43 protein-coding genes and 3 pseudogenes (1 of these 46 only partly in view) are annotated in these 57,671 nt (G+C 69.7%); 33 read left to right on the top strand and 13 right to left on the bottom strand.

Going from position 1 to position 57,671, the window contains the following annotated elements:
- From AAC944_RS23515 to AAC944_RS23480, 8 genes are all read left to right on the top strand, one after another.
- Positions 1-1,762: the 3' portion of an ADP-ribosyltransferase gene (locus tag AAC944_RS23515; RefSeq protein WP_368396424.1), read on the top strand. Its footprint begins 1,283 nt before the window's first position; the window shows 1,762 of its 3,045 coding nt (coding positions 1,284-3,045); its start codon lies beyond the left edge, outside the window; its stop codon occupies positions 1,760-1,762.
- Positions 1,763-1,804: 42 nt separating this feature from the next.
- A complete protein-coding gene (locus AAC944_RS23510; RefSeq protein ID WP_037773631.1) occupies positions 1,805-2,203 on the top strand; it encodes a hypothetical protein in 399 nt (132 codons plus the stop codon).
- Between the two features lie 16 nt (positions 2,204-2,219).
- Positions 2,220-3,668, top strand: coding sequence for a DUF6508 domain-containing protein (locus AAC944_RS23505; protein ID WP_368396423.1), 1,449 nt, complete (start codon positions 2,220-2,222; stop codon positions 3,666-3,668).
- Between the two features lie 103 nt (positions 3,669-3,771).
- Entirely contained in the window at positions 3,772-4,107 is a 336-nt protein-coding gene (locus AAC944_RS23500) for a hypothetical protein (RefSeq protein WP_037773633.1), read from the top strand.
- Between the two features lie 169 nt (positions 4,108-4,276).
- The gene (gene eccD, locus AAC944_RS23495) at positions 4,277-5,629 is read left to right on the top strand and encodes a type VII secretion integral membrane protein EccD (protein WP_030624984.1); all 1,353 of its coding nucleotides are present in this window, start codon (positions 4,277-4,279) and stop codon (positions 5,627-5,629) included.
- An 82-nt stretch (positions 5,630-5,711) separates the two neighbouring features.
- Positions 5,712-7,061 (top strand): nucleotide-binding protein, encoded by a 1,350-nt coding sequence (locus tag AAC944_RS23490; RefSeq protein WP_078889002.1) that lies wholly within the window; start codon positions 5,712-5,714, stop codon positions 7,059-7,061.
- A 37-nt stretch (positions 7,062-7,098) separates the two neighbouring features.
- Positions 7,099-11,073 (top strand): type VII secretion protein EccC, encoded by a 3,975-nt coding sequence (locus tag AAC944_RS23485; RefSeq protein WP_030624990.1) that lies wholly within the window; start codon positions 7,099-7,101, stop codon positions 11,071-11,073.
- 73 nt (positions 11,074-11,146) lie between these two features.
- The gene (locus AAC944_RS23480; protein WP_030624993.1) at positions 11,147-12,565 is read left to right on the top strand and encodes a DUF6177 family protein; all 1,419 of its coding nucleotides are present in this window, start codon (positions 11,147-11,149) and stop codon (positions 12,563-12,565) included.
- 173 nt (positions 12,566-12,738) lie between these two features.
- On the opposite strand, the gene AAC944_RS23475 is transcribed toward AAC944_RS23480, so the two are convergent.
- From AAC944_RS23475 to AAC944_RS23450, 6 genes are all read right to left on the bottom strand, one after another.
- A complete protein-coding gene (locus AAC944_RS23475) occupies positions 12,739-13,437 on the bottom strand; it encodes a 4'-phosphopantetheinyl transferase family protein (protein ID WP_368396422.1) in 699 nt (232 codons plus the stop codon).
- 3 nt (positions 13,438-13,440) lie between these two features.
- On the bottom strand, positions 13,441-14,601 hold the full coding sequence (locus AAC944_RS23470; RefSeq protein WP_030624999.1) for a 2-oxo acid dehydrogenase subunit E2: 1,161 nt from the start codon (positions 14,599-14,601) through the stop codon (positions 13,441-13,443).
- On the bottom strand, positions 14,598-15,614 hold the full coding sequence (locus tag AAC944_RS23465; RefSeq protein ID WP_030625001.1) for an alpha-ketoacid dehydrogenase subunit beta: 1,017 nt from the start codon (positions 15,612-15,614) through the stop codon (positions 14,598-14,600). Before AAC944_RS23465 ends, AAC944_RS23470 begins: the two co-directional genes overlap by 4 nt.
- Positions 15,611-16,534, bottom strand: coding sequence for a thiamine pyrophosphate-dependent dehydrogenase E1 component subunit alpha (locus tag AAC944_RS23460; RefSeq protein ID WP_078889003.1), 924 nt, complete (start codon positions 16,532-16,534; stop codon positions 15,611-15,613). Before AAC944_RS23460 ends, AAC944_RS23465 begins: the two co-directional genes overlap by 4 nt.
- A complete protein-coding gene (locus tag AAC944_RS23455) occupies positions 16,531-16,761 on the bottom strand; it encodes an acyl carrier protein (RefSeq protein ID WP_030625009.1) in 231 nt (76 codons plus the stop codon). The genes AAC944_RS23460 and AAC944_RS23455 overlap by 4 nt, the downstream gene beginning before the upstream one ends.
- 189 nt (positions 16,762-16,950) lie before the next feature.
- Positions 16,951-17,583: a ScbR family autoregulator-binding transcription factor gene (locus AAC944_RS23450; RefSeq protein WP_078889004.1), complete on the bottom strand. Its 633-nt coding sequence runs from the start codon at positions 17,581-17,583 to the stop codon at positions 16,951-16,953.
- A gap of 315 nt (positions 17,584-17,898) precedes the next feature.
- Here AAC944_RS23450 and AAC944_RS23445 point away from each other — a divergent pair, with 315 nt between their 5' ends.
- From AAC944_RS23445 to AAC944_RS23435, 3 genes are read left to right on the top strand one after another with little or no spacing between them, the layout of a single operon-like run.
- A complete protein-coding gene (locus AAC944_RS23445; protein ID WP_196943382.1) occupies positions 17,899-18,891 on the top strand; it encodes a ScbA/BarX family gamma-butyrolactone biosynthesis protein in 993 nt (330 codons plus the stop codon).
- Positions 18,855-19,175, top strand: coding sequence for a LysR family transcriptional regulator (locus AAC944_RS23440; protein WP_051872433.1), 321 nt, complete (start codon positions 18,855-18,857; stop codon positions 19,173-19,175). Before AAC944_RS23445 ends, AAC944_RS23440 begins: the two co-directional genes overlap by 37 nt.
- A 53-nt stretch (positions 19,176-19,228) precedes the next feature.
- Positions 19,229-19,915, top strand: coding sequence for an HAD family hydrolase (locus tag AAC944_RS23435; RefSeq protein ID WP_030625021.1), 687 nt, complete (start codon positions 19,229-19,231; stop codon positions 19,913-19,915).
- Between the two features lie 21 nt (positions 19,916-19,936).
- On the opposite strand, the gene AAC944_RS23430 is transcribed toward AAC944_RS23435, so the two are convergent.
- On the bottom strand, positions 19,937-20,527 hold the full coding sequence (locus AAC944_RS23430) for a TetR family transcriptional regulator (RefSeq protein ID WP_051872434.1): 591 nt from the start codon (positions 20,525-20,527) through the stop codon (positions 19,937-19,939).
- 141 nt (positions 20,528-20,668) lie between these two features.
- On the opposite strand from AAC944_RS23430, the gene AAC944_RS23425 reads away from it, so the two are divergent.
- From AAC944_RS23425 to AAC944_RS23345, 17 genes are all read left to right on the top strand, one after another.
- Positions 20,669-21,838 carry an acyl-CoA dehydrogenase family protein gene (locus AAC944_RS23425; protein WP_051872435.1) on the top strand — a complete coding sequence of 390 codons (1,170 nt, stop codon included), beginning with the start codon at positions 20,669-20,671 and terminating at the stop codon, positions 21,836-21,838.
- Between the two features lie 280 nt (positions 21,839-22,118).
- Positions 22,119-25,259, top strand: coding sequence for a non-ribosomal peptide synthetase (locus tag AAC944_RS23420; RefSeq protein ID WP_051872436.1), 3,141 nt, complete (start codon positions 22,119-22,121; stop codon positions 25,257-25,259).
- Positions 25,256-25,987 carry an alpha/beta fold hydrolase gene (locus AAC944_RS23415; protein ID WP_030625041.1) on the top strand — a complete coding sequence of 244 codons (732 nt, stop codon included), beginning with the start codon at positions 25,256-25,258 and terminating at the stop codon, positions 25,985-25,987. The genes AAC944_RS23420 and AAC944_RS23415 overlap by 4 nt, the downstream gene beginning before the upstream one ends.
- Before the next feature lie 20 nt (positions 25,988-26,007).
- Complete coding sequence (locus AAC944_RS23410; protein WP_368396421.1) at positions 26,008-28,002, top strand: anthranilate synthase family protein; 1,995 nt, start codon at positions 26,008-26,010, stop codon at positions 28,000-28,002.
- An 11-nt stretch (positions 28,003-28,013) separates the two neighbouring features.
- On the top strand, positions 28,014-29,216 hold the full coding sequence (locus AAC944_RS23405; protein WP_107054275.1) for a 3-deoxy-7-phosphoheptulonate synthase: 1,203 nt from the start codon (positions 28,014-28,016) through the stop codon (positions 29,214-29,216).
- 21 nt (positions 29,217-29,237) lie between these two features.
- Positions 29,238-29,900 (top strand): isochorismatase family protein, encoded by a 663-nt coding sequence (locus AAC944_RS23400; RefSeq protein ID WP_030625033.1) that lies wholly within the window; start codon positions 29,238-29,240, stop codon positions 29,898-29,900.
- Positions 29,897-31,216, top strand: coding sequence for a preATP grasp domain-containing protein (locus tag AAC944_RS23395; RefSeq protein WP_030625035.1), 1,320 nt, complete (start codon positions 29,897-29,899; stop codon positions 31,214-31,216). The genes AAC944_RS23400 and AAC944_RS23395 overlap by 4 nt, the downstream gene beginning before the upstream one ends.
- Positions 31,217-31,287: 71 nt before the next feature.
- Positions 31,288-32,520: an MFS transporter gene (locus AAC944_RS23390; RefSeq protein WP_063760042.1), complete on the top strand. Its 1,233-nt coding sequence runs from the start codon at positions 31,288-31,290 to the stop codon at positions 32,518-32,520.
- Positions 32,517-33,752 (top strand): chorismate synthase, encoded by a 1,236-nt coding sequence (gene aroC, locus AAC944_RS23385; protein ID WP_368396420.1) that lies wholly within the window; start codon positions 32,517-32,519, stop codon positions 33,750-33,752. Before AAC944_RS23390 ends, aroC begins: the two co-directional genes overlap by 4 nt.
- Positions 33,753-33,797: 45 nt before the next feature.
- The gene (gene proB / locus AAC944_RS23380) at positions 33,798-34,937 is read left to right on the top strand and encodes a glutamate 5-kinase (protein WP_368396419.1); all 1,140 of its coding nucleotides are present in this window, start codon (positions 33,798-33,800) and stop codon (positions 34,935-34,937) included.
- Positions 34,938-36,134: 1,197 nt separating this feature from the next.
- On the top strand, positions 36,135-37,880 hold the full coding sequence (locus AAC944_RS23375; RefSeq protein WP_030623071.1) for an N-6 DNA methylase: 1,746 nt from the start codon (positions 36,135-36,137) through the stop codon (positions 37,878-37,880).
- Positions 37,877-39,094 (top strand): restriction endonuclease subunit S, encoded by a 1,218-nt coding sequence (locus tag AAC944_RS23370; protein ID WP_107054250.1) that lies wholly within the window; start codon positions 37,877-37,879, stop codon positions 39,092-39,094. The genes AAC944_RS23375 and AAC944_RS23370 overlap by 4 nt, the downstream gene beginning before the upstream one ends.
- Entirely contained in the window at positions 39,094-42,237 is a 3,144-nt protein-coding gene (locus tag AAC944_RS23365; protein WP_030623075.1) for a type I restriction endonuclease subunit R, read from the top strand. Before AAC944_RS23370 ends, AAC944_RS23365 begins: the two co-directional genes overlap by 1 nt.
- Positions 42,238-42,442: 205 nt before the next feature.
- Positions 42,443-42,841 carry a DUF6507 family protein gene (locus AAC944_RS23360; RefSeq protein WP_063760025.1) on the top strand — a complete coding sequence of 133 codons (399 nt, stop codon included), beginning with the start codon at positions 42,443-42,445 and terminating at the stop codon, positions 42,839-42,841.
- 6 nt (positions 42,842-42,847) lie between these two features.
- Positions 42,848-45,145: a hypothetical protein gene (locus tag AAC944_RS23355; RefSeq protein ID WP_051872356.1), complete on the top strand. Its 2,298-nt coding sequence runs from the start codon at positions 42,848-42,850 to the stop codon at positions 45,143-45,145.
- Positions 45,142-46,167, top strand: a complete 1,026-nt coding sequence (locus AAC944_RS23350) for a hypothetical protein (protein ID WP_030623081.1) — start codon at positions 45,142-45,144, stop codon at positions 46,165-46,167. The genes AAC944_RS23355 and AAC944_RS23350 overlap by 4 nt, the downstream gene beginning before the upstream one ends.
- An 86-nt stretch (positions 46,168-46,253) precedes the next feature.
- Positions 46,254-47,663, top strand: coding sequence for a DUF6177 family protein (locus tag AAC944_RS23345; protein ID WP_030623084.1), 1,410 nt, complete (start codon positions 46,254-46,256; stop codon positions 47,661-47,663).
- Positions 47,664-47,803: 140 nt separating this feature from the next.
- On the opposite strand, the gene AAC944_RS23340 is transcribed toward AAC944_RS23345, so the two are convergent.
- The 3 genes and pseudogenes from AAC944_RS23340 to AAC944_RS23330 all read right to left on the bottom strand — a co-directional run.
- Positions 47,804-48,976, bottom strand: coding sequence for a serine hydrolase domain-containing protein (locus AAC944_RS23340; protein ID WP_030623086.1), 1,173 nt, complete (start codon positions 48,974-48,976; stop codon positions 47,804-47,806).
- 75 nt (positions 48,977-49,051) lie between these two features.
- Positions 49,052-49,322: pseudogene (locus AAC944_RS23335) on the bottom strand (transcriptional regulator); the annotation flags it as partial.
- Positions 49,316-49,861: pseudogene (locus AAC944_RS23330) on the bottom strand (mobilization protein); the annotation flags it as partial. The pseudogenes AAC944_RS23335 and AAC944_RS23330, both read right to left, overlap by 7 nt.
- A 63-nt stretch (positions 49,862-49,924) precedes the next feature.
- Here AAC944_RS23330 and AAC944_RS23325 point away from each other — a divergent pair.
- A complete protein-coding gene (locus AAC944_RS23325; protein WP_438272754.1) occupies positions 49,925-50,089 on the top strand; it encodes a hypothetical protein in 165 nt (54 codons plus the stop codon).
- A gap of 108 nt (positions 50,090-50,197) precedes the next feature.
- Here the strand turns inward: AAC944_RS23325 and ychF are convergent, their stop codons facing one another.
- A complete protein-coding gene (ychF, locus tag AAC944_RS23320) occupies positions 50,198-51,286 on the bottom strand; it encodes a redox-regulated ATPase YchF (protein ID WP_030623089.1) in 1,089 nt (362 codons plus the stop codon).
- A gap of 394 nt (positions 51,287-51,680) precedes the next feature.
- Here ychF and AAC944_RS23315 point away from each other — a divergent pair.
- Positions 51,681-52,355, top strand: a pseudogene (locus AAC944_RS23315) (DUF6542 domain-containing protein); the annotation flags it as partial.
- Positions 52,356-52,368: 13 nt separating this feature from the next.
- On the opposite strand, the gene ppgK reads toward AAC944_RS23315, so the two are convergent.
- Positions 52,369-53,226: a polyphosphate--glucose phosphotransferase gene (gene ppgK, locus AAC944_RS23310; protein ID WP_051872357.1), complete on the bottom strand. Its 858-nt coding sequence runs from the start codon at positions 53,224-53,226 to the stop codon at positions 52,369-52,371.
- A 126-nt stretch (positions 53,227-53,352) separates the two neighbouring features.
- Entirely contained in the window at positions 53,353-54,369 is a 1,017-nt protein-coding gene (locus AAC944_RS23305) for a 4-hydroxy-3-methylbut-2-enyl diphosphate reductase (RefSeq protein ID WP_030623095.1), read from the bottom strand.
- 188 nt (positions 54,370-54,557) lie between these two features.
- On the opposite strand from AAC944_RS23305, the gene AAC944_RS23300 reads away from it, so the two are divergent.
- The 3 genes from AAC944_RS23300 to AAC944_RS23290 are packed head-to-tail and all read left to right on the top strand — an operon-like array spanning position 54,558 to position 57,603.
- Positions 54,558-56,018 carry an APC family permease gene (locus AAC944_RS23300; RefSeq protein WP_051872358.1) on the top strand — a complete coding sequence of 487 codons (1,461 nt, stop codon included), beginning with the start codon at positions 54,558-54,560 and terminating at the stop codon, positions 56,016-56,018.
- A 48-nt stretch (positions 56,019-56,066) separates the two neighbouring features.
- Positions 56,067-57,296, top strand: a complete 1,230-nt coding sequence (gene xseA, locus AAC944_RS23295; protein WP_030623099.1) for an exodeoxyribonuclease VII large subunit — start codon at positions 56,067-56,069, stop codon at positions 57,294-57,296.
- Positions 57,297-57,306: 10 nt separating this feature from the next.
- Positions 57,307-57,603: an exodeoxyribonuclease VII small subunit gene (locus AAC944_RS23290; RefSeq protein WP_030623101.1), complete on the top strand. Its 297-nt coding sequence runs from the start codon at positions 57,307-57,309 to the stop codon at positions 57,601-57,603.
- The last annotated feature ends 68 nt before the right edge of the window (positions 57,604-57,671 follow it).

The raw sequence follows: 57,671 nt of genomic DNA, 5'->3' as shown, positions 1-57,671 counted from the left end.
GATCAACCAGCCGTCGACGGCGGGCGCACCCACGGGAGGCGGCTTCCCCGGCGCGCCGCACGCGAACGACGCGGTACCGATGGGCGGGCACGGCGACACCCCGGTCAACGCGGGCAGCCACACGCCGACGGGGTCGTACGGCCCCCCGTCGACCGGTTCCTACGGGCCGCCGTCCAACGGCTCCTTCGGCCCGCAGGGCAACTCCTTCGGCCCGCACGGTGGCTCCTACAGCCCCAGCCCCAGCCCCCATGGCGGCTCCTTCGGCCCCACGGGCGGCTCGTTCGACCAGGTACCGGGCAACGGCAACTCGGGCAACCACCTGCCGGGCAGCCACGCCAACCCCGGCGGCCACGTACCGACCGGCGGTCACGCGCCGTACGGCGGTCACGCACCGTACGGCGGCGCCCCTGGCCACGTACCGGCCGACGGCCATGTGCCGGCCGGTGGCGCTCCCGGACACGTGCCGACCGGCAGTGCCGCGCACACACCGGGCTCGTTCGGCCCCGCCCCCGCGTCCTTCGACAACGCAGCGGGCGGCAACGCGGGCCACGTGCCTTCCGGCGGCCAGCACGTTCCCGGCGCCGGCGGTCACCCCGGCAGCTCGGCCCCCTGGTACCACCAGTCCACGCCGACCGCTCCCGCGGGCCACGTCCCCGGCGCTCCGGCGGGCCACTTCCCGGGCACCCCGGCCGGCCACGTCCCGGGCAACGTGGGCAGCCACGTCCCGGGCCAGCCCGGCCCGCACATGCCCACCACCCCGCACGGCCACGGGCACGACCTGCCGCCGACCGGCCCCCATGGCCCCGGCCACGACGTACCGGGCACCGGCAACCCGCACGCACCCGACGCCCCCCACGGCCCGGGCCACGACGGCCCCGGCTCGCACGGGCACGACGGCGCACACGGGCACGACGGCTCGCACGGCGCCGGTCACGCGGACGACGCGGCCCACGCGGGCGACGACGCCGCGCATGCCGGTGACCACCCGGACCTCGGGGACGGCGGCGCGCACCACGGCGCCGATGCCCCGGCCGCCCCGGGTCACGGCGGCACGGACGTACCGGGCGGCGGCGCCAACGAGCCGTTCGAGTACAAGCCGCACATGTCGTCGGACGACTTCGACAACCTGCCCACCGCCGCAGAGAAGCACGCGGTGGCCATGGAAGAACTGGCGCGCGGCACGAACCCCGCGCCCAGCGCCAGCAACGCCGCGGGGCTGAAGTACGGCAACGCGTACTGGAACGACTTCCTGGACAGCCTGTCCCCCGAGTCGCGGCAGGCGCTGAAGACCTACAGCGGCAACGAGTACGACCTGATCAACAGCCACCTGCGCTTCGGCGACAAGCTGGACGACTCGCTCAAGCAGACCATCGAGGAGATGGACAAGGTCATGGGCGCCCGCCCTGTCCCCGAAGACGTCATGATCGTGCGTGGCACCGGGGTCGACCACATCAAGATCGACGGCCGCCCGCTGAAGTCACCGGCGGAAATGGAGGGCGGTGTGTTCGACGACAAGGCCTTCACCTCGACGGCACTCGGCAAGACGCCGCCGCCCCCGTTCGACCAGAAGCCTGTGCACATGCACCTGCGGGTGCCGAAGGACACTCCCGCACTGTGGATCGATCACCTCTCGAAGTATCCCGGAGAGCGCGAGCTGCTGCTCGCCAAGGGCTCCGAGTACAAGGTGACGCGTGTCTTCATGGACGAGACGGACGGCAAGTGGCACGTGTACGGGGAGGTTCTGCCGAGGCCGCACCCATAGCCTTCGACGCAGAACAGCCCGATCCAAAGGAATGTGGACGCCATGAGCAGTGAACGACCGATCAACCCGCGCTTCGACGAGGACGTGCACTTCAACCTCTCGACGGGGCCGGCGCGCTACCAGGCCTACACCGACAAGCCGGTGCAGTACTTCACCGTCGTCGACAAGGAGGACGGCTCCGTCCTCGGGTACCTGTGGGCCGATGACGAGGGGGCCGCCGCATTCGAGTCGCGGAAGGCCGGCGGGCCCCGCGCGATGAACGAAGCCGGTTTCTGGATTCGCCGGCTGCGCAGTGCGAAGGAGCGCGGTCTGCCGTCGTCCCAGGCTCTCTCCGAGTTGTACGGCGACCCGGAGACCGCGGGCAAGGGCCGCCCCCTCCCGGGCTCCCTCACCGACGCTCCGAACGCCGGGGTGGTCGAGGCACTCGCCGAGGGTGAGTGACTCCGGCCTGACTGACATGTCCGCCCCCGTGCACTACATCGCCATCGCCGCATCCGACGGAGAAGTCGTCGGATACGCCTGGGCCGGCACCGACGACGTCGGATGGATCAGCCGGAAGGCGAGCAGCAGCAGTGCGTACACGGCGGCGACGGAGTGGTACGGCCGGCTCCGCGAGGCCCGTGAACGCGGGCTCGCCCCCTTGGGCGTCCTGGAGTTCCTCGGCCGCGAGCCCGGCGTGGGCCCCGTCATGGCCGCTCCCGATGTGGCCGCGGTCGAGGAGCTCGCGTGTCGCGTCACCCCCGCCGACGACCAGCGCCTGCTCGCCCAGCTCGACCGGGAGAACCCGGAGGCATGGCACGAACTGGCCGATGCCTTCGACGCGCTCACGGACGAGGACCGGGACGTCAAGTGGGGCGGGGGCCAGAAGGGGCCCAGCGGTGCGATCCAGGTTCCGTACCCCCTTTACAGCGAGGGACTGGATCGCGCGATCTTCTCCTTGGCCCGCGTCGGAGCGGTGACACCCGAACACCGGTGGATGGACAACCCCGTGCCCCAGCTGTCGCCGGACGGGCGACTGCGCCCGGCCGACGCCGTGCGGGCAGCGACGGCGATCGTGCGGGGCGAGCGGTTCTGCGACGGCACCATCGCCAACGCAGTGCGCGACGGCCTTCTGGACGCCGTGGCCGAGTCGCTCCGCACCTGGTACGAGCGGGAGACCGCACCCACCGGACGTACGGCCGCCCCGGCCGCGGCCTCAGCAGCAGCAACGAGCCCGGGAACGCAGGACGCCACCTGTCCGGCTTCACATGACACGGAGAACATCATCACCACACCGCCCGCCCAGCCCACGCCTCCGCGGACCGGTCAGCCGCAGCCCACGCCTCCGCACGCCAACCCCTACGCACAGCCGCAGCAGGCCCAGTCGCAGTACGGGTATCCGCAGCAGCCGCAGTACGGGTATCCGCAGCAGCCGCAGTACGGGATGCCGCCCGCGCCCTATGGGATGTCGCCGCAGGGCGGGCAGCCGTACGGTGTGCCGCAGCAAGGGACGGGGCCCTATGGGGGGCAGCCCGGGCAGGAAGCGTGCAGGTTCTGTGGGGGAATGCCTGCCGTGCGCGTGACGTTCCGCGCGCATCAGGGGTTTCTCATTCTGATGCGGTTCCTCAAGTACGACGGGCCGATGTGCGGGAACTGCGGTCTCGCCGTCCATCGCGCGATGACGACGGCCACGCTGTGGCAGGGCTGGTGGAGTCCGTTCTCGCTGTTCATTTTCACGCCGTTCACGCTGATCTGGAATCTCGTGGCGCGCCGCAAGGTCAGCAAGCTGCCGCACCCCGCGCCGGGGCAGCACGGTCAGCGGAAGGACCCGGGCAAGCCGGTGTATCAGCGGCCGCTCGCGTACGTCGCGCTGATTCCCGTGCTGTGGATCTTTTTCATGATCTTCCAGGGGCTCTCGCAGTCCTGACCCTGGCGGTAACCCTGGGGTGTACTGCTCACTCACCCATGCCATATGTTCCAGGGACCACGAACCACGCAACGGACGACTGAGACGACGGACGACAAGACGGATGGCACGGGATTACGACAGCCAGCTGCTGGAGTCGGTGGCGGTACGCCGGCGCCGGCTGCGGGACGCGCTGCTGTTCGGCGCGCAGCGGGCGCGGCGCACGGCGGACGAGCGGCTGGGCAAGGTGTTCGCCGGGATCGCCATCGCCGCCGTGCTGTGCGCGGGGTGCGTCGGTTGGTCCTTCCTCCAGCACACGCTGGCGAAGCAGAAGGCCGAGCAGGAGAAGCAGCAGCGCCAGGAACAGCAGTACCAGCAGCCGGCCCAGTCGGCGAAACCGGAAGAATCCGGGAAGAGTGCGGAGAACGCGGAGGATGCGGAAACTTCTCGGAGTTCCTAGCATTCCGCATTCCCCGGGATTGCGACGGCCCGCAACACACGTGTCCGGAAGGTGAATCCGGCGCCGCGGGTCAGGAATTCCACGCAAAAAGGGAAAGGGCCGGGCACTAGTAACATGAGCACGCCGAACAGGCCCGAGTCCTCAACGCCGCGACGATAGGTTCCCGTAAGTGGTGAGCACAGCAACGACATCCCGGGCGCAACTCAGCCGGGTGACTTTGGTCGGCGAGCGACGCCGGGCCGACATCGTCCTGCCCTCCGACACTCCGATAGGGCAGCTGCTGCCGGACATCCTGCAGCTGCTGGACGACCGGGCGGCGTCGCGGCCGATGACCCGGCAGCTGATCACGTCCGACGGGTCCGCGCTGCCGCACGACAGCACGCTGTCGTCGGCGGAGGTCGCGGACGGCGCCGTGCTCCGGCTCGTCCGGGCCCACTCCGCGCCGCCGGCCCCCGTCGTGCACGACGTCACCGACCTGGTGGCCGACGACCTGGACCTGCAGGCCTGGCGCTGGCGGCCCGCCGCGCGCCGGATCAGCGCGGGCGTGGCGACCGTCGCCTTCGCGCTGACCGCCGCGGTGCTCGCCCGCCGTGAGTTCGCGCTCGACTCCCTCGTGCCCGTGCTCGCCGTGATCACGCTCGTGCTCCTCGCGGCCGGTGCGCTGGTCGCGAAGATCGGTGCAGGCAACCGCGGGCTCGCCACGGCGCTGCTGCTCGCCTCCGGCGGGCTCGGCATCCTCACCGCGTGGACGGCGGCCGATGCGTACGGCTGGTCCGGGACCGCCCGGCTGGCCGCCGTCGCGGGTGCGCTCGTGGTGATGCTCGTACTGCTCGGGTACTTCTCGCCGCTCGGCCGGGGCGGACTCATCGGCGCCGGCGCCACCGCCGGCATCGGCGTGGTGTGGGAGGTCGTCGCCGCGCTCCAGAGTGATCCGGCCCGGCTCGGTGCCGTGCTGGCGGTCTTCTCGGTGATCCTCCTCGGGCTGCTGCCGCGGCTCGCCCTGATGGCGTCCGGCCTCACCGCGCTCGACGACCGCCGCTCCGGCGGCACGTCCGTCAGCCGCCACCAGGTGGGCAACGCGCTCGCGGCCACGCACCGCGGCCTCGCCCTCGCGACGATCGTCACCGCGGCCTCCGCCGCGGCCGGCAGCTGGCTGCTCACCCAGGCGGAGCCGACCGTGTGGACCGTGACGCTGCCGGCGCTCGTGGCTCTCGTACTGCTCTCCAGGGCGCGCGCCTTCCCGCTGGTGGCGGAGGTCGTGGCGCTGTTCGCCGCCGCCGCGGTCCTCGTCGTACGGCTGGTGATGGTGTGGATGGAGCACGCCGGGGGCGCGGGACCGCTCATGGTGCTGGGCGCGGCCGCGGTGCTGCCGCTGCTCGTCCTGGCGGTGCGGCCGCCGGAGCACGTGCAGGTCCGGCTGCGGCGCATCGCCGACCTGGTCGAGTCCATCGGCGTGGTGGGGCTCTTCCCGCTCGCCGTCGGGGCGTTCGGCGTGTACGGACAGCTGCTCGACAAGTTCTGACGCTCCACAGACGCTCAACAGGTTCTGAGAACGACGCGCAGGCGCTCCGGGCGGGGCAGCAGGGCGGAAAAGAAGGGCTGACATGCCGAACGGAGACAACTGGCAGGGCGATGTGCTGCGTGACCTGCGGGGCGGTGCCACGCCGCAGGGCGCGCCGCAGCAGGGTGCCCAAGGCCCGGGCGCACCGCAGCAGGGCACACCGCAGCAGGGTGCCCAGGGCCCCGGCGGGCAGCAGCAAGGCGCCCCCGGCCACGTCGCGCCCCAGCCGCACCAGCAGCCGTACCCGCAGCCGCACCAGCAGCAGACCGGCCACCCGGTCCCGGCCGCGCCGAACCAGCAGTCCCAGCAGCCGTATCAGCAGCCGCAGCAGCCGTACCCGCAGTACGAGCAGATGCCTCAGCACCAGCCGGAGCCCCAGTACCGGCAGCCGGAGCCCCAGCCCCAGCAGGCACCCCAGTACCAGCAGCAGGTGCCGGCCCAGGCCGGCTACGCACCGCCCCGTCCGCACCGCACCCCCGATTCCCGGCCCGTCGTGGACAAGAGCCTGGCCGGCACCGGGCGCAAGCCGCGGCACGGCGAGTCCTTCGCCGCGCGGGCCACCCGCAATCTGCGCCGTACCGTCTCCTCCTCGGCAGCGCGCGAGGTGGCCGACACCACCGCCACCGCCGAGGTGCTCCAGCAGCCGGTGACCACCGGCCGGCAGATCGCCGTCACCTCCATCCGGGGCGGTTCCGGCAAGTCGACCGTCGCCGCGCTGCTCGGCACGGCGTACGCGCACTACCGGCAGGACCCGGTCCTCTTCGTCGAGGCCGACCCGTCGCTCGGCTCGCTGCCGCTGCGGCTCGGCGCGGAGACGCTGCGCTGGACCACCGGTGACCTGGCGGGCATCATCGAGCCGCAGATGTCGCTGCTGGACGTCACCGGCTACCTCGTCCAGCTGCCCAACAACGCCTGGCTGCTGCCCGGCAGCCAGGGGCAGATCGGGGCGATGCTGCCGACCAAGGCGTACGAGCGCGTCATGGTCTCGCTGCGCCGCTACTTCGGCGTGACCGTCGTGGACTGCGAGACGCTGCCCGCCGAGGTCGCCCGCGTCGCCCTCTCCGCCGCGCAGGCCCGTGTCCTCACCGCCCCCGCCACGCTGGAGGGCGTCACGAGCACGTACGCGATCCTCCAGTGGATGCAGGGGCTGCCGCCGCATGTGATCGCCGGCACGGTCGTGGTGCTCAGCGAGCTCGTGCCGCACTCCGGGCTCGCTCTCGACGAGGCGGTCGAGAAGCTGACGTCCACCGGGGCGAGCGTCCAGGTCATGCCGTACGACCGGCACCTCGCGGCCGGCGGCACGATCCGTACCGAACTCCTCGCGCACGCGACCAGGGAAGCCGCCACCCGCCTCGCCGCGGACGCGTTCCGGCTCTCCCAGCAGCGCCACTGATCCCCATGCCGAGCCCGACCGTGAGTGACGGACGCCGATGAGTACCCGACTGATCCACCGCCCGGCCAGGACCGCGCGGCCCCAGGCCGCGGCCGAGGCGCGCACCATCGAGGCCCCGCCCAACCTCCCCGAGGGGAAGTCGGGCAACATCGCGATGTCGCTGCTGCCCGTCGCCGGTGTGCTGTCGTCCGTCGTGATGATGACGGTCGTCCGCAACAGCCAGTTCGCCGGGCTCGGCGCGATCATCGTCGTCGTCACCCTCATCGGCACCCTCGGCCTGGCCTTCTCGCAGCGCGGCAAGGCCCAGCGCACCCGCCGCACCCAGCGCGAGGCGTACCTCTCCTACCTGGAGGACCTGCGCGAGGAGCTGTCCCGTGAGGAGCGCGAGCGGCGCGAGCAGGCCGACGTGCTGAACCCGCCGCCGGACGCGCTGTACGACATAGTGCGCGACCCGGCGCGGCTGTGGGAGCGCCGCCGGATGGACGCGGACTTCCTGCGGGTACGCGTCGGCACCGGTGAGATGCCGGTCCGCGATCTGCAGGTCGCCCAGCAGGGTTCCTCGGTGCTCACCCCGCCCGACCGCTTCATGCTCAACGAGGCGTCGGCGCTGATGGACCGCTTCCGCACCGGTACCGAACTCCCGCTCACCGTCCCGCTCGACCGGGTCGGCAACATCAGCGTCGTCGGTCCGCGCGAGGACTGCCTGCGTGTCGCCCGGGCCCTGCTCGTGCAGACCGCCGCCACCCACGCGCCCGACGACGTGGCGATGGCGCTGGCGGTACCGGGCGACCGGCTCCCCGAGTGGGAGTGGGCCAAGTGGCTGCCGCACCTGCTCGACACCGAGCAGTTCGACGGCCCGGTGGCGGCCCGCCGGATCGCCCCCTCCGCGCCCCAGCTCGCCCGGCAGATCGGCCCCGAGCTGCGCCGCCGCGCCTCGTACGCGGCCGAGGTGCGCCGCGGCCTGTCCGACCGGGACGCGCTGGCCATGAACTCCCGGCTGCTCGTCGTCACCGACGGGCACGGCGAGGACGCCGTCGACCTGCCGCGCCCGGACGACGCGGTCGGCCTGCGCGACATGGGCGTCACCGTCCTGCACCTGCTGGAGCAGCGGGTCCAGGAGCCGGGCCAGGTCAGCGTGCGGATCACCGTCGACGGCGACCAGGTGGTCATCGAGGACCTGCGCGAGCAGCAGCCGATCAGCGCGCACGGCACGGTGGACGAGGTCAGCATCCCGTTCGCCGAGGGCCTGGCGCGGATGCTCGCGCCGCTGCGGCTGTCCGCCGAGTCCCTGGTGGACGCCCCGCTGTCCGGGCCCGTCGACTTCGCCGAGCTGCTCGGCATCGACGACGTGGCGCGGCTGGACCTGTCGCGGCTGTGGGCGCCGCGCGGCGAACGCGCCTTCCTCCGCGTGCCGATCGGCATCAGCGACTCCCGCGAGCCGGTGCTGCTGGACCTCAAGGAGTCCTCCGAGCTGGGCATGGGCCCGCACGGCCTGTGCGTCGGCGCGACCGGTTCCGGCAAGTCGGAGCTGCTGCGCACCCTCGTACTGGCGCTGGTCGCCACCCACCCGCCGGAGGACCTGGCCCTGGTCCTGGTCGACTACAAGGGCGGTGCGACCTTCGCGCCCTTCGCCGACCTGCCGCACGTCGCCGGTGTCATCACCAACCTGGAGAACCAGGCGGGCCTGGTGGAGCGCGTGCACGCCTCGCTCGCCGGTGAGGTCAAGCGCCGCCAGCAGGTGCTCAAGGACGCGGGCAACGTCGCCGACATCGGCGACTACGCGCAGCTGCGCGCCGAGAAGCGGCCGGACCTGGATCCGCTGCCGCACCTCTTCGTCGTCATCGACGAGTTCGGCGAACTGCTCACCGCCAAGCCGGACTTCATCGACCTGTTCCTGTCCATCGGCCGCATCGGCCGGTCCATCGGCGTGCACCTGCTGCTCTCCAGCCAGCGCATCGAGGGCGGCAAGCTCAAGGGCCTGGACACCTACCTCTCGTACCGGCTCGGCCTGCGCACCTTCTCCGCCGACGAGTCCCGTACGGTCCTGGACACCACGGACGCCTTCCACCTGCCGCCGCTGCCCGGCTTCGGCTACCTCAAGGTCGACACCACCCACTACGAGCGGTTCAAGGCGAGCTACGTCTCGGGCGCCTACCGCGGGCCCGTGCAGCGCCACGAGGAGGAGGACACCGGGCCGCTGGCCCTGGAGTACGAGGCGTTCAACACCCTCGCCGAGCCGGAGCACACCGGCGAGCAGGAGCCGACGGTGCGGCGCCGGGAGACCGGGCCGACCGAGATGGGCGTGATGGTCTCCCAGCTGGAGGGTGCCGCGGCGCAGGTACGCCGCATCTGGCTGCCGCCGCTGCCCGCCGCCATGCCGCTGGACAAGGCCGCCGGCCCGGTCGAGGTCGGTGCGCGCGGCATGCAGCTGGCCGCGCGCCGCGGCCCGCTCCAGGTCCCGCTCGGCCTGCTGGACGACCCGACCAAGCAGTGGCAGGGCCAGTACGTCCTGGACCTCACGGTGGCCGGCGGCCATGCCGCGATCATCGGTGGCCCGGCCGCCGGCAAGACCACGCTGCTGCGCACCCTCGCGCTGTCGCTCGCGCTGACCCACACCCCGCAGGAAGTCGGCATCTACGGCCTGGACCTGGTGGGCGGCGGTCTCCAGGCGCTGTCGGACCTGCCGCACGTGGGCGGCGTCGCGGGCCGCGCCGACCGGGAGCGCGCGGGCCGCACCGTCGAAGAGGTACGGAACATGCTCGCGCTCCGCGAGGACCTCTTCCGCGAACACGGCATCGACTCCGTCGGCCAGCTCCGCATGCTGCACGCGGCGGGCCGGCTGCCGCAGCTGGCCTCCGCCGAGATCGTGCTGGTCATCGACGGCTTCGGCGCGCTGCGCGACGACTTCGAGGAGCTGGACGAGGCGGTCGCCGACATCCTCAAGCGGGGCAGCGGCTACGGCATCCACGTCGTGGCGAGCATGCTCCGCTGGAACGACGTACGCATCGCCACCCAGTCGTACTTCGGCACCCGCGTCGAGCTGCGGCTGAACGACCCCAGCGAGTCCAGCATCGACCGCAAGCTCGCCGAGACCCTCTCGCCCGACGAGCCCGGCCGCGTCCTGACCGACGGCAAGCTCTTCGCGCAGATCGCGCTGCCCCGTACGGACGGCCTGTCCGACACCTCGGAGCTGGGCGCGGTCCTGGAGCGCACGGCCCGTACCGTCCGCGCCACCTGGAGCGGCGAAGTGGCCCAGCCCGTGCGGGTCCTGCCGCGCGTCCTGGAGCCGCACCTGCTGCCGGGCCCGGCCGCCGAGCCGCAGCGGGTGCCGATCGGCCTGGACCAGACGGCGCTGGCGCCCGTCATGGTCGACCTCTTCCAGCACGACCAGCACCTGCTGATCCTCGGCGACAGCGAGTGCGGCAAGACCAACCTCCTCAAGACCGTCGCCAACGGCCTCATCGAACGGTACGGCGAGGAGGAGCTGGTCTTCGCGGTCATGGACCCGCGGCGCGGGCTGCGCGGCGCGATCCCCGAGGAGTTCCGCGGCGGCTACGCGTACAACCCCAAGATGTGCGCGGGCCTCGCCCACGGCGTCGCCTCGCAGCTGGAGAAGCGGCTGCCGGGCGACGGCACGGACGTGGCGGACCTGGAGCCGGGCAGCTGGGGCGGCGGCCCGCGGATCGTCGTCCTCGTCGACGACTACGACGTCCTGACCACCGCCGGTCAGGCCCCCCTCGAACCCTTCCTCCCGTACATCCCCTCCGCCGCCGACATCGGCCTCCACTTCGTCCTCACCCGCCGCGTCGCGGGCGCCTCCCGCGGCATGTACGAGCCGCTGATGCTGAGCCTGCGCGAGTCGGGTGCCTCGGCGCTCCTGATGTCGGGCGACCGCAGTGAGGGCCAGCTGTTCCCCGGTACGTACGCCTCGCTGCAGCCGCCGGGGCGTGGCATCTTCATGCAGCGCGGGCGGCCGAACCGGCTGATGCAGACGGTGTTCACGGAGGGGTGACGGACCGGCCGCCCACCGGGCGGGGCCCCGCCACGACCACCACCACGACCATGACCAGAAACCGGACGCGCACATGACCAAGGACGTCGTCACCCTCACCCCGAAGATGCCCGACCCGATGACCGTGCTCGCGGGCCTGCTCTCCGGCGGCCCCGACAAGCTCGTCGGCACGACGGGGGAGGACGCGGTCGTGCAGCTCTGCGACCCGGAGGGCCGCCCGCTGATGTCGGTCGAGGCGCCGCTGCTCGTCCAGGTAGCGGGCGAGGCCGAACGACTGCTCGGCGCCACCCCACCCCCCGTCCCCTTCTGGTGGACGGAGGCCCGTGCCACCACCGGCGTCGAGGAGGCCGAGAAGCTCGCGGGCACCTTCGCCGCCCGCCTCGCCCACCTGGCCGGCGGCTCCGCCTGGCCGCCGGAGGCCGCGCGCTCGCTCGCCGTGGTGGAGACCGACGGGGTGAGCGTCGCGCCCACGCCGGCGGCCGCGCAGCCCGCCGTCGACGTCCTCACCGACAAGATCGCCGTCGTCATCCAGGACCGCCCGGTGGTCGCCATGACGGCCTGGCTCTCGGACGCGTTCCGCGCCGTCGCCGACGCGGAGCTGGGCCTCCAGATCGTCACCCCACCGGGGACCACCCTCTCCCCCGCCGTACGCAACAGCCTGCCCGGCTGGCCCTCCCGCTGGGTCGTCCAGGACGAACGGGACGGCTACTACGACGGCCTGTCCGGCGCCGTACTCCGCTTCCAGAACGGCCTCTTCGCCCCCATCGAGGGTCCCGGCGCCACTCCGGCCGACGCCCGCACCCCCCTGGCCTCCACCTTCCAGGAGGTCACCGACACCGGCGAACGCCAGCTGGCCGTCTCCTTCCGTACGGTCCACCCCGCCGACGACCGCCTGGTCCTCGGCGGCGCCCTGGAGTCGGTCTGGTGCGAGCTGACCGGCGAGCCCCCGGCCGGCTGGGGCACCGCCGAGCCCGCCAACCTCCCCTGGTCCCTGCGCCAGCTCACCGACCTCGCCCACGACCGCGCCCCGGACCCGACCTGGCTCGTCGTCGTCGGCTCCCCGGACCGCCCCGGCCTCGCGACGGTCCGCATCACCCGCACCAAGGGAGGCATCGAGGAGGACATCACCCTCGCCTTCGGCTACGGCCCCGACGAGGAACTCCCGCTCGACGCCCTCCCCCGGGCCGCCGAGGTGCTGGCCACCCGCCACCACCTCCAGTCCATGCTGGTCCAGCTCCGCAAGGCCCGCCGCGACCTGGCCGTCCCGCCCCGCTTCGAAGGCCCCGGCGTCCCCCTGGCCTTCGTACTGGGCGCGGAGGAGGTCCGCCAGATGCCCGCCGACCGCACCCGCCACACCCCCCTCTCCGACCCCCCCGTCGCCCTGGGCCCCAAGTCCCGCCCGGCCATGTACTACTCCCTCCCCGGTGACCCCTCCGACCTCTCGGGCTGGCAGGACTTCGAACGGCTGATGCGGCATCTGAAGGGGGCGTGAGGGGGCGGGGCCGGCCCGGGACCATCGGCCCGCGCTGCCCTCGCTGCGTGTTCGGAGGCCTGTTCCGTGCCGGTGCGGCCGTCGGTGGGTACGGCCAGGGGCGCGGCCGGGAAGGACACGGCGAGCGCAAGAAGCACGCAGGTCATGCCGCTCAGCACGGCGGAGCACCGGCCTCATGGGTACTGCCTGCCCTGAGTCGCGCACGCCGCTCGGTACCGTCGCGGGACAGTGACGTCGGTCAGTGACCAGTCATCGAGTTCAGCGGGGCGGGGGCCGGCGCCGACGTGTACGTGAGAGACACCCTCGGCCAGGCCGTGGCCCGTTGCCTTCAGGTATGCCTCCTTGCGGGCCCAGCACCGGGTGAATGCCTCGAGCCGATCGGCGCTCGGCAGGCACGCCAGTTCCTGCCGCTCCTCGGTGTGCAGGGCCGATGTCACCGCCCGTGCCGTGTCGGGCCGTGGTATCTCCTCGATGTCCACGCCGACGGCCGTGGCCGCGACCGCGACGAGGGTGAACTCGCCGCTGCGCGAGAGGGAGAAGTGCAGGGGCGCGCCGACGACCGAGGGCCGGCCGTGGCCCTCGCCACAGCAGGGGCACCGTTCTCTGGCGTACCGGACACGGTCCGCCGCGATGCCGAGGTAGGCACCGAGCAGTCGCCGCAGCATGGCGTGTGCGGCGAGGTAAGCGGCGCGGTCCGCGGCGTGTGCGAACGCGGCCGCGCGCTCGCGTTCCTCGGCGTCGAGCAGCGCCTCGTCGGCGCCGGCAACGGCTTCGCCGGGACGGTGGCGCGCCAGCCACAGTCGTGGCGGGCCACCGTTCCAGCGGTCCGGGAGCGGTGTCGTGCCGTAGCGAAGAGGTACGACAGGCCGCACGTCTCAGCTGCCCTGTGCCGGCCCGGCCGTCGCCTGCTCCGGCTCCTCCAACGCGGACTTCAGGGAGCGGAGGAAGGCCACTGCTTCCCGGCCGTTGATGACCCGGTGGTCGAAGGCGAGCCCCAGGTACACGTACGACGTGCGGGTCAGTTCTCCGTCCTCGGTCAGGTCGAGAGCCTGCTGCGTGCCGCCGAGCGAGAGCATGCAGGTCTGGCCGGGGAAGACGATCGGCTGGGTGAGGATCACGTCCTCGTCGTTGTTGAGCGACAGGGTGATCGCGGCGTCGGTGAGTTCGCTGCTCCGGAAGCTGCCCCGGAGTGCGGAGAAGCGGAAGTCGCCCAGCTGGTCGGCGATCTCGTCGACGCTCTTGCGGTCGGCGTCCCGGACGACAGGTATGTACAGTCCGCTGCCCAGGTCGACCGTCACTCCGATGTGCGACGCGTCCGCGAGCACGACGTGCCCGCTGTCGTGGTACCGGCCGAAGAAGGCAGGGAACGTCCGGCGGAGTCCGGCAAGTTCCGCTATCAGCAGCTCGGTCAGGCCGACGGCCGTGCCACTGCGTTCCGATGCGGCCCTGGCCGCGGCTTCGGCGGCGTCGGTTCGGATCCGTACCACGGTGAAGGACGCGGGGACCGTGCGGTGCGACTCACTGACCACGGCGCTGATCGCGCGCTGGTGCTGGCTGAGTTCCAGTCGGCTCTCGTCCGGCTCGGCGGGGGCGTCGCGCCGGGAGGTGATCTCCTCGACGTCCGATCCCTTGATGATGCGCTTGCCCAGAGAGGCCAGTTCCGCGTCCGTGACGGCCAGCTCGGTGGCCAGCCGACGCGCGGAATCGGTGAGGATGAACCCCGCCCCGCTGTCGCCGCTGCCGCTCCGGCCCCCGGCCTCGGCGGCTTCCGCGGCCTCGGCGAGGAATGCCTTGCGCTCCGCTTCACCCGGGAAGACCCGGGCCACCACGGTGCCGGGGGTGACCTGCGTGCCGGCGGGCACCACATGCAGCAGCACCCCGTCGTGCTCGCTGACCAGGTCCTCGGCCGCCTTCGACGTCTCCACGGTGACGAGGTCGTCGTCCTTCGACACGGTGGCGCCGTCTGCCACGAGCCACTCGATGAGGTCGTAGGCGGCGTCGTTGTTGTTCAGCTTGGGGACGGTGATCTCGATCATCGGACCAACTCTCGAAGGGCGGACCCCACGGACCGGCTGCTGACCACGACGTCCCGCTCCAGATGGAGCGCAGTGGGGATGACGGAGTCCGCCGAGTGGACCAGGCGGACGGGGGCGCGCAGACTCTGCCAGCAGTGCGAGTAGAGCTGGTGGGCGACTTCGGCCCCCCAGCTGCCGCCGGGCGGGGCGTCCTCCACGACGCAGACGCGGCCGGCCCGGGCCACCGGATCGGCGAGGACGCTCACGTCGAAGGGGTACAGCGCGCTGGGTACGTAGACGGCGCAGGCGATCTCGTGCGACAGGAAGAGCTCGCGCGCCGCCTCGACGGCCCGGCCGGCGAGACCGCCCGGTGCGATCAGCACGAGCTCCGGGTCGCCGATCCCGTCGATGGAGAGCCGTGCGGTGGGGAAGGGGCCCTCCCCGACGAACTCCAGGGTGAACAGGTCGGCGACCAGACCTTCCTGGTGCCTGCGCTCGGTGTAGAGGACCTTGTCCTCGAAGAAGATGCTGGGCTTGCCCAGTTCGATCATGCCGTTCAGGACGGCGGTGTTGTCGTGGAACGGGGACAGCTCGAAAAGGTGCAGGTCGGGGACGCCGAGGAAGTGTTTCTGCGGGCTCTGGCTGTGCGTCGGTCCGTAACCGCGCCGCCCTCCGACCGGGCAGCGGACCACGAGGTGCATCGGGTGCTGCCTGCCGTACATCGCGACGGACTTGGCCGAGAAGTTCACGATCTGGTCGAAGGCCAGCGTGATGAAGTCGCCGAACATCATCTCGGCGATCGGCTTGTTCCCCGTCAGGGCCAGCCCGTTGGCGATGCCCAGAATGGCGTTCTCACTGATGGGCGTGGTGAGCACACGGTCACCGAAGCGGTCCGAGAGCCCCTTGGTGATGTTGAACGCGCCACCGTACGGGTCGAGGACGTCCTCGCCGATCAGGAAGGTGTCGTCATGGGCCGCCATGACGTCGTGCAGGGCGCGGTTGAGGTTCTCGCCCACCCGTTCGTTGCGCTTCATGCCACCCCTCCGGAGACCAGCGGCCGCTCCAGGACGTCCGCGGCGACGAGGTCGATCAGTTCCCGTACCTTGTGGTCGTGCCGGTCGAAGCGCTCGGGGTCCGCCGCCCGGTAGCCGCCGTACCAGTCACGCTGCCGCGCGCGCTCGACGACCTCGGCAGGCCGGGTGTCGTCACCCTTGCTGTGCGGACCGAGCCGGACGGTCTCGAACTCGACGACGAGCGGCTGGTGCTGGTGGCGCACCCGCTCGATCTCCGGAGCCAGCTCGGCACGGATGCGATGGATGTCATGGGTCGTCACGCGGTGGTAGCCGACCCCGAAAGCCTCCGCACGGCCGCGTACGGTGCCTGCCATGTTGGCCGCGCTGGGTGTGGTCTGGGAGATGCCATTGTTCTCGACGACGACCAGAAGCGGGAGTTCCCACAGCTGGGCGATGTTCAGGGCCTCGTAGACGGAACCCTCGCCCCACGTGCCGTCCCCGATGTACACGGCGGCCAGCAGCGGGAGTTCGTTGCGCTTGAAATGCAGTGCCGCGCCGGCCGCAACCGGCAGGCTCTCGCCCTGGATACCGGTCGAGAGGTAGCTGCCCCGGAAGATGTGCTGACTGCCGCCGACGCCACCGCAGACGGCGCCTTCCCGGCCGGTGATCTCCGCCAGGAGACCGGCCGGATCGGCGAACCGGGCGAGGTAGTGCCCGTGCCCGCGGTGGTTGCTGAAGACGAAGTCGTCCTCGGCCAGCAGCGGGTTGAGGGACACCGGGACGTACTCCTGGCCGAGGCAGGTGTGCGTCGTACCGTTCAGCTTCCCGGCGGCGAACAGATCGAGGAGCTTCCGTTCGAAGTGCCGGACCAGCAGCAGCGATTCCAGGTCTTCGTCGTCGAGCGCCCGCAGTTCCGGGGGTGCCTGCGCGGTGATCGTCACGCCGCCGACACCCCCTTGCTCCTGAGGACCTCACGCACCGCGCCCACGGTCTTCATGGCGCGGACGTCCTGCCGGGAGAAGGACGTGCCGTACCGCTCCTCCAGGGCGATGATCAGTTGCATCTGCTTCAAGCTGGTCCAGCGGGCATCACGCACGGGTCCCAGGTTGTCGTCCACCTCCCCCACCGGGATTTGGATCACGTCCGAGACAACCTCTTCAAGCTTCATGCGTCAGACACTCCAGAGAATTGCGGGTGCTACCGAGGTTCAGGTGCCGCACAACCCGGGGCGGACAGTCTGGTGAGCAGACACGGCTCTCCGGGCTGGGAGTGCCACAGAATCAAACCTTCGCGAAGGTTTCAATTGAGATCGGGAATCCCGATCGAAGGCGGCCGGGGGTCCCTCAGCGTGTGACCCTCAGGGCATGGCGCCGCGGAAGACGGCTTCGATCAGTTCGCCATGACGCTGCATCAGGTCGGCGCGGCCGTTCAGCACGTCGGATATGTGCTGACTGCCGAAGAAAGCGGCGACCACCACACGGGCCAGCGCTGCCGGGTCGACGTCCGCACGCAGCTGGCCGGCATCCCGAGCCTCGGTGATCAGTGACGTCAGCAGTTCCTGCCATCCCACGTAGGGCACCGGGAGATCCGCCTTGATCAGCGAACGCTCGATCTGCAGACGGGCCCCCGCCTGCACCATCACGTCGTCCCGGAACGCCTCCGCCGCACCCTCCAGAACGGCGAGCAGCGTCTCGAGCGGCGGCAGCCCACGCGAGCGCACCTCACTGACGAGCGGTTCCCAGCGAGCGTAGTGCTCCATGATCACCGCGACGGCGAGGGCTTCCTTGTTCGCGTAGTGGAAGTAGACCGCACCCTTGGTCATCGACGCCCGCTCGGCCACCGCCTGCAGCGTGACCGCGGGGTATCCGTGCTCCTTGAACGCCTCCGCGGCGGTCCGCAGCACCAGCCGCTTGGTCTGCCGTGCGCGTTCCTGCTTCGGCTCCCGGCGGGAGTGCGCCACCGGCCCGTGAGTAGCTGCCTTGCTGTCCATGCCTCAGGTGCGTCCCAACTGATGTCGACTGCCTCTGCTCCCGCCGGCACCCCTGCGAGGGGATGATCCGGTCGAGTTGCCTGACCCCCTTGCCAGCGATCCAGCGACCCATGCAATATACCTTCCCATAGGTATATTTTTTCGCTCCACAGGGCGGGAAATTCTTTCCGTTCAGCGGAATATCTAAGGGGGGTCGATTTGATGTCACCCAGCCGGTTGACTATTCGTCCAAGAGTCCATGGCCTCAGGAGCGCGCCGAGGGGAGCGGCCTCGACCACGGGGCAAGGGCGCACGACACTCACCTTCGACCGGACGGTGCCACGTTCCTTGGTCCACCGCGCGGCGGTCACCGAAGTGTTCCTGACCGACGGCCGTCGCACCGACGACGGCCGCGTGCTGATCGCCGCCCAATGGCCGTGCAACCACGGGCTGTACCGCCCGGACGCCGCCGGATTCAGCGATCCGGTACTCCTGGTGGAAACCGTCCGCCAGGCCGCGATCTACACGAGTCACCGCTTCTACGGGGTGCCGCTCACGCACCGGTTCATCTTCCGCAGCCTCGACTTCCACATCGACGACGCCGACGCGTTGCGAGTGGCGGGAGCTCCGCTGGAGGTGGTGCTCGACGGGGCGCTGACCCCCGAGGTCAGCCGGTGCGAGAAGCGGTTCGGCGCACGTTTCACGGCCCGTGTCGAGGTCGGCGGACAGCACTGCGCCCGGGTGTCGGTGCGCCTGCTCGCAGTGGGTGAGCAGCTGTACTCCATGCTGCGCCACCGCGGCAGCACGCCCGCCACGACCGCCGCGCACGGCAACGCCGGCCCCCGTACCGCAGCCAGGATGCTGCCCGCTCCGGATGTCGGCCAGTCGCAGCAGGGCGACGTCCTGATCTCCCTCGACCCGGCGACGGCGGCGGATTCGTACCTGGTACGCCTCGACCGCGACCACCCCGGCTACTTCGAGCACGCCTGCGATCACGTCCCCGGCATGGCACTCGTCGAAGCCTTCCGCCAGACAGCACACCACCTGCTGCGGCGGGAGGAGCCTGCTACGGGCACCATGCGCCGCATGCCGATCTCCTGCGAGGTCTCCTTCGACGCTTTCGGCGAGCTGGAGGAGCCCCTCGCCGTCGAGATCGTCAACAAGGTGCGGACCGCCTCTCCCACCGGCCGGCACCGGATCTCGATGGCGGCCGTGCAGCGCGGGCGGACCCTCGCCCGGGCCCATGCCGTCTACCACGCCGGCCCCACCGCGCAGCCTGGAGAGGAGGACTCGTGGAGTTCCAGCAGCTACGCGTCTTCCGCGAGGTAGCACGGGAGTTGAGCTTCACCCAGGCGGCGAAGAACCTGCACTGCGCGCAGTCCACCGTCACGGGCCAGATCAAGAGCCTCGAACGCTCGCTGGGGGCCACGCTCTTCCACCGGCGGGGCCGTCTGCCCATCGAACTCACCGATGCCGGAGTACTGTTGCGGGCCCACGCGGAGCGCATCCTCGTCTCGGTGGACTCCGCCGCGCACGAGGTCCGCGCGAGCACGGTCCCCGCTTCCCCGCACACCCGGGCCGGCACTCGCCCCCGCCCGCTGGCACGTCTCTGACCGCCGGGCCGACGGGTCGTACCGATCGGCCGGATTCTCCTGATCGGAACAGCGTGGAGCACTCCCGTTCGGTCATCGCCTTCTTCGACGTGGACGAGACCCTGATCTCCGTCAAGAGCATGCTGGGCTTTCTCGCCTTCCACTGGGAGCGGGAGGGGGCCGACCCCTCCCGCTTCGCCGGCGCGCGTGCCCGGTTCGCCGCCAGGCAGGCCCGGGGTGTGCCCCGTGACGAGCTCAACCGCGACTACTACCGGCTTCTGCGTGGTGTCCCGCACGCCACTCTCGTCCGGACCGGCCGTGAGTGGTTCAGCAGGGAGGCCGCCCGCACGGGGTTCTTCCATCCGCCCGCCGTCGCGGCGCTGGACCGCCATCGCCGGGCCGGGCATCTGATCGCCCTGGTGTCGGGCGCGGTACGGCCGTGCCTGGAACCACTGGCCGACGCCGTGGGCGCCTCACTGGTGCTGTCCGCCGCTCTCGAAGTCGAGGACGGCGTGCTCACGGGCGAGGTGGACACCCCGGTCATCGGCCCGGAGAAGGCCGTGCGCGCCCGGGACGCCATGCGCACGTACGGGTCCCTTCCGGGCGACTGCTACGCATACGGTGATCACTCCAGCGATCTGCCGCTGCTGCAGGCGGTGGGCCACCCGGTCGTCGTCGGCGACGACCCGGTGCTCGCCGGTCAGGAACGGCGCCTGGGTTGGCGCAGGTTGCCGGGCGTCATCGCCCCTCGCTCGGGCTGAGGGATGAGCGCAGCGATACCGTCACCGCACGGGGCGCCGCATCAGCGGCAGCAGCAACTCCCAGGCACTGACGACCCGTTGGTACACACTGTCGCTGTCACCGGCCGACGTGGTGTGGTGAATGCCGAGCACCAGGGACAGCAGAAGATGGCTGAGCGGCTCGGCGCCGATCCCGGCGTCGATGTCTCCGTCCTTCTGCGCCTGCTGGGCGAGGTGGAGCATCGCGCCCCGCAACTCCGTCAGTACCTCCGGCACTTCACCCTTCGCCCGGGCTTCCTCGGAGACCAGCCGGAGCCCAGCGGTGAAGCGCACGTCCGTCTGGATCTTCTGGGCCAGCCCCAGCAACAGGGCGTGCAGCGCGGTGAGCGGCAGGACCGTCTCCTTGTCGACGCACCGCAGCAACTCGCGCCAGCTCTCCTCGAACTGCCGGGTGATCTCTACCGCCAGTGCGCTCTTCGAAGGGAAGTGTCCGTACAGCGCGCCCTTGGTGAGTCCGGTGCGTGCCGCCACCACCTGGAGATTGGTGCTGGCGAACCCGAGGGCGGAAAACTCCGCGGCAGCCGCGTCCAAGACCAGCGCGTGCGTACGTCGCGCCCTGTCCTGTTTGACCATATCCGTGGTTCCTTACGCTTCCGTCACGCCCACGAAGAAACTTCCAAGGCGGATCTTTTCTCATTGGGATGCCCAACACAAGACATCCACCGCCGCCGATCCCCCACCTAAGCGGACAAAACCATCAAGGAGACGTTTTCCGTGTCCACTTCTCCCTGCCCCACCACGACCACTCTGCGCACCGCGGCCCCTGTCGCCGCCGGTGTGGCCGCGCAGTACGCACAGCAATCCGAACAGGGCCGTGAACTGGACCACCGGGTGTACACGGCGCTCAACGAGGCGGGTTTCCCGCGTCACTTCGTGCCGCACCGCTGGATGGGCCGCGCGGGCACGTTCGCCGAAGCACTCGAAGCCATAGCGGCTGTCGGGGAGGGCTGCGCTTCCGCAGCCTGGTGCGCCGCGCTGCAGGCGGCGCATGGCCGACTCGCGGCACATCTGCCCGAGACAGCCCAGAGCGAACTGTGGCAGATCTCGCCCGACGTGTCCATCGCGGCATCGGTCGTCCCGCCCTCCGGCGAGCTCCGACGAGCCCCCGGCGGCTGGTTCCTCTCCGGTACCTGGGGCCTGGCCAGCGGAGTGGTTCATGCGGACTGGATACTGCTGGCCTCCCTGGACCGGGACGCCGAGAGCCAGGGCGCCGGGGAACAGGGCCCCGGTGGCGCCACGACGCGCATCATGGCCGTGCCACGCACGGACGTCCGCATCCACGACACCTGGCGCAACTCCGGCCTGCGGGGCACGGGAAGCCACGGGCTCTCGGTGGAGCAGACCTTCGTCCCCGAGCACCGCAGCATGCCGCTGGAGGTACTTGCCACCGGACTACGGGACCCGGACGCGGCACGCTGCCACCGCGTCCCCTTTCCCCTGGTGGCGGCGCTGCTCTTCGCCGCACCGGCCCTGGGCGCTGCGCGCGGTGCACTGCGCGCGTGGTCGGAGCTCATGCGCGCGCGCCCGGTCACCGGCGGCCGGCCCGCCCACGAGGACGGCAGTTGCCAGCAGGTGCTCGCCCGCTCCTCGGCCGAGATCGACGCCGCAGGCCTGCTGCTCGCCCAGGCGGCGCGTCGGGCCGACAGCTCGCCCGACCCCGCCGGACAGGTGCCGTTGAACCGACGGGACTGCGCGGTGGCGGTGGACCTGCTGGTCACGGCGGTCGACCGGCTGTTCCGCAGCGGAGGCGTCCGAGCGCAGAGCGAGGGCAGCGCGCTGCAGCGGTTCTGGCGGGACATCCATTCGGTGGCCGCCCATGCCACCCTGCGGCTCGAGCCCGCCGCGGCGGCCTACGCCCAGGAGGTACTGGCAACGGCGCGGTGAGCGCCGCCACCAGGCGCCTCTGGTGACACAGCACCCGCCCCCCAGCCCCTGCCGGCCTGCCGGCGTCCGGCCAGGGGCTTTTCCATCGGGGTCTCCGATGACATTTGAATACCTCCGCGAAGGAATGATTTCGTGAGCGTGGGTCGTCACCCACGAGCCTGCGCTCCGGATGGTGCGAGCGCAGTGGGGCCCGAACGCCGCCGATGCCGTGCCGATGCCGACAGGCCGCCCCGCTTGCCGCCGCGACCAGCGCCACCCGCATACCCGTGAGGTCATTCCTGTGCAGAAAAGCCAGATATTTCCGGTCACCGAAGCTCAGCTAGGGCTGCTCGTCATCGACCGTTCGGTCACTGCGCGCAACCTGTACAACATCATCCTCGAAGTCACGCTCGACCCGCGCTTCCGTCCGGAGGAGGTACGCGCCGCACTGGCGGCGGTGGCGGAGGCGCAGCCGGCACTCAGGCTCGGGCTCCACCACTCACCCACCCCCTACGCGGAGTTGTCCACCCCACCGACCGCGGAGGACCTCCCCCTCGAGTCCCACCGGGTCACCCACGGAGAGTTCTCCCAGCGGCGTGCGGCGCTCCTGGAGGAACTCTCCGCACACGCCTTCGCCCTGGACGAACCGCCGCTGTTCCGCGCGAGCCACCTCTGGCAGGACGACGGCGGCCGGTCGGTGCTGCTGTTCGCCGTTCACCACACGGTCTTCGACGGCTTCTCCACCGGCCCCTTCGCACGGGACCTCGGCGCGGCACTCCGGGGCGGGTTCGCGGCCGACGAACTCCGCACGGAGCGGGAGGCGGCGCTGCGCGCCGAGCTCGAGGCCCAACTCGCCGCTGCCACCGCCGAGGACATCGAGTCGGAGGTCGACGAGCTGGCCGCCAAGCTGCGCAGCGCCCCTGCCACCGAGCTCTACCCCAGGCCGGGCCGGCCGGGGCACACCGACTTCATCGGCGAGCGCATCGAGCTGCCGCTCACCGCCGAGGAGTCCGCCGCGGTGGACTCGCTGTGCCGGGACCTGGGCGTCACCTCGTTCACCTTCTACTCCTCCGTCTACTCGGCGGTGCTCGCCCGGCACTCGGGCAATTCCTCGGCGACGATGGGCGCGACACTGATGTCGCGGAGCACACTCGGCTCCTTCGACCTGTGCGGCTTCTTCGTCAACACACTGCCGATCACCGTCCCGGTCGACTGGGCCGCGCCCTTCGACGAGTTCACGACCAAAGTCGTGGACGACGAGGTCGAGGACACCAAGTTCCGTTCCCACATCCCCTTCAACCGCGTGGTGGAACGGTGCGCGCCCGACCGCTCCGGCAATCGCAACCCGGTGTTCTCCGCGCTGCTCGCGATGCAGGACAGTACGGTGACCGAGCCGGGGCAGCCGGTACTCGCCGTACGTCAGCACGGGAACGGCACGGCCAAGTTCGACCTCCTGCTCTTCGCCACCCCCACAGCTGACGGATGGCTCCTGGAGCTGGAGTACGACCGCGAACTGCTGCCGCCGGTGGTGGCGGACGGGGTGGCCACGTCCCTGCGGGAAGCGATCCGCCGCGCGGTGAGCGACCCCGGGCGCACCGTCGCCGAACTGTTCGAGGACGTCCCGCCCGCCACGCACAGCGCGCAGGCCGCACCGGAACCCGACCACGCCACCGTGTACGAATGGGTCATCGAGACCGCGGCCGCGCATCCGGACCGCACCGCGATCGTCGAGGACGGCGCCGGCACCACCTACGCGGAGCTGGTCCGGAAGGCCCACGAGCTCGCACACGGGCTGGCCCACCAGGGAGTCGGACACGGAAGCGTGGTCGGGGTCGCCACCTCCGGCCTCACCGAGACGGTGGCGACCGTACTGGCGGTCCTGGAACGCAGGGCCGCCTATCTGCCCCTCGATCCGCAGCTGCCCGCGGAACGGCTCGGCGCGATGGTCTCCCAGGCGGACTGCCGGCTTGTCGTGGGCGCAGGCGAGTTCGGCGCCGCTTCGGTCCGGTCCGCCACCGAGCTGGCCGGCCTGGCCGGGGCGCCGGCGCAGCCGGCACCGGTACGGCGTTCGGCTGCCGACCCCGTCTACACGATGTTCACCTCCGGCTCCACGGGGAAGCCCAAGGGCGTCCTCATGGGCAACGGCGCCCTGGTGAATCTCGCCCACTGGCAGCTCGGCGTGCTGGACATGGACGGGACCACCCGCTTCATGCAGTACGCGCCCATCGGCTTCGACGTCTCCTTCCAGGAGATCTTCCCGACCCTGGCGGCAGGCGGGACCCTCGTCTCCCGTGACCCCGTGGACCGGCGGGACCTCCCCGGCCTGGTCCGGCGCGTGCGGGAGACCGAGGTCACCCACCTCTACCTGCCGGTGGCGGCACTGCGCCCCTTCGTCCTCGCGGCCGAGGAGGCCTCGGCGGATCTCCCCCGGCTCCGCCATGTATGTGTGGCAGGCGAGCAGTTGCAGGCGGACAGCGCGGTGCGCAGGTTCTTCCGGCAGCGCCCGCACATCCGGCTGTTCAACATGTACGGGCCCACGGAGACCCATGTCGTCACGGCTCACGAGCTGTCCGCCGACGCGCTGCCCTGGCCCTCCCACGTTCCCATCGGCCGCCCGATCCCCGGCGTCAGTGCGCAGGTCGTGGACGTCACCGGGCATCTCGCTCCCGCCGGAGTGCCGGGCGAACTGCTGCTCGGCGGCAGGTGCACCGCCGAGGGCTACGTCAACGACCCGGAGCGCACCGCGGAGCGTTTCGTTCCCGACCCCTACGGCGGACATGCGGACGCCCGCCGCTACCGGACGGGCGACGTGGTCTTCCGCGACGAGCACGGGGTGCTCGTGTACTCCGGACGGGACGACCACCAGGTGAAGATCCGTGGTCACCGCGTGGAACTCGGTGAGCTGGAGTCGGCGGCGCTGAACGTACCCGGCGTCCGGTCGGCGGTCGCGGCGGTCCGTCAGGACGGCGCGGAGCGGCAGTTGGTGCTGTTCCTGGTCGTTCACGAGTCGGCACCGGCCGACCCGCAGGCCGTACGCGGCGCGCTGGCCATGACCCTTCCCTCGTACATGCTGCCGGCTCATCTCCTGGTGGTGGACTCCGTTCCGCTCAGCCACAACGGAAAGGTCGACCGAACCGCTCTGCTGCGGGACCTGCCCGACCTGTTGGGCGCGGAGTCGGGCACCGCACCGGACACCGCGGAGGCCGGCCTCGACCAGCCCCTGGTGGCGGAGATCCGGGAGCTGTGGGCCGAACTCCTCGGCAGGCACGTGCCCGTGGACGGCTCCTTGGTGGACCACGGTGCCCATTCGCTGAACGTACTCACCGCCCTCAGCCGGATCGAGCAGCGCTACGGCGTGCAGGTACCGGTCCTCGACTTCTTCCGCACCCCCACCGTGCGCGCTCTGGCCGAGACGGTCGCGGCGGGACGGGAGCGGGCATGAGCACCACCACATCCCTGGTCTCCTCTCCCCTGCTGATCCCGCTGGGACACGGCGAGGGCACGGAACAGACCGTGCTCCTGCCCGCCGCGGGTGGCGGTATCAGCCCGTACTTCCCGCTGGCCGGCGCCCTGACCGGCAGGGGGCCGGTGCACGCGATCCGGTCGCTGGGGCTCATGCCCGGCGAGGACCCCGACGCCGACGTGCCCACGATGGTCGAGCGCTACCTCGACGTCATGAACGCCCTCCCCCGGCCACCCCGTTACCTCGTCGGCTGGTCCCTCGGCGGGGTGCTGGCCTGGGAGCTGGCCTCCCGGCTCGCGGACCGGGGCGACGCTCCCGCAGTGATCATGGTGGACAGCTATGCGTGTCTCGCCGAGCGCCACGGCTCCGACCGCGACGACGCGCTGGACCACATCGGCCGGTCCATGGGCTGGGCCACCGCCGCGGACGACCCGGACCAGCGGGAACGGCTGCGGCGCACCGCGTCGGCGCACCTCGAAGCGGCATACGCGCACCAGGCGTCGGCGGGCCACACCGGCCCCGCCCTGCTGGTCTCCTGCACAGAAGGACGCGGCGACGACCAGCTCCGGCAGTGGGCACACCGCGCACCGCGCCTCCGGGTCCGGGAACTGGGCTGCGGCCACTTCGAGGCTCTCGACCCCGCCCGGCTGCCCGCACTCCGCGACCACATCGACAGCTTCCTGGCGGACCTCGCCCAGGACTCATGAGGGCTGACAAGGAAATCGACATGCCGCACACACAGACGGGCTCCATGCCGGGGTCCTCGACCGACCAGTGCTCCCCCGTGCCCCTCGACGGCACGCCTTTCGCCCTGATCCACCGTCCGCACGCGACCGGACGGGACCGCCTCGAACTCCTCCGCGGCGACATCTCCGCGGTACCGCGCCTGGCCGACCTCCCGCTCGCCGGCACCGCGGAGAGCGATGCGACACGGGCCGGCCGGCACGAACTGCTCGCGCTGCTGCCCTACCGGCAGATCTCCGAGCGCGGCTACGTCTGCAACGACGACGGAGCGCCGCTCCTGGTGATGGAGGTCCACGACCAGCAGGAGCTGTCCGTCGCGCGGTTCCTCGCGGACGCGCCCGACACCCCGCCGGCCCTCACCGATGCCGGCTTCGACATCTCCGACGAGGACTACGCCGACGTCGTCCGGAAGGTGCTCGCCGAGGAGATCGGGCGCGGAGCCGGCGCCAACTTCGTCATCAAGCGCTCCTTCGTCGGCACCCTCGACGGCTACGGCCCGGCCGCTGCCGTGGCCTTCTTCGCCCGCCTGCTCGCCCGGGAAACGGGCGCGTACTGGACCTTCCTCGTGCACACCGGTGAGCGGACGTTCGTGGGCGCGTCGCCCGAGCGCCACGTCAGCCTCGAGTCCGGCACCGTCACCATGAATCCGATCAGCGGTACGTACCGCTACCCCGCCTCCGGGCCCACGGTCCAGGGAGCGCTCGGCCTCCTCGGCGACCGTAAGGAGCGCGAAGAGCTCCACATGGTGGTGGACGAGGAACTGAAGATGATGACCCGGATCTGTGACCCGGGCGTACGGGTGAAGGGCCCGTTCCTGAAGGAGATGGACCGGCTCGCCCACACCGAGTACTTCATCGAGGGCGAGAGCGCGCTGGACGTACGGCACATCCTGCGGGAAACGATGTTCGCGCCCACCATCACCGGCAGTCCGGTGGAGAACGCCTGCCAGGTCCTCCACCAGTACGAGCCGAAGGGACGCTCCTACTACAGCGGGGCCCTCGCCCTCATAGGCCGGGACGTGCAGGGGCAGCGCGCCATGGACTCCGCCATTCTGATCCGCACCGCGGAGATCGACCGGGCAGGCCGGATCGAGGTCGGGGTCGGGGCCACGCTGGTGCGCTCCTCCGACCCCGGCAGTGAGGTCGCCGAGACGCACGCCAAGGTCGCCGGCCTGCTCTCCGCCCTTCGGCAGGAGCCGTCGACGACGCCTGCCGGCACGGCGGCCGGGCGCCGGGCCGAGCCCGGCTTCCTCAGCCGGGACCCGCGGGTGGCGCGTGCCCTCCAGCGGTACAACGACGGACTCGCCCCCTTCTGGCTCGGCCCCGCCCCCGCGGGGGCCCACGTCGTCGACGCCCTGGCGGGCCGGCGGGTGCTGGTGGTGGACAACGAGGACACCTTCACCGCCATGCTCGGTCACCAGCTGCGCGCCCTGGGTCTCTCGGTGACCATCCGGCCCTGGTACGACGTACCGGACCCGGCGGTCGCCGACGCCGACCTGGTCGTCGTGGGGCCCGGCCCCGGCGACCCGAGGCAGACCGCCCAGCCGAAGATCGCCGCGGTGCGCCGTCTGGTCGAACGGCTGCTGGTGTCCCGAGTGCCGTTCGTGGCGGTGTGCCTGGGACACCAGGTGCTCTCCTCCGTCCTCGGCATCGACCTGGTGCGCAAGGACGTCCCGAACCAGGGCCTTCAGCAGGAGATCGACTTCTTCGGCCGCCGGCTGCGTGCCGGGTTCTACAACACCTTCAGCGGCCGGGCGGCCGCCGACCGGGCGGACATCGACACGGCGTCGTTCACGGGACCGGTGGAGATCTGCCGGGACGCACGCAGCGGCGAGGTGCACGGCGTGCGCGGGGCCGGGTTCGCGACCGCGCAGTTCCATCCCGAATCGCTGCTGACCGAGGACGGGCCGACCGTGCTGCGCGACCTCGTGACCACCGCCCTGTCCGTGATGACCGCTTCATCGGGGAGCCACCAGTGATCAATACGGCCATGACGGGGCGCCCGGACGCCTCCTTGCTGCGGCTGCCGACCGGAGCCGATGCCCTGCTCAGGGCGCTTCCGGCGGAGCAGCAGCCGCAGTGGGGCGACCATGAGCTCCTGGAGAAGGTCTGCCGGGAACTGGCGGACAGTCCGCCGCTCGTGACGTCGCACGAGATAGTCCGGCTGCGCGCCCTGCTCGCGGACGTCGCGGCGGGCCACGCCCAAGTGGTGCAGGCCGGCGACTGCGCCGAGGATCCGGCGGACCACACGGCGGACGAGGTCGCGCGCAAGGCCGGGCTGATCGACTGCCTGGCGGGCGTGCTGCAGGCCCGCTCGGGACTGCCCGTACTGCGCGTGGGCCGCATCGCCGGCCAGTACGCCAAGCCGCGTTCGCGGCCCACCGAGAGCAGGGACGGGACTCATCTCCCCGCGTTCCGCGGGCCCATGGTCAACGCACCGCAGTTCGACCAGCAGTCGCGGGAACCCGACCCGCTGCGCATGCTCGACTGCCGCCGGGCGGCTGCCGCGGTCCTCGCAGAGCTGCGCGACCGCAACGGCGCCTGGCCGCACAGCTCCCCGATATGGACCAGCCACGAGGCGCTGGTCATGGATTACGAGCTGCCCCAGCTGCGCCGGGACGCGTACAACCGCACGTTCCTGACGTCCACCCACTGGCCGTGGATCGGTGAGCGGACGCGTCAGCTGGACGGTGCGCACGTGCAGTTGCTGGCCGACGTGGCGAACCCCGTGGCCTGCAAGGTCGGCCCCACCATGGAACGCGACGAGCTGCTCGCGCTGGCCGAACGCCTCGACCCCAACCGGCAGCCCGGTCGGCTGACGTTCATCTCCCGGATGGGCGCCGACAGCGTGGGCGACCGGCTCCCGGCCCTGGCAGCGGCCCTCCGCGAAGCGGGGCATCCGGTCATCTGGCTGTGCGACCCCATGCACGGCAACACGTTCACCGGCCCGGGCGGATACAAGACCCGTTCCGTCCCGACGGTCGCGCGCGAAGTCCGGACGTTCCACGCCGCGGTCACGCAGGCCGGCGGCGTGGCGGGCGGGCTGCATCTGGAAGCCACCGCGGCCCCGGTCGTCGAGTGCGTCGGCGACGACGGCGAGCTGGACGGCCTCGGTGCCGCCTACACCACGCTGTGCGACCCCCGGCTCAACCTTCAGCAGTCCATCGCCATCGCCAATACCTGGCCCTGCTAACGGAGAGGTGTCCTTCCGTCCATGGGAATCCCCGCCATCCAGCCCTACCCCATGCCCTCGGCAGCGGACCTTCCGGCCGGCCCTGCCGACTGGAAAGTCGACCCCGAGCGGGCCGTACTTCTCATCCACGACATGCAGAAGTACTTCGTCGATTCCTTCCCCAAGGATTCCGAGCCGGTGACCTCCCTCACCCGGAACGTCCGTGAACTGCGGGAACACTGCGTCAAGCACGCGATCCCGGTGACCTACACCGCGCAGCCCGGCAGCATGAGCGACCGGGACCGCGGCCTGCTGAAGGACTTCTGGGGCCCGGGAATGACGGTGAGCCCCGCCCAGCGGGAGATCGTCCCGGGCATCGAGCCCGAGGGCGGCGACCAGGTGTTCACCAAATGGCGGTACAGCGCCTTCCACCGCACCGGTCTGCTCGACTTCCTGCGCTCGCACGGCCGCGACCAGCTGATCATCTGCGGCATCTACGCCCATATCGGCTGCCTGGCCACCGCCATCGAGTCCTACACGAACGACGTGGAGACGTTCTTCGTGTCCGACGCGGTCGCCGACTTCACCCCCGAACAACACCGCATGGCCCTGGAGTACACGGCCGGACGCTGCGCGGTGGTCCTGCCCACCCGGACGGTCGTGACCCAGATCGAGACGGCCCCGACGACAGTGGAGACCCGATGAGCACCCTGTTCATTGCCAACAACCGGACCGCGCAGATGGTCGGCGACCTCGAGGAGCTGACTCCCGACCACCGCAGGAACGCGGGCGTGACCGCCCAGCGCATGATCTGGTACGCGTCCGAGGGCGATGTCCTCGTGGTGCCGCACGTCCCCAGCGAGGAGTTCCTGGCCTACGTCACCGGCCTCACCGGCGCGGACCGCTCGAAGATCACGGTCATCGCGCCGCCGGCCGGGTGGCTCGGCACCGACGTGCTCACCCCGGACCGCTGGGAGGACGAGGAGTTCCTGCGCGAGCTCGGGGAGCACGTGCGGGCATCGGGGGTCGACCGGGTGTTCCCGATCTACTTCGACAGTTCGGTCATCCGGCTCACCCGCGAGCTGGGGCTCGACGAGTCGACCTCCGGATTCCCCTACATCCACCAGGGCGGCGGGCAGCTCCTCAACAGCAAGGCCACCTTCCGGGCGGTGGCCGCCGGCGGCGGGTGCCCGATTCCGCGCGGCATCGTCGCGTTCCGGCGCGCCGAGGCAGAGGACTTCCTGTGGGAGCTGCTGTCGGAGGACCGGCACGCGATCGTGAAGAAGGACTTCCACGTCGCCGGCTACGGCAACGCCATCCTCAGCCGCGACCCGGGCGTCACCCCCATCGGCGCCCCGGAGGTCACCGTGCTGAACAGCCGGGACGACCTCGCGGCGCACCTGGACAAGCAGTGGGGGTGGTACTCGGAGGACGGCACACGGCCCGTGGTGGTCGAGGACTACGCGCCGGACAGCAGCCCGGTCTATGCCGAGTTCCGTATCACGGCCCACGAGACTACGCTGTTCGGCCACGGGGAAATGCTGATGGGCCCGATCTTCAACGGTCTCGTCATTCCGGCGAAGGCGACCGCCCATCCGGAGTTCCCCCGCTTCCTGGACGAGGCGCACCGCCTCTGCGAGACCGTACGCACCATGGGCTACCGCGGTCCCATCAGCGTCGACGGCATCGTGACGCCCGACGACGAGATCCTGCTCAACGAGTTCAACGGCCGGGTCGGCGGCTCCACCCACATCAACTACCTGGCCGAGCAGCTGGTCGGCGACGACTTCCTGCGCGAGCGCCTCCTCATCCAGCGTCACCACTGGCCCGTCCCGTCCTTCGAGGAAGCCGTGCGCCGGCTGGAGCGCGAAGGGCTGGCGTACGACCGGGACGAGCGGACCGGAGTCGTCCTCACCTCCGACGACAGCCGGCTCGGCGGCACCGTCGAGTACTGCCTGATCGCCAAGGACATGTCCGAGGCGGAGAAGACCGAGGAAGTACTGGCCGGGCTGTTCGGCTGACGCAAGTAAGCGACGAAAGAGCCAAGAGTATGAGTTACAGGAAGATCCTGAGGGGCAATGTCCTGCTCTGGATGATCACCGCATTCTCAGGCCGGCTTCCCATCGCCATCGCTCCGTTGGGCCTCGTCTTCCTGGTCCGGGAGACGCCCGGGGGGTATTCGCTGGGCGCCACGCTGGCCGGTGCCTACGTACTGGGAGAGGTGCTCGGGTCAGTGGCGCTCGGCGCCTGGCTGCGTCCCCGGCGGATGAACCTGCACCTCGCTGCCGGGATGGCCGTCGGCGCCCTCGCCTTCGCCGGACTCGCCGTTTTCCCCGACACCTCGGTGGCGCTCACCAGCACCCTGGCGTTCCTCGCAGGCGCGGCGCCGGCTGCGAGCCCCGGCGGCATGCGCACCATGCTGATCGCCCTGGTCGACAAGGCGGACGAGGCGCGCACGTTGAGCGCCGAGACGGTACTCACCCAGGTCACGTGGGGTGGTGCGCCCGCGCTCGTCGTCGTCCTCGCGGTGAATGCCTGGCCCGGAGCGCCGATGGTGCTCGGCGCGGTGGGATTCGCGGTCGCCGCGGCACTGCTGTTCGTGCTGCCGGCCCACCGGGCCGCGGCCCCGGAGGACGTGGCCGGGGCCGCCGGGGGCCGGGGCAAGGAGCGGGGCAAGCTCCTCGCCTCCGCCTGGCCGATCTACCTCACCAGTGCGGCGGCGATGTCCATGCTCGCCACGGCCGAGCTGGCCCTCACCCCGCTCCTCGAGTACCGCGGCCTGACGGTCAACTGGTCGGGTGTCCTGCTCGCCCTCTTCTCGCTGACGAGCGCCTTCGGGGCCTTCCTCTACGGTTTGCGTACCTGGCCCGGCACGGTCCGCGCCCAGAGCCTGGTCTTCCTGCTGATCACCGCGGCCTTCGTGGCACTGTCCGCGGTCTTCTCCGGCCTGATCGGCATCGCGGTGGCCTTCCTCGCGGCGGGTCTGTTCCAGGCCGGGGTGATGGTGACCCGCAGTCTCAGCCTCCGCGAACGCCTGCCGGAGCACGCACACACGGCCGGGTACTCGATCCAGTACGCCGTGCAGGGAGTGGGGTACACCATCACCGCGTCCGCGGCGGCGGCCGTGCTCGCGGGCTCGACCCCGGTCGCCGCCATCCTCGGCGGTGTGGTCATCACCGTGCTGCTGACGCTCATCAGCGCGGTGGCCGAACTGCGGCACCGCGGCACGAAGCCGTCCGGAGCCGGTCCGGACGGACGGCCGGAGGAAGCCGGGACCCCCGTATCCGTCGCGGCGGAGCACCACTCGTCCGAGGAGCACCGTTGAGCAGGTTGCGCTGGCTGACGGCGGGGGAGTCGCACGGCCCCGCACTGGTGGCGACGCTGGAGGGCCTTCCGGCCGGCGTCCCCGTCACCACGGACATGGTGGCGGACGCCCTGGCCCGTCGCCGGCTCGGCCATGGCCGCGGTGCCCGGATGAAGTTCGAGCGGGACGAGGTCACCTTCCTCGGCGGCGTGCGGCACGGCCTCTCCCTGGGCTCGCCCGTCGCGATCATGGTGGGCAACACCGAGTGGCCCAAGTGGGAGAAGGTCATGGCGGCCGACCCGGTCGACGAGGCCGAGCTGGCCGAGCTGGCCCGCAACGCCCCGCTGACCCGCCCCCGCCCCGGCCACGCGGACCTGGCCGGCATGCAGAAGTACGGCTTCGACGAGGCCCGCCCGGTGCTGGAGCGCGCCTCCGCGCGGGAGACCGCGGCCCGGGTGGCGCTGGGCGCGGTGGCCCGGTCGTACCTGAAGGAGACGGCCGGCATCGAGATCGTCAGCCATGTCGTGGAGCTGGCCGCCGCCAAGGCCCCCTACGGCGTCTACCCCAAGCCCTCCGACGTGGAGAAGCTGGACGCGGACCCGGTGCGCTGCCTGGACCAGGACGCCTCGAAGGCGATGGTCGCCGAGATCGACCAGGCCCACAAGGACGGCGACACCCTCGGCGGCGTCGTCGAGGTCCTCGCGTACGGCGTGCCGGTCGGCCTCGGCAGCCACGTCCACTGGGACCGGCGCCTGGACGCCCGTCTCGCAGGCGCGCTGATGGGCATCCAGGCGATCAAGGGCGTCGAGGTCGGCGACGGCTTCGACCTGGCCCGCGTGCCCGGCTCCCAGGCGCACGACGAGATCCTCGCGACCGAAGTCGATACTGCGGCGCAGAGCGCCTCCCCTCGGGGTGGTGGCGGGCGACGGGTGGGCATCAAGCGCGCGTCCGGCCGCTCCGGCGGTACCGAGGGCGGTCTGACCACCGGCGAGCTGCTGCGTGTCCGCGCCGCGATGAAACCGATCGCGACCGTGCCGCGCGCCCTGGCCACCGTGGACGTGACCACCGGCGAGGCGGCGCAGGCCCACCACCAGCGCTCCGACGTGTGCGCCGTGCCCGCCGCGGGCATCGTCGCCGAGGCCATGGTGGCGCTGGTCCTCGCGGACGCCGTGGCGGAGAAGTTCGGCGGCGACAGCGTCGCCGAGACCCGCCGCAACGTCCAGTCGTTCCTCGACGACCTGCACATCGGCTGACCCGTGGGCCAGCATGCCCCTACAGATGAACAAGTGAAGGTGCACATGCCGGCCACCGGGCTCGTACAGGACATATCCGCGGCTCGCCGCATCGTCGTCAAGGTCGGTTCGTCATCGCTGACCACGGCACCAGGGGTGCTGGACGCTGACCGGGTGGACGCGCTCGTGGACGCCCTGGCGAAGGCGCGCGGCGGCGGGGAGAAGGAGATCGTGCTGGTCTCCTCCGGCGCGATCGCCGCGGGGCTGGCGCCGCTGGGGCTGCGGCGCCGTCCCGGAGATCTGGCCCGGCAGCAGGCGGCGGCCAGTGTCGGGCAGGGACTGCTGGTGGCCCGTTACACCGCCTCCTTCGCGCGCTACGGCGTACGAGTCGGCCAGGTGCTGCTGACCGGTGACGACCTGACGCGCCGTGGCCACCACCGCAACGCGTCGCGCACGCTGGACCAGCTGCTCGCCATGGGCGCGCTGCCGGTGGTGAACGAGAACGACACGGTGGCCACGGACGAGATCCGCTTCGGCGACAACGACCGGCTGGCCGCCCTGGTCGCCCATCTCGTCCTCGCCGACCTGCTGGTGCTGCTCTCGGACGTGGACGGCCTCTACGACGACGACCCGGGCACGCCCGGCGCCTCCCGCATCGAAGAGGTGCGCAGCCCTGCCGACCTCGCGCACGTCCGGACAGGCGGCGCGGGCAAGGCCGGGGTCGGCACCGGTGGCATGGTCACCAAAGTCCAGGCCGCCCGGACCGCCGCCGCGGCCGGGATCCCCGTGGTGCTCACCTCCGCGGTGCACGCCGCCGACGCTCTGGCCGGGCGGAGCACCGGCACCCTTTTCCACCCCACCGGACGCCGCTCGGCCGGCCGCCTGCTGTGGCTGCAGCACGCCTCGTCCCCACAAGGGGCACTCACGCTGGACGACGGAGCGGTACGCGCCGTGGTGGAGCGGCGAACCTCACTGCTGCCCGCCGGGATCACCGCGGTCGAGGGCGAGTTCAGCGCAGGCGATCCGGTCGAACTGCGCAACACGCAGGACCGTGCCGTCGCCCGCGGCCTGGTGAACTTCGACGCCGAGGTGATCCCCCACCTCATCGGCCGCTCCACCCACGAACTCGCCCAAGAACACGGCCCGGCCTACAGACGCGAACTCATACACCGCGACGCCCTGGCCGTCCTCGCCACACCCGACTAGCGGGGCACGGCGGAACACGGCGGGGCACGGCGGGGCACGGCGGGGCACGGCGGCGTGCCCACGACACGGGCCGCCACCGTGGACGCGATCAGACGTTGAAGCGGAACGTGGGGCGGCCGATCTCGACCTGCGGCGGGACTCCTCTTAAGGGCCTGACCTGGGGCTTCGCCGATTGGCTGCGTTGGTCGTCGGCTGGCGTTTACGGGGGTCCCGCGGACCGTCTGCGGACTGGGCGAGGCTGCCGCACGCGGGCATCCATGGCGCGCTGAATCCCTCGGGATCGTACTGCCTCACGGCACGCGTTGATGCCGACTTCCTCTTCTTGTGGGAGCGCCGCTCGCTGACGAGGAGGACGGGCAACCTCGGGCTTGGGCTCGGGCACCGCCGCCGTCCACCGCGTTCGCGGAACCCGCCCAGGGCGGTCCGGGTGATGGCCATGCTCCAGGTAGAAACGGCCGTTTTCAGTGATCTCCGCCTGCTGTCTCCCACCATGCCTCGGCATGCTGATGAGGCCACGGCTCTTCAGGGTCCGCGCGGCGACCATCGGTACATGGTGACCGTCGTGCTGGCCCGGCCAAGCGCCCACAAGCGGAGTGGCCACGTTTCCACCCCCGCCTGCCCGAGCGTGTCCTTGACATGGACGGGTAGAACCCTGTGGCTGGCGGCTGGGTGACTTCGTCTACCTCCAGCAACAGCGTGAGTCCATGATTCTGGGCAGCAAACAGCGGTCACGGGGTGCTGAACGTTCACGAGCTTTGACAGTGGACAGTGATGTTCACTCGCCACTCAAGGCCAACCGCGGCGCGTCCGGATTGGCCAGCATCTCATCGAGCTTGCCGTCGAATGCATCGTACGAGTTCTGTCTCGCCTCTGCCTTCGGGGGAGCGGACACGGACGACGAGGACGAACGCGGGGAGCGTTCGGGCCGATTGCAGAGACTTCGATGGCGTCGAGGTCCTCAGGAGTTCCGCCAGCATGCGGGCGTGGAGAAGCTTGACAGGGCCGTCCTGCGTCGTTGACGTCAGCTGTGGATGTCAGACCTTCTGATCTGCAGGTCTGCAGAGATCCGGAGGGAGGACGGTGGTGCAGGTCGACGCTTTAGCCCTTGGACAGGGCCCCATGCTGAACCATGCGATGCTGGCTGGTGCCTCTGGCAAAGTGATCGTCACTGCTAAATGATTCTCGTGAGGAACCTTTGTGAGCACGCTCGGTAGCTTCATCTGGTCAATCGCTGACCAGCTTCGGGGACCCTATCGCCCCAACCAGTACGGGACAGTGATCCTCCCGTTCACGATCCTGAGGCGGCTCGACTGCGTACTCGAGCCGGACCGCGCGGCGGTACGGGAGCTGGCTGCGAGGTACGAGAACCCCAACCGGCTCAAAGTCGAGGTCAAGAAGGCCACGGGGCGGACGTTCTACAACACCTCCAACTACGAGTTCGCGAACCTGCTGGCCGATGCGGACGGGCTGGCGGACAACCTCGCTGACTACATCGACCGTTTCTCCGCCGACGTGGACGTGTTCGAGTACTTCGACTTCAAAAAGGAAATTCTGGCCCTGGAGAAGGCCGGGCTCCTGCGCGAGATCGTCAAGTCCTTCGGCGCCGTCGACCTGCACCCCGACGTGGTGTCCAACGCAGACATGGGAGATGCGTTCGAGTACATCATCCGCAAGTTCAACGAGGCCGCGAACGAGACCTCCGGAGACCACTACACGCCGCGCGATGCAATCCGGCTGCTGGTCGACCTGCTCTTCGCGGAGAAGGACGTCGACCTCTCCGAGGGTGGCATCATCCGGTCGCTGTACGACCCCACCGCCGGCACCGGCGGCATGCTCTCCCTGGCAGAGGAGCACCTACTCGCCCACAACTCCGAGGCGAAGCTGAGCCTGTACGGCCAGGAGTACAACCCGCAGTCGTACGCCATCTGCAAGTCCGACCTGCTCGCCAAGGGCCACGACACGACCAACATCGCCTTCGGCAACACGCTCACCGACGACGCCTTCAAGGGCCGCCAGTTCGACTATTGCATGTCCAACCCGCCCTACGGGGTGGACTGGAAGCAGTACGCCAAGGCAGTCAAGGAGGAGCGCAATTCCGCCGGCCCCTACGGCCGCTTCTCGCCGGGACTCCCCGCGACCTCGGACGGCCAGATGCTCTTCCTGCTCCACCTGGCCCACAAGATGCGCGCACCCGAGGACGGCGGTGGCCGCGTCGGCATCGTCATGAACGGCTCGCCGCTCTTCAGCGGTGCCGCCGAATCCGGTCCCTCCAACATCCGCAGGTGGCTGCTGGAGAACGACCTCGTCGAGGCGATCGTCGCCCTGCCGACCAACATGTTCTTCAACACCGGCATCGCCACGTACATCTGGATTCTCGACAACACCAAGCACCCCGACCGTCAGGGCAAGGTCCAACTCATCGACGGCACCCCGTTCTGGACCAAGATGCGCAAGAACCTCGGCTCGAAGAACCGCGAGATCAGCGACGATGACCGGGCCAAGGTCGTGCAGTTGTACGCCGATTACGAAGACGCTGATCCCGACCTCTCCAAGGTGCTGCGAAACGATGAGTTCGGCTACTGGACCATCACCGTCGAGCGTCCCCTGATCGATGAGGACGGGAAGCCTGTCGTCGACCGCAAGGGCAACCCGAAGCCCAACTCGAAAAAGCGTGACACCGAAAACGTGCCCTTCACCTACGGCGGCTCGACCGCCGGCGCGGCAGGGAAGCGTGAAGTCATTCAGACATACTTCGACACGGAAGTGAAGCCGCACATTCCTGACGCCTGGATCGACTGGTCCAAGACCAAGACCGGCTACGAGATCCCCTTCACCCGCCACTTCTACAAGTACGTTCCCCCCCGTCCGCTCGCCGAGATCGACACCGACCTGGAGAAGCAGGTCACCAGGATCCTTGAGCTCCTGCGAGAGGTGGAGGCATGAGCGTCCGCGACGAAATACTGAATGCACCGGCAGTGCCGCTTCGCTATCTCGCCAAACTCAACCCACGCCCGAGCGGCATCCAGAAGGAAACATCGGTTTATCTGCCGATGGAATCCATCTCCGAGTTTGGCCCAGCAGATACAAGTCGGCGCCGGTCGTCCGATGAGCTCCAGCGGGGCTACTCCTATATCGCCGATGGCGATGTCGCCTATGCGAAGGTCACCCCCTGTTTCGAGAACGGCAAAGGCCTTGTGGCCGTCGACCTTCCGGACGGACATGCATTTGCGACGACCGAAGTGACCGTCTTGCGTCCGGGGGCCATGCTCGACAAGGCGTACCTTGGCTGGCATCTGCAATCGGAAGCTTTTCTATCAGGCGGAGAAGCCAGCATGACGGGGTCCGGTGGGCTCCGCCGCGTCCCTGACACGTTCGCTCTCACGTACAAGATCCCGCTCCCTTCAATGGCGACGCAGCGCGCCATCGCCGACTACCTCGACCGTGAGACGGCCCGCATCGACACGCTCATCGAGGAACAGCAGCGGCTAATCGAGATGCTCGGCGAACGACGACAGGCTGTGATCGATCTGGCGTTCACGGAGGCTGGGGCGAACAGTCGTGTTGTCCGTGCGTGCCTTGACGTTGTCGACTGTCCTCACAGCACTCCTGCCGTTGACGACGATGGTCCGTTCGAAGCAGTGCGCACGGCTTCCGTCCGAAGTGGCAGGTACCGGCCCGGGCATGGGTTGCGAGTGAGCGAAGCGACCTGGCGCGAACGGAACGCCAATGGATCTCCGGCGCTGGGCGACATCATATTCGCGAGAGAAGGTGGGTCCGCAGGCGAGGCGTCGATGGTCCCATCCGACGCCATCTGTCTCGGGCAGAGGATGGTGCTTCTCCGTGTAGACGCGAGCTCGTGTGTCGGTGAGTTTCTGCTTTGGCAGCTCTACTCCACGTCAGTCCAGGACCATTTCCGTCTCTCCATGAGCGGTGCTGCGGCTGGGAACATCCGGGTATCCGTTCTACGGAATACTCCCATCTGGCTTCCTCCGCTCGAGGTTCAGCGATCGGTGGCGGCGCATCTGAATGAGCAGATTACGAAGATCGATACGCTTAGTGCAGAGACTGAGCGGTTCATCGAGCTTGCTCGCGAGCGGCGGTCGGCGCTGATCACAGCGGCGGTGACCGGGCAGATCGACGTACGTGAGGTGGCGTGATGACCGACCACAACGAGGTGGTATTCGAGACGGAGATCTGCGAGTACCTGCGGGACCACGACTGGCTGTACTCGAAGAATGACCGTGACGGCGGCGAGTACGACCGGGAGCGGGCACTGTTCCCAGATGACCTTTTCGAGTGGCTGAAGGAGACGCAGAAACCGGCGTACGAGAAGGCATTAAAAGCGGCGGGGTCGCGGGCGAAGTTCCTCGACGTGCTGACCGCGGCGCTCGACCGGCCCCTGGAACATGGCGGCGGGACGCTGAACATCCTGCGTAACGGGGTGCAGTACATCGGCGGTGGTCGATTGAAGATGGCACAGTTCCGTCCGGAGACGTCACTCAACGAGACCACGACGGCGCATTACGAGGCGATGCGGCTGCGGGTGGTGCGGCAGGTTCACTTCTCGACCGCCGATCAGCGCAATATCGATCTGGTGTTCTTCGTCAATGGGATTCCGGTGGCCACAGTCGAGCTGAAGACTGACTTCACCCAGTCCCTGGATGAGGCGATCAACCAATACAAGCAGGATCGCAATCCGTTGACGAACGGGCGGCCGGAACCGTTGCTGTCGTTCGGTCATCGGGCACTGGTGCACTTTGCGGTCTCGAACGACCTGGCGGCGATGACCACGAGGCTGGAGGGGGAGAAGACCCACTTCTTGCCGTTCAACATGGGCTTCGATAGCGGCGCTGGCAATCCGCCCGGAGCGGACGGACGCTCGTCGACGGCATACCTGTGGGAACGCGTCTGGGAGAAACACGCCTGGCTGAACATCATCGGGCGGCTGATGATCGTGCAGACCAAGGAGGAGTGGGACGTCACCACCGGCACGTCGGTGCGGCGCACGAGCATGCTCTTCCCACGGTTCCACCAGTGGGAGGCCGTCACGAAAATCGTCGAGGCGGTAAAGAAGGAGGGTGTCGGGAACCGGTACCTGATTCAGCACTCGGCCGGGTCGGGCAAGACGAACACCATCGCCTGGACGGCCCACAGGCTGGCGCGGCTGCATGTCGATGATCAGAAGGTGTTCGACTCGGTCATCGTGGTCGTGGACCGCACCGTGCTCGACTCCCAGCTGCAGGATGCGATCCGGCAAATCGACGGCACCGGAAAGATCGTCGCAACTATCAGCCCCGAGGACGTCCGCAAGGCCGGCGCGAAGTCGAAGTCGGGGCTGTTGGCGCAGGCGCTGAAGAACGGTGAGCTCATCATCGCGGTGACGGTGCAGACCTTCCCGCATGCGCTGAACGAAATCCGGACCGACGCCAGCCTGAAGGGAAAACGGTTCGCCGTCATCGCCGATGAGGCGCACTCCTCCCAATCGGGACAGATCTCCTCAAAGCTGAAGCAAGTGCTGACGGCCGAGGAGATCAAGGAGGTCGAGGAGGGTGGCGAGGTCGATGTGGAGTCGGTGCTGGCCTCGGAGATGACCGAGCGGGCCGAGTCGGAGAACATTTCCTTCTTCGCCTTCACTGCGACGCCGAAGAATAAGACTCTCGAACTGTTCGGCCGCAAGGGCGCCGACGGAAAGCCACACGAGTTCCACCTGTACTCGATGAAGCAGGCGATCGAGGAGGGCTACATCCTCGATGTGCTCAAGGGCTACCAGTCCTACGACACCGCGCTGAAGATCGCCGGCAAGGCCGAGAGCGGTGACGGAGGAGAGGTCGAGGAAGCCACCGCGCGCAAGGGGCTGATGCGGTGGGTGCAGCTCCACCCGACGAACATCAGTCAGAAGGTGCAGATCATCGTCGAGCACTTCCACGCCAACGTCGCCCACCTCCTCGAAGGCAAGGCGAAGGCGATGGTGGTGACCGACTCGCGCAAGTCCGCGGTGAAGTACAAGCTGGCCATCGACGCCTACATCGCCAGGCGCCGCGACGAGGATGCCTCATACAACTACCGCACCTTGGTCGCCTTCTCCGCCGGGGTGACGATGGCCGAGGACGAGACCTGGCACAGCGACTGGGGCCCGCAGCCGTCGAAGGATGACGAGTTCACCGAGGCCAACATGAATCCCGGCGCCGGGGCTGACCTGGCGGCCGCGTTCAAGGGCGAGACGTACAAGATCATGCTGGTCGCCAACAAGTTCCAAACCGGCTTCGACCAGCCCCTGCTCTCGGCGATGTACGTCGACAAGAAGCTGCCGGGGGTCACCGCGGTGCAGACGCTCTCGCGGCTCAATCGCACCCACCGCACCGCTGGTGGAGAGCAGAAGCGCAAGACGTTCGTCATCGACTTCGCCAACAAGCCCGAGGACATCAAGACGGCCTTCGAGCCGTACTTCAAGAACGCGACCCTGGAGACCGAGAGCGATCCGTACGTCATCATCCACCTGGCTGCCAAGCTCGCCCAGGCCGGAATTTACACCGAGGACGACGTCCGCAAGGTCGCCCAGCTGTGGGTGACCCGGAAGGGCAACAACGCGCTCTCGGCGGCGATCAGCCCGGCGCAGCACGACTTCCGGCGTCGCTACGCGCGGGCGATCGAGGAAGAGGACAAGGTCACGCTCAACGCGCTCGACCTGTTCCGCAAGGACGTCTCCACCTACGTACGCCTCTATGACTTCATGTCCCAGATCGTAGACTACGGCGACCCCTACATGGAGATGCTCTCGATCTTTCTGCGTCTCCTGGAGAAGGTCATCGCCGAGTCCGCCTGGGCCGCCGATGTCGATCTCTCCGACGTGGTGCTGGTCGGGGTCAAGCACAACAAGGCGATCCCGGTAGACATCTCGCTCGTGGGCGACGGACAGCTGAAGGGCATCAGCGCCGCAGGCACGGGCAAGAAGAAGGAACCGAAGTACGTCGCGCTCCAGGTCGTCATAGACAAGATGAACGATCTCTTCGGCGCCGAATCGTTCGCCGAGTCCCAGGTCCGGGAGTTCGTGCAGGGGCTCGTACAGCGGTTGCTCGCTGATCGGAACCTGGTCAAGCAGACGAAGGTGAACTCCAAGAAGCAGTTTCTGGAGTCGCAAGACTTCCAAGCAGCCGTTACTGAGGCGGTCGCAGACAACCAGGACGCCCACAACGCGATGGCTGACTACTTCTTCACCGACGGGCCGGCTATCAACTCGATCATCGTTGCCCTCGCGGATGCCTTCTACGAAGCAGCGGTCGATCAGCAGGTGGAGTCTTAGATACGGCAGCACGCACGTCCCGCATGTACCGCTTCCAGCAGACCACCCGCGGCCTACTGAGTCCGGGCTCGGGCAGCAGGGCCACGGATCCTGCTTGCAGCTGGGTGACGTGACCAGTGGGTCTCGCGTGCTAGCTGACGGCACCGTGAACGAGGTGGCAGGCGATATGTAAGGTACTGATCAGCGGCTTTCTGGGGGAAACGAAGTGACGAAGTGGGATATCGATCCCGGCGGGGTGGCGTCGGTCCTGTCGTTGGTGGGTCTTGCCGGCGACGACTTGAGCAAGGACGTCAAGGGCTATGGCGATCATGTGCATGATGCCGCGATGTGGGTGGGCACGATCAGCGGCCAGTACTGCGGTGATGCGCCGGTGGGACCGGTCGGGGTCGCGGTAGCGGACTTCGTCTCGGACACCGAGGGAAAAATCCAGTTCATGGCCGCCCGTCTGAAGAAGACGATGGACGGCACGGTCGAAGCCACTGGTGAATACATCAAGGGTGACCTGGCCATGGCCGCCGACGCGCAGCAGGAAGCGGTGAAGGTGCCTACGGCTGCCGAGCTTGCCGCCGTATCGGAGAAGGCGGACGGCAAGGGCGGGGAGTGACGGAAAGTGATCAAGCCGAGCGCCATCCCGCAGTACACCGGTGACTTCGTCGAGCTGGCGAAGGCCGTGGACGGCCTGCGTACCAAAGCTGCCGGGATCCGTAGCAGTGGCCAGGACGCTCACTCGCGCTTCCAGGCGATGGCGGCCTACTACGTTGCGCCGGAAGACGAGCAGCTCTTCGCGTCCACCCAGCCCGTCATGGACACGGCCGACGACTTCGCCGGCGACATCGAATCACTCGCGGACGCCTTGGATGCTTTCATCACCGAGGCCAAGCCACATGCCGACCGCCTCAAGGAGTTGCAGCAGAGCGCCTTCGACTTCGTCGACAGCGTGGAGGGGGACGACGACTGGACCGAGGACCAGGACAAGGTCGACAAACATCAGGCGCTCATGGACGGCGTAGCGGCGGCGCGTGAAGGCTTTCAGGAAGCTGAACGCAATGCTGCCAACAAGATCAACGCCATCAGCCCGGCTCTGTGCCGTCCCTTGTGGGTCGTGGATGACGGCACTCATCAACCCGGCATGTACGGGCAGGATGCCGACTCGCTCAAGAATGTCGATGACCTGCCGTGGGGGAGCCCGGAAGGGCGTACTTACGAGCGCTGGAGCCTTGGCTGGTGGGGCCACGGAGCCAAGAGCTGGGTGTGGGACGGACTGGCCAAGGACAGCATCTGGGGCGGGATCGACGGTCTGGGTACTCTGCTCGGCTACCACGGCGAGCAAGCGCGCGACGAAGCCTGGGACGGCATGCGGCGCACGTTCGTGGGCGGTTACGCCTACGGGATGGAGCTCATCGGGCAGGGCGACGAGCTGTCCGGCTGGCAGCGGGACAGCAAGGCGTACGCGAAGGAATTCGGCAAGCAGTTCATCGCGTATGACATGTGGGAGGAGGACCCGACCCGCGCTCACGCTGCGGTGTCGTTCAATATCCTCACGCTGGGAGCCGGGCCGCTGGGTGCTGTGTCGAAGCTCGGCAAGGGCGGCACGTTCGCGAAAGCTGCCGGCACTGTGGCGAAGGTCGGCGACGCTCTTGACCCGATCTCGGGAGGGCTCAAGGCCGCCAAAGCCTTCAGGGACTTGCCCAAGGTCTCTCAAGTGATGGCGAACATCAGCGACAGTCTGAAGTTCTCCCCGCCGAAGCTCCCGGACAGCGTCCTCGATCTCAGTGACCGGTACCGGGTCGATAGAGATGGCCACCTCATCCCTATCAACTCCGATGGCACACCCAACACCGATCCGGTCAGGCATGAGCCGTCCGCAGCGGACCGCGCTGCCAGCTCGCCGCAGCCCGACCGCGAGCTGGTCGGTGCCGGCGCCCGGAGGCCGGAGAGCGCGGTCGGCTCGGGTGACTCCCACCCGCCTCGGGCGGGTCACGATGCGCCAGGTGGGAGTGGCGGCAGCACCGATGCCTCGGCGACCGGGCAGCACGGTCACTCCGGTGAACCTGCTGCTGAACACGGTGGTGACGGCACGGAGTCCGGCAGCCATTCGGGAACGGAACATGGTGGTGCAGAGGCCGGCCATGGTGGCGATGCAGCGGATGGTCCAGATACACCCCATGGCTCTGGCGATGGCAGCGGGGCCGGCGGGGACGGGCCGGCTGCTCCCGGCGGCCAATCCAGCGATGGCGACCGTCAGCCCCTGGTGCGCGGGAGTGAAACAGAAGAGCGCCTTCACGCAGCGATCAAGGGGATTCCTGGCAAGCAGCGGCCGAAGCCCGATGTCCTCGAAAGAGCGCTTGAACGGCTCGCATCGGAATCCGACGGCCAGCGAGTCGCCGAGGTTATTGCTTCGGGCCACTTCAGCAAGAGTGATGGGTTTGGTCAGGTCGTCTCTTCGCTGGGAGCGCGCAAAGAGGCGATGTTCCAACCTGGCGCCGACCAGATCATCTTCGCGGAAGATTTGGTGCGGAGCGGCGTGCCGGCCCATACCATCGACTTCGAACACAAGGTCCCAGTCGGTTCCGACCTGGACATTCGAATCAGGGAGGAAACTGGCGAGGTGTACGGCTACCAGATGAAACACCTCAACGACCCCCTTGACCCCGTCAGCGAAATCACGAGGGGAAAGTACCTGCTTCAGTTGGCAAAAGCCGAGGCTGATCATCGCGTATTCCTCGTGGACGGAGCGAAAGGAAGCCGCGCCGACTGGCTAACGAACGGTCTTTACGATTCCCTCATGGAAATCCATCAAGGCAAGCGGGGAGTCAAGGGCGAAGGGATCACTTTCGCCATACGCCTGGAAGATGGAACACTCGTGATCCCGCCTGGCAGTAAGCTCGACCCCAAGGATATGCTGTGATTACCTCAGAGGACCCTGTTGGCGACTGGACGTGGGAGCTCACACCAAGCGACACGCACGAGGGCCGACCGGCTCGCGCCGTGGAGATCGCTGCCGCCATCTGGGACATCTTGGCTCGGCATGAGCTGGCAGCACCTGCCGGGAAAGGCAGCTTCTCCGTTCGCTCTGTGCCTAATGCGCGCGATATCCTCGTCGATGTGAAGGACATTGCCTTCGAGGGAAAGATTCCGCAGCCCGACACAGTCCTCTCTCGGTCCGTGACACAGGCGGAGGCAGTAGCCCAGGGTGATACCCTCGTCAGCTTTCGAGTGCAATGCCCGGGCTACTGGCTCGAATCAGGAGCCAAGCATCGCGCGGAGAAGTTGTTTGTCGTCCAGGTCGACATCTGGAAGAGCAGTCTGCTCGTAGTGACGCTGGAAACATATTCAGATGTTTGGTTGACGATGGACACTCGGGAACGGGAGCAGGACGACGTCCACGCGGAGAATGCACCGCGGCTCGCCGCTGCTCTCGAAAGCATCTCCGCGCTACTCGACAGTTCTCCAGCACCCGGCGACCCGAATCGGCACGCGACGCCAACTGAGACGGGGTTCGAAGACGCGAGGGACGAAGGCCCCGCCTACGTCGACTCCTGGGGAACGTTCGAAGTTCCGGCCCGCTCACGCAGGCTCCGCTCCAGCATTCCGCCGTCTGAAGACGAGTATCCGGAGACCACCGACCACCCAGTGCGGTACTTCACGGTCCAGCGTGGGGACCAGATCCTGGGTTATCTCTGGGCGTCTGTGGGCGAGGAGGCCGCGGGCTACGAGCCTCGGACTGCCGCGGGTGATGAGGCATTCGAGGCCGGAAGTGAGTGGCTGCTGCGACTGCGCGAGGCACATGCGCGGGGGCTCACAGCTCTTGCCGCGCTGGACTGGCTCGCCCACCTCTCGCCGCGGCCGGAGATAGGTGACATTTTTAAAAAGACGCCCGCACAAGCTCCTTCGTTGGACTCGCTGGAGGAGCTCTCAGGCCGGTATTGATGGACGGTGTCGGCATCTCCACTATGGATTCATAGGGCCCGTCAAAGGGCTCCTCACCACCGCGCCCGCTTGTCAGGAAGCACTGCATGACTCAGGACGTCATAGCCCTTACCCCGGAGATGCCGGACATCAAGTCGCTGATGGCCGCTGTGTATGCCGGAGGGCCCGACCTGCGCATGGACCGGGCAGGGGGAGGTGCTGTCGCCGAAGTGTGCGGTGCCGATGGACAGGTACTGGTCTCGTTCGAAGCTCCTCGCTTCATCCAGGTCCCCGGCGAGACAGCTCGCCTACTGGGCTCAACAGCTGAGACAGAGGCACCCGTGTGGTGGACCGAAGCGCGCGCAACAACGATGGTTGAGGATGCCGGGCGTCTCGCCGGAGCCATGGCCGGGCGACTGACAACCCTGCTCGGCGGTTCTACGTGGCCCCGCGGGGCTGCTAGCACCGAAGTCGTGACGATTCCCGCCATGGGCCAGGCCGCCACACCTGCAGGCATCGACATGCTCACCGACCGGGCCGTCGTGGTTATACAAGACCGCCCGGTCGTCGCCGCCACGACGTGGCTGACCGAGGTCATGCGCACCACGATGCGCGCCGGCCGCGAGCTGAACATCGTCACTCCACCAGGGACCCGGCTCACTCTTCCGACCCGTAGCCTGCTGGAGCAGCTGCCCTCCCGATGGGTCGTGCAAGATCCCGAGTGCGGGTACTACGACGGGCTTTCCGGCCTCGTTCTGCGCTGGCACGAGGGACGCTTCGCCCCCTCTACCGGCGCTGACGGCGCTCCGCGTGTAGCAAAGGCTTTCCAATCTCACCACACCGCTGCCAGTGGCGGGCAGCTGTTGCTGTCCGTACGCACCATCCACCCTGCCAACGAGCGGCTCGTTCTAGGCGGTGCGCTGGAGTGTGCCTGGCGAGCGCTGACCGGGAGTCCGCCTGCTGGGTGGTCCGCTGCCGAGCCGGTCAACGTTCCGTGGTCGCCCCGGCAACTGACGGACCTGGCCCGTACTCGCGCCCGACAGTCTGTTCCTACGTGGCTGGTTGCCGTTGGCTCCCCCGATCAGCCGGCGATCGCGACGGTGCGAATCGTTCATACCTCTGCTGGTGTCGAGGAACACCTCAACCTGGCGTTCAGCCACTCCGCCGACCACGGGTTGCCGGTGGAGACCGTCGCCGAATTGGCGGAGGCCCTCGCTCGTCGGCACAACCTCGCCACGATGGTCACCGAGCTACGCGCCGCCCGTACTGACCTGACGACCCCTGCCCACTGGGAACCACCGCCCGTTCCCTTGTCCGTCACCCTTGGCCCGGACGCCGTAGCCGACCTTGGCCTCACCCGAGCCCGCCGTGCAGTGCCAGATGTCGACCCCGTCTTCCTAGGACCTGCCCAGAGGCCCGCCGTGCACTATCAGATCGGCGATGGCGCCGCAGCCGATGCCTGTCGGCGCTTCAAGCAGCTCAGCGACCACCTGAAAGTTGTCTCCAGGGGCAGCTGACTGCAGCCGCGGGGAGTAAAGGGCCTGAAGCCCCAGCTACGGCAGCGTACGCGCATGGCACCGCGTCGTCACTGACGTCCTCGCCGGCCTCCGCCCGCAGCCGGATCCTGGAGCGGAGGACCGACGGCGACCTTGTTCAGTTACGTCAGCGACCTGCGCACTGCGTCGACCAGCGAAGCCGCACGCACATCGTCGGAGCCGCTGATGATGTGGTTCATCACGAAGCCGAAGGCGATGCCGTGCTCCGGGTCGGCGAAGGCGAGGGAGCCGCCTCGGCCGGTGTGGCCGAAGGCGTTCGGTCCGGTCAGGGGGGTGGCCTCCGTGGAGAGCATGTAGCCGGAGCTGAACCGGCTCGGCATCACCATGACCTGGTCCATGCCGCTGGCCTGTTCCTTGGTCGCCGATGCGAGGGTTTCCGGGGTGAGCAGGCGCACGCCGTCCACCTCGCCGATCAGGGCGGCGTACATGCGGGTCAGGCTGCGCGCGGTGCCGATGCCATTGGAGGACGGGATTTCCGCGGCCTGCACTTCGGGAGAGTTGAAGTCCATCTCGGACGGGTCGGTGACCGCGAATGCCCTGTTGCTGAGGGAGTTCGGGTCGCGCCAGGCGGCGACCATTTCACGGAGTTCCTCGGGGATCGACTCCGGGGGCGCGGTGGCGAAGTCGGTCTCCGGTTGCCGGTACACCATGCGGCTGACCCGGGTACGTTCATTCGCCGGCAGCCCGATGAAGAAGTCCAGCCCGAGCGGGACGGTGATTTCGTCGGCGAAGAAACGGCCCGGCGTGCGGCCGGACACGCGGCGGATCACCTCGCCGACCAGCCAGCCGAAGGTCCGCCCGTGGTACCCGTGCGCGGTGCCCGGAGCCCACTGGGGACGCTGAGAGGCCAGTGCGTCCGCCATTGGCTGCCAGGCCAGCGCGTCGGCCAGCGGCACCGGCCGGTCCAGTGCCACCAGACCGGCCTGGTGGGAGAGCAGCCAGCGCACCGGGACGTCCGCCTTGCCGTTCGCCGCGAACTCCGGCCAGTACTCGGCCACCGGAGCGTCCAGGTCCAGTTCGCCGCGCTGGGCCAGCAGGTGCGCCGCAGCCGCGGTAGCCCCCTTCGTCGCGGAATAGACCAGTTGCAGCGTGTCCCGTTCCCATGGACGACCGCTGTCAGGGTCGGCTACCCCACCCCACAGATCCACGACCGGTCGGCCATCCCGGTACACGCACACCGCTGCGCCGATGTCCCCGTGCTGGGCAAAGTTCGCCGCGAACGCCTCGCGTACGGGTTCGAATCCGGCAGCGACCTCACCGTCGATCGTCGTCATGCCGCTCATCCTGGCATTTTTGCTGTCTGCTGTGAGGAGCGGGCTGGTTCGCGATGCATGAGACGGTCCTGATCGGGCGGCGTCGGGTAGTGCCTGAAGGCGGTCTCTGAACTCGCGGACTTCGGGGATGGACTTGTGTGGTTCGAGGCGGGCAGAGAACTCCTTCAGACGGATCAACGGCACGCACGGAGCTGACCTTCTCTTCGAGAAGGTCAGTTCCGTGGTTCGCGGCGTCGAGCGCTCCGTCCAGATCGCCGCCGGCAAGCCGGGCCTCGGCCAGACGGCTGGACCGTACGGCCTTGTCCGGGGGTGCGGTCTGCTTGACCGAAGCCTCCAGAGAGCTGGTGCAGTCGCATCATCTCCCCGGTCGAGGAGGGCGGGGATGCGTTCGGCCGCGGCGGTGGCCTGGTGCCACGGGTCGGGCTGACGGCGGTGGCCCGGCTGCTGGCTGGCGGGGTCTGCTTCGGCAGCGGCCAGGCGTTCGCGGATCTTCGGGAAAGACAGGTCGGGGGCGAGCTTGGAGCCGGAGAACCAGACGGGCTGTCCTGCGGCGTTGATGTCACCATCGAGGGCGACCTTGTAGCCGCGGATGTCACCGGAGGGGAAGCGCTGGACGTCGACGAGGACACCGGTGCCGGCGAGCACAGTGAGGAACTCCGCGGGATCGATGGCCACCGCCGCAGCGGTACGGACGGTAGTGCACAGGCGCTAACGGGCGGTGGTCTGGTGGCCGGCGCGGTGGGCCTTTTCCTGTTTGGCGCGGGTGGGGCGTTGGGCAGCGGTGCGGTCACCGCGGACGACGCGGTGGAGGCCGTATTCCTTCTCCACGGCAGCAAGCTCGCGGTCGGCGGTCAGGTAGTCGTTCCAGTGGCGAGCAGGGCGCAGGGCACCGGACCCCACGCCCTCCGGCATCACTACGCCAGCCTGCTGATCAAGCACGGTGAGTCGGTGAAGACCGTCTCCGAGCGCCTCGGTCATACCAACGCGGCGATGACGCTGAACATCTACACCCACCTGTGGCCCGACTCCGAGGAGCGGACGCGGGCCGCCGTCGACAAGGCGTACGCGGACCGAACCGACAGGGACGAACCACAGGCCGAAGCGGCAGCTTAGCCACTCCCCCACTCGCTGACCTACGTCAGCACGCTGCGGACCGAGCGTGGACCGCAAAGGCCGCCCAACCCACTCCCCCGCAGGTCAGACGGCCTTTAGTCAAACGGATCAGACGTTGAAGCGGAACTCCACCACGTCGCCGTCCTGCATGATGTAGTCCTTGCCTTCCATGCGGGCCTTGCCGGCCGAGCGGGCTTCGGCGACCGAGCCGCACTCGACGAGGTCGTCGTAGGAGATGACCTCGGCCTTGATGAAGCCCTTCTGGAAGTCGGTGTGGATGACGCCGGCGGCCTCGGGGGCCGTGGCGTTCTTCTTGATCGTCCAGGCGCGGGATTCCTTGGGGCCGGCCGTGAGGTAGGTCTGCAGGCCGAGGGTGCGGAAGCCGACGTGGGCGAGGGTGGCGAGGCCGGGCTCGTCCTGGCCGACGGACTGGAGGAGCTCCAGGGCCTCGTCCTCGTCGAGCTCGGCGAGGTCCGCCTCGAGCTTGGCGTTGAGGAAGATCGCCTCGGCGGGGGCGACCAGCTCCCGCTGCTCGTTCTTGAAGTCCTCGTCGGTCAGCTCGTCCTCGTCGACGTTGAAGACGTAGAGGAAGGGCTTGGTGGTGAGGAGGTGCAGGTCGTGGAGAAGCTCCTCGTTGCCCGAGCCCTGGACGATGCCGGCGGAGAAGAGGGTGCGGCCCTCCTCCAGGATGGCCTTGGCCTCCTCGACGGCCTTGACCTTCGGCTGGACGTCCTTCTTGATGCGCGACTCCTTCTGGAGGCGCGGGAGGACCTTCTCGATGGTCTGGAGGTCGGCGAGGATCAGCTCGGTGTTGATCGTCTCGATGTCGTCCTTGGGCGAGACCTTGCCGTCGACGTGGACGACGTTCTCGTCCTTGAAGGCGCGGATGACCTGGCAGATCGCGTCGGACTCGCGGATGTTCGCCAGGAACTTGTTGCCCAGGCCCTCGCCCTCGGAGGCGCCGCGCACGATCCCGGCGATGTCGACGAAGTCGACCGTGGCCGGGAGGACCTTCTCGGAGTTGAAGATCTCGGCGAGCTTGTGCAGGCGGGGGTCGGGGACGCCCACGACGCCGACGTTGGGCTCGATGGTGGCGAACGGGTAGTTGGCCGCCAGCACGTCGTTCTTGGTCAGGGCGTTGAACATGGTCGACTTGCCGACATTCGGCAGACCGACGATTCCGATCGTGAGCGACACGTGGCGACTCGACTTCCGACGGGAGGTGGGGTGGGCTGGGCAGGGCCTGGACGGGCGGTGCCCGGCTGGGCAGCGGCCCGGACGGGCGACGGCCCGGTGGCCACGGCCCGGGCGGGCGGTGGCCGGGTGGGCCGATCCACCAGTCTACGGGGAGGCGGGGGCGGGGCGTGAGCCGTACCGGTGGCCGCGGTGGCCGCCAGCGGTACGGCGCGCCGGGCGGGCCCCTGAGCCCGGGGCGGGGCTGCCGAGGCCCGCGCGCCCGCCCCCGCGCCCCCACTCTCTACGCCGTTCGTCGTCCCCGCGTGCGGCGTCCGTATGGTGATCCGGCGGCATCGTCGTGGAAAGCGCGTGTCCTACGGGCTATTAATCCCACTTAGCGGCCTACCGTTGGCGAGTGGAGCAACACGAAGCGCGCGCACCTCAGCACACCCCGTCCCGGACCGGGCGTCCGGCCGCGGGGCGTACCGCCGGGAACCGCCCCGCCTCGGCGCCCGCCGCCGCCCGCGGCGGCCGACCTCCGGCACCGGCCGCACAAGGCGCTCGCGGCGCGCAGGCCTCGCCGGCCTCGCAAGGCGCTCGCGGCGCGCAGGCCTCGTCGGCCGCACAAGGCGCCCGGGGGGCGCAGGCCTCGCCGGCCGCCGGGCCCGCGATCGCCGAGTCCTCGACCGTCTACCGGGCGGGCGCCCGCCGCGTGCTGCCCGGACCGCTCGCCGCGCTGGTCCGCAAGCTGCCCGCGCCGAAGCTGACCGGTCTGGGCTGTGCGCTGCTGACCACCCTCGCGCTGCTGGCCCTGGCTTTCCTGGACCGGCTGCTGGTGGGCGGCTCGCCGACCGTGTACGGCGTCTGCTTCGTGCTGGCGGGGGCCGCCGGTGCGCTGTGGGTACGCCCGTACGACCTGGTCGTCGCGCCGGTCACGCTGCCGATCGCGTACACCCTGGGCTGCCTCCCCATCGCGCGCAGCGGGGCGGGCAGCGCGGGCAGCCTGCTGATGGGCGTCTTCACCGTCCTCGCGGTGAACGCGGGCTGGCTCTACCTCGGTACGGCCCTCAGCGTGCTGATCGTCGGCGTACGGAAGTGCCTGCTCATCCTCCGGCGGCGGGCGCAGCGCCCGGGCGTCCGGCAGGACCGGGATCGGCGGCCCCGAGACCGGCGTCCTGACCCGGACCGGGAGCGGCGGCAGCCGGGTCGCAGGCCCGCCGGGCGGCCATTGCGGCCCCAACGATCCCCGCGTTGTTCTGAAGCTGCGCAGGCACGATCTCAGCCTTGACGCCCTTGATCAGCGGCAGGAACTTGTGGGCCTTCCGGCTCACCCCGCCGCCGATCACGAACAGCTGGGGCGTGAAGAGCATCTCGACGTGGCGGAGGTACTTCTGCAGCCGGTGCGCCCAGTCGTGCCAGCTCAGGTCCTCCTCGTCCTTGACCCGGGTGGAGGCGCGGGTCTCGGCGTCGTGACCGTCCAGTTCGAGGTGGCCCAGCTCGGTGTTGGCCACCAGCTGACCGTCGGTGAAGAGGGCACTGCCGATGCCGGTGCCCAGGGTCAGCATGACGACCGTGCCCATACGGCCGCGCGCCGCACCGAAGTGGACCTCGGCGAGGCCCGCGGCGTCCGCGTCGTTCAGTACGGTGACCGTGCAGCCGCCGGCCTCACCGCCGAGCCGGGAGGTCAGCAGGGCCGCGGCGTCGGTACCGATCCAGGACTTGTCGACATTGGCGGCCGACCGGGTCACCCCGCCGGTGACCACGCCGGGGAACGTCACCCCGACCGGCCCTGACCAGCCGAAATGCTCCACTACCTGCTGGACGCCGTCGGCGACCGCGTCCGGGGTGGCCGGATGCGGGGTGAGCACCTTGAAGCGCTCCTCCGCCGGCTCGCCGCGTTCCAGGTCCACGGGTGCGCCCTTGATGCCCGACCCGCCGATGTCCACGCCGAATACGTTCATGGGGAAAGGCTAGGCGGGGCAGGGCCGGATCACCCCTCAAAGGGCGAACCGGCCCCGATTCGATGAGGAAGCGCCCTCACTCGTCCGCGACGGACGCGCCCTCACGTGTTCGCGACGGACGCGCCCTCACTCGTCCGCTGCGGGCTCGCTCTCCGTCGCCGGCTTGGCCTCCGTCGCCGACTTCGCCTCCGCTCGCAGGTCGCGGCGGAGCTCCTTGGGCAGCGAGAAGTGGATGGACTCGGTGGCGGCCGTGACGGTCTCCACGTCCTCGTAGCCGCGCTGCGCGAGCCACTCCAGTACGCCCTCGACGAGGACCTCCGGGACGGAGGCGCCGGACGTGACGCCGACCGTGCCGACGCCCTCCAGCCAGGCCTCGTCGATCTCCTCGGCGCCGTCGACCAGGTGGGCGTCCTTGGCGCCGGCACCCAGGGCCACCTCGACGAGGCGGACGGAGTTGGAGGAGTTCTTGGAGCCTACGACGATGACCAGGTCGGAGTCGGCGCCCATCTGCTTCACGGCCGTCTGACGGTTCTGCGTGGCGTAGCAGATGTCGTCGCTGGGCGGGGAGAGGAGGTTGGGGTAGCGGCCCTTGAGGGCGTCGACCGTCTCCATGGTCTCGTCGACCGAAAGGGTGGTCTGGGAGAGCCAGACGACCTTGTCGGGGTCGCGGACCTCGACGTTCTGCACGTCGTCCGGGCCGTCGACCAGGGTGATGTGGTCGGGGGCCTCGCCGCTGGTGCCGATGACCTCTTCGTGGCCCTCGTGGCCGATCAGGAGGATGTCGTAGTCCTCCTTGGCGTAGCGGACGGCTTCCTTGTGGACCTTGGTGACGAGCGGGCAGGTGGCGTCGATGGTGGCGAGCTTGCCGCGCTTGGCCTCGTCGTGGACGACCGGCGCGACACCGTGGGCGGAGAAGATGACGATGTTGCCCGGGGGCACCTCCGCCGTCTCGTCGACGAAGATCGCACCCTTCTTCTCCAGCGTCTTGACCACGTATTTGTTGTGGACGATCTCGTGGCGCACATAGACGGGCGCGCCGTACTGCTCAAGGGCCTTCTCGACGGCGATGACGGCTCGGTCCACGCCGGCGCAGTACCCACGGGGGGCTGCGAGGAGGACGCGGCGGGAAGTCGGGGTGGTCATGGTCCCCATCGTACGGGGCGGGGTGGTGTCCTACGGAAGGCCTGGCCAGGGGTTGTGGACGGTGCGTTACGGGGCATATGTCCGCACGGCAGGGCGGCTTGCCCGAAACGGCGGCACGGCCGACGATCATGTGAGGCCGCCGATCGTCGGCGGCCCGTCCGCCACACAGTCGCACAGAGGTGTCCGCCATGCCCCCAACGGCCGAGCCGCAGCCCCCGTCCGGCGGTGCCGCCGGTCCCGACGGCCCCTCGGGCTCCGACGGCCTCCCGGGCCCCGACGGCGTCTCGGGAGCCACCGTGGCCGCCGGGGGCAAGCTGAAGCGGTCCCTGTCGTTCCGGGACCTGATCGTCTACGGCCTGCTGTTCATCGCTCCGATGGCGCCGGTCGGCATCTTCGGGACGCTGCAGGCCACGTCGCACGGCGCGATCACGATCGTGTACGTCGTCGCGACGATCGCGATGGCCTTCACGGCGTACTCGTACGCGCAGATGGTGCGGGTCGTCCCGCAGGCCGGCTCGGTCTTCACGTACGCCCGGGTCGGGCTGGGCGAGGGCGCGGGCTTCGTCGCGGGCTGGATGGCGATGCTGGACTACCTGCTGATCCCGGCGGTGGCGTACCTCTTCTCCGGGATCGCGCTGCACTCCCTGGTGCCGTCGGTGCACCAGTGGATCTGGACGGCGGCCGCGGTCGTCGTGACGACGCTGCTGAACCTCCTGGGCGTGCGGACCGCGGCCGTGGTGGGCTTCCTGGTGCTGGCCATGGAGATCGCGGTGCTGGTGGTCTTCGTCGTGGCGGCGGTGTGGGTGCTCGCGACGGACGGCGCGCAGCGCGGCTGGACGGTGCCGTTCACGGGCGAGGGGGGCTTCTCGACGAGCGCGGTGCTGGCGGCGGTGTCGGTGGCGGTGCTGTCGTACCTGGGCTTCGACGCGATCGCCGCGTTCGCCGAGGAGAGCGCCGGAGGCGGTACGCGGGTGGCGCGGGCCGTGCTGACGTGCCTGGTGGTGGCCGGAGTGCTGTTCGCGGTGCAGACCTACCTGGCCGCCCTGCTGGCGCCCATGTCGGCGGCCGAGCTGGCCGCGAAGCCGGCCGAGCAGGGCGACGCCTTCTACGCGACGGCGAACGCGGCGGCCGGTGAGTGGCTGCAGAGGCTGGTCGCGGCGAGCAAGGCGATCGGCGCGGCGTTCGCGGCGCTGGCCGGGCAGGCGGCGGCCGGGCGGCTGCTCTTCGCGATGTCCCGGGACCGGCGGCTGCCGGGGGCGATGGCGAAGGTGGACGCGGGCAGCGGGGTGCCGCGCCGGGCGCTGCTGGGCGCGGCGGTGGTGACGCTGGTCGCGGCCGTGTGGGCGGCCCGCCGGGACGACGGCCTGGACCACCTGTCCTCGATCGTGAACGTCGGCGCGCTCACCGCCTTCGGACTGCTGCACGCTTCGGTGATCGGCTACTTCTGGCTGCGCAAGCGGGCCGCGGCACGGGGCCTGCTGGCCCATGTGATCGTCCCGCTGCTGGGCCTCGCGGTGGTCGTCGCGGTGATCGTCGAGGCCTCCCCGACGGCCCAGGTGGTCGGCGGGGCGTGGCTGGTGGTGGGGCTGGTGGTGCTGGCCGCGCAGTACGGGAAGCGGCGCGGGGGCGAGTCGGCGGCACGGAGCTGAGCCGGCGGCACGGGCCGCACTGTCAGTGGCCGCCGATACGCTCGGCACATGGCTCTACAGACGTCCGCAGAGACCCCCATCCCGGTAGGCGAGGTCTCCCGCCTGATCGGCGGGTGGATCGACCGGCTCGGCGCGGTGTGGGTCGAGGGGCAGATCACCCAGCTCTCGCGGCGGCCCGGCGCGGGCGTCGTCTTCATGACGCTGCGCGACCCGTCGCACGACATCTCGGTGAGCGTGACGTGCTACCGCCAGGTCTTCGACAAGGTCGCGGACGTGATCAGCGAGGGCGCCCGGGTCGTGGTGCACGCGAAGCCCGAGTGGTACGCGCCGCGCGGCCAGCTGTCGCTGCGGGCCGCCGAGATCAAGCCGGTGGGCGTCGGCGAGCTGCTGGCGCGGCTGGAGATGCTGAAGAAGGCGCTGGCCGCCGAGGGGCTGTTCGCGGCGGAGCGCAAGCGCCCGCTGCCGTTCCTGCCGCAGCTGATCGGACTGGTGTGCGGGCGGGCGAGCGCGGCGGAGCGGGACGTGCTGGAGAACGCCCGGCACCGCTGGCCGGCCGTCCGCTTCGAGGTGCGGAACGTCGCGGTGCAGGGGGTGCATGCCGTCCCGCAGGTGATCGAGGCGCTACGGGAGCTGGACGCGCGGCCGGACGTGGACGTGATCATCGTGGCGCGGGGCGGGGGCAGCGTGGAGGATCTGCTGCCGTTCTCCGACGAGCAGCTGGTGCGGACCGTGGGCCAGGCCCGTACGCCCGTCGTCTCCGCGATCGGGCACGAGCCGGACAGCCCGCTGCTGGACCTGGTCGCGGACCTGCGGGCCTCGACGCCGACGGACGCGGCGAAGAAGGTCGTGCCGGACGTGGGCGAGGAGCTGGCCCGCATCCAGCAGCTGCGGGAGCGCGCCCTGCGTTCGGTCACCGGCTTCCTGGACCGCGAGGAGCGCGGCCTGGCGGGCGCACTGAACCGCCCCTGCATACGAGAGCCGCACCGCATGGTGGAGGCCCGCGAGGAGCAGGTCACCGCCCTGCTGGAGCGTGGCCGGCGCACCCTGGGCCATCTGCTGGACCGGGCCGACTCCGAGCTGACGCACACCCTGGCGCGGGTGGTGGCGCTCTCCCCCAAGGCCACGCTGGAGCGGGGGTACGCCGTGCTCCAGCGCTCCGACGGCAGCGCGGTCCGCTCGCCCGGCGAGGTCGCCGAGGACGAGGAGCTGCGGGCCCGGGTGGCCGAGGGCGACTTCACGGTCCGTCGTGTGGACGGCGCTGTCACACCTCCCGCTTAGGCTGGGGCGCATGGCCAAGGCGAAGACGGACACGGGCATGGACACGGACGGCGCGGAGGGGGCCGGGGCGGCGGGCGCACCGGACGTGACGTCCACGCTCGGGTACGAGCAGGCGCGGGACGAGCTGATCGAGGTCGTCCGCAGCCTGGAGGCGGGCGGTACGACGCTGGAGGAGTCGCTCGCGCTGTGGGAGCGCGGCGAGGAGCTGGCGAAGGTGTGCCGGCGCTGGCTGGACGGCGCCCGCGCGCGGCTGGACGAGGCGCTGGCGGAGGAAGAGGACGAGGCCGAGGAGCCGGCGGAGGGCTGACGGCCGCCCGGCGGACGCGCCGGTCGGGTCCCCGGGGCCGCGTCGGCCGCGCCCATGTGAAACGCCTC

Origin of the sequence: Streptomyces sclerotialus, from assembly GCF_040907265.1 — a bacterium.
GTDB lineage: Bacteria > Actinomycetota > Actinomycetes > Streptomycetales > Streptomycetaceae > Streptomyces > Streptomyces sclerotialus.
Note: the sequence above shows the minus strand (reverse complement) of the source record. Positions and strands in the feature narration are given on the sequence as shown.

What these genes read in the sequence shown, in the direction of transcription:
- AAC944_RS23510 (WP_037773631.1), top strand. Translation starts at nt 1,805, where the DNA reads ATGAGCAGTGAACGACCGATCAACCCGCGCTTCGACGAGGACGTGCAC.
- AAC944_RS23505 (WP_368396423.1), top strand. Translation starts at nt 2,220, where the DNA reads ATGTCCGCCCCCGTGCACTACATCGCCATCGCCGCATCCGACGGAGAA.
- AAC944_RS23500 (WP_037773633.1), top strand. Translation starts at nt 3,772, where the DNA reads ATGGCACGGGATTACGACAGCCAGCTGCTGGAGTCGGTGGCGGTACGC.
- AAC944_RS23490 (WP_078889002.1), top strand. Translation starts at nt 5,712, where the DNA reads ATGCCGAACGGAGACAACTGGCAGGGCGATGTGCTGCGTGACCTGCGG.
- AAC944_RS23485 (WP_030624990.1), top strand. Translation starts at nt 7,099, where the DNA reads ATGAGTACCCGACTGATCCACCGCCCGGCCAGGACCGCGCGGCCCCAG.
- AAC944_RS23480 (WP_030624993.1), top strand. Translation starts at nt 11,147, where the DNA reads ATGACCAAGGACGTCGTCACCCTCACCCCGAAGATGCCCGACCCGATG.
- AAC944_RS23470 (WP_030624999.1), bottom strand. Translation starts at nt 14,601, where the DNA reads ATGATCGAGATCACCGTCCCCAAGCTGAACAACAACGACGCCGCCTAC.
- AAC944_RS23465 (WP_030625001.1), bottom strand. Translation starts at nt 15,614, where the DNA reads ATGAAGCGCAACGAACGGGTGGGCGAGAACCTCAACCGCGCCCTGCAC.
- AAC944_RS23455 (WP_030625009.1), bottom strand. Translation starts at nt 16,761, where the DNA reads ATGAAGCTTGAAGAGGTTGTCTCGGACGTGATCCAAATCCCGGTGGGG.
- AAC944_RS23450 (WP_078889004.1), bottom strand. Translation starts at nt 17,583, where the DNA reads ATGGACAGCAAGGCAGCTACTCACGGGCCGGTGGCGCACTCCCGCCGG.
- AAC944_RS23430 (WP_051872434.1), bottom strand. Translation starts at nt 20,527, where the DNA reads ATGGTCAAACAGGACAGGGCGCGACGTACGCACGCGCTGGTCTTGGAC.
- AAC944_RS23415 (WP_030625041.1), top strand. Translation starts at nt 25,256, where the DNA reads ATGAGCACCACCACATCCCTGGTCTCCTCTCCCCTGCTGATCCCGCTG.
- AAC944_RS23410 (WP_368396421.1), top strand. Translation starts at nt 26,008, where the DNA reads ATGCCGCACACACAGACGGGCTCCATGCCGGGGTCCTCGACCGACCAG.
- AAC944_RS23405 (WP_107054275.1), top strand. Translation starts at nt 28,014, where the DNA reads ATGACGGGGCGCCCGGACGCCTCCTTGCTGCGGCTGCCGACCGGAGCC.
- AAC944_RS23400 (WP_030625033.1), top strand. Translation starts at nt 29,238, where the DNA reads ATGGGAATCCCCGCCATCCAGCCCTACCCCATGCCCTCGGCAGCGGAC.
- AAC944_RS23395 (WP_030625035.1), top strand. Translation starts at nt 29,897, where the DNA reads ATGAGCACCCTGTTCATTGCCAACAACCGGACCGCGCAGATGGTCGGC.
- AAC944_RS23390 (WP_063760042.1), top strand. Translation starts at nt 31,288, where the DNA reads ATGATCACCGCATTCTCAGGCCGGCTTCCCATCGCCATCGCTCCGTTG.
- proB (WP_368396419.1), top strand. Translation starts at nt 33,798, where the DNA reads ATGCCGGCCACCGGGCTCGTACAGGACATATCCGCGGCTCGCCGCATC.
- AAC944_RS23370 (WP_107054250.1), top strand. Translation starts at nt 37,877, where the DNA reads ATGAGCGTCCGCGACGAAATACTGAATGCACCGGCAGTGCCGCTTCGC.
- AAC944_RS23365 (WP_030623075.1), top strand. Translation starts at nt 39,094, where the DNA reads ATGACCGACCACAACGAGGTGGTATTCGAGACGGAGATCTGCGAGTAC.
- AAC944_RS23345 (WP_030623084.1), top strand. Translation starts at nt 46,254, where the DNA reads ATGACTCAGGACGTCATAGCCCTTACCCCGGAGATGCCGGACATCAAG.
- AAC944_RS23340 (WP_030623086.1), bottom strand. Translation starts at nt 48,976, where the DNA reads ATGACGACGATCGACGGTGAGGTCGCTGCCGGATTCGAACCCGTACGC.
- ppgK (WP_051872357.1), bottom strand. Translation starts at nt 53,226, where the DNA reads ATGAACGTATTCGGCGTGGACATCGGCGGGTCGGGCATCAAGGGCGCA.
- AAC944_RS23305 (WP_030623095.1), bottom strand. Translation starts at nt 54,369, where the DNA reads ATGACCACCCCGACTTCCCGCCGCGTCCTCCTCGCAGCCCCCCGTGGG.
- AAC944_RS23300 (WP_051872358.1), top strand. Translation starts at nt 54,558, where the DNA reads ATGCCCCCAACGGCCGAGCCGCAGCCCCCGTCCGGCGGTGCCGCCGGT.
- xseA (WP_030623099.1), top strand. Translation starts at nt 56,067, where the DNA reads ATGGCTCTACAGACGTCCGCAGAGACCCCCATCCCGGTAGGCGAGGTC.
- AAC944_RS23290 (WP_030623101.1), top strand. Translation starts at nt 57,307, where the DNA reads ATGGCCAAGGCGAAGACGGACACGGGCATGGACACGGACGGCGCGGAG.